Below are 48,711 nucleotides of genomic sequence, written 5' to 3' on the forward strand. Positions count from 1 at the left end.
GMCGGTGAACCTTGCTGGCGAGCCGTTGGCGCCGGGTCTGGTGGCGGAGTTGTACGCGCACCCGGTGATCGGTGTGGTCAACAACTTGTACGGGCCGAGCGAGGACACCACCTACTCGACGCACGCGGTCACCGTTGCAGGTGATGCGAGGACGCCGATCGGCCGGCCTGTCGACGGGACGCGGGTCCATGTCCTGGATGGCAGTTTGCGGCCGGTGGTTGTGGGCGCGGTGGGTGAGCTGTACCTGTCGGGAGCCGGTGTCACCCGTGGATACCATGCCCGGCCCGCGCTGACGGCGGAGCGGTATCTTCCCGATCCGTTTTCCGCGGACGGGTCCCGGATGTACCGCACGGGAGATCTCGTGCGGTGGCGTCCTGACGGGCAGCTGGAGTATCTGGGCCGGGCCGACGGGCAGGTGAAGATCCGAGGCCACCGCGTCGAACTCGGCGAGGTCGAGGAAGTCCTGCGTCGCCACCCGCACGTCTCCGAGGCGGTGGTCGTCGCCCGCCCGGACACGACCGGCTCACTGCGCCTGGTCGCCTACATCATCCCCCACGAGGCCGCCGGTTACGTCCCCTCCGACCTGCCCTCCCACGCACGTACCTGGCTCCCCGACTTCATGGTCCCCTCGGCCCTTGTCAGCCTCGAGGAGTTTCCCCTCCTCCCCAACGGCAAGATCGACCGCTCCGCTCTCCCCGACCGCGAACCCGGCGCAGACCGCTACTCCTTCCGCCCTCCGTCCGGGCCGGCCGAGAAACTGATCGCCCGGATCTGGAGCGAACTCCTCGACGTCACTGAGATCGGCGCAGACGACGACTTCTTCGCCCTCGGCGGCCACTCCCTCCTCGCCACCCGGCTCACCCACCGGCTCGGCGAGGCCCTCGGCGCCCACATACCGCTCCACCTCGTCTTCGAACACCCCATCCTCACCGACCTCGCCGCCCACCTCCCCGATGGCACGGAGCAAGGGCGTACACCACCGATCACCCCGCTCGACCGCGTCCCGGAACCGGACGGCACACTCGTGCTGCCGACATCGCCCGGTCAGGAACGCCTGTGGGTCCAGTGCGTGCTGGACCCGGAGGCCAACCTCGCCTACCACATCAGGGGCGCCGTCCACCTCCACGGGCCGTTGAACGAGGACGCCTTGGTCACCGCCCTCCATCACCTCGCGCGCCGCCATGAGAGCTTGCGTACCTCGCTGGGCCAGATCGACGGCGAGCTTCGCCAGGTGGTGGCACCCGATCCCGAAGTGCCGCTGTTCCGAACCACCACCGCCGACTGGGAAGCGGTGATCGACGCCGAGACCCGGCGGGCCTTCGACCTCTCCGGCGGCCCCCTCTGGCACGTCACGCTCGTCAGCGCCGGGCCCGAGCACCACGTCGTCGTCGTGAGCCTGCATCACGCCATCGCCGACGGTTGGTCCCTCGACATCATCCTCCGTGAGATCGCCCAGAGTTACGCCGCACTCCTGCACGCCCCCGGCAGCGAAGCCGTCTCGCCGGCGCCCGTCCAGTACGCCGAAGCAGCAGCCTGGCAGCGCGAAACGGCATCGGAGAACGCGGAGTTCTGGCGGTCCCACCTGACGGGTACTACCTCGGCCAGCCTGCCGACCGACCGGCCTCGCCCCCCTCGGCAGACCTTCCGAGGCGAGGCGGTCCCGCTGAACCTTTCGCAGGTAGCACTGGCCGGCGCGGCACGGAAGGCGGCGACCACGTCGTTCACCGTCCTCGCGACAGCCCTTGCCGTCGTCCTCGTCAAGCTCACGGACCGGTACGACGTGACCCTCGGCATTCCAGTCGCCGGCCGCGACCACCCGGACACGGCCGGGGTCGTCGGCTACCTCGTCGACACGCTGCCGCTCCATCTGCGCCCGCATCCGGATGCCACACTCGCCGAGACCCTGGACGCGACCCGGGCACTCGTGGACGACGTCCGCGCCCACCCGCGCATCCCCCTCGAAGAACTGCTCCGCGGAGCACGCCCCCACGGCGAGCGCGGCCCGCTGTTCCAGGTGCTGCTGGCCGTCAACGGGACGCCGCCCCGTTACGAACTGGCCGGCCTGGAGATGAGCCCGGCTCCCGTTCCGTTCCGCACCACTCCTTACGACCTGGTCGTCCAGGCGGAGGAACGCGACGGCCGAGTCACCGGACACCTGCTCTTCAACACCGACTTGTTTGAGCGCTCCACCGCACAGCTCATCGCGGACCGGCTCGCCACCGCGGTCCACGCCCTGGCCGACGGTCCCACACTGACTGTCGCTGAGGTGGATGTGCGGTCGGTGGGGGAGCGCGAGTGGATGGGTGCGGTGTCGGCGGGTGCGTCGCTGGCAGGTGGGGTGGCGGGCCGGGTGGAGGAGCTGGTGGAGGGGGTGGTTGACCGTCTGGGTGGTGCGGGTGTGGCGGTGCGTTGTGCGGGTGAGGTGTTGTCGTTCGGGGAATTGGAGGAGCGGGCGAACCGGCTGGCGTGGGGTTTGCGTGGTGCGGGGGTGGGGCCGGGCGACGTGGTGGGTGTGTTGTTGCCCAGGTCGGTGGACCTGGTGGTCGCCTTACTGGGTGTGCTGAAGTCGGGTGCGGGTTATGTGCCCATGGACCCGGGTTATCCGGACGAGCGTGTCGACTTCATGGTCGAGGACTCGGGTGTCTCGCTGGTCTTGAGGTCGGTGGAGGACTTCCCGGACGGGGGCCGCACGGACCGGGTGCCGGTGGTGGGTGACGGTTCGGATGTGGCGTATGTGATTTACACGTCGGGATCCACGGGTCGCCCGAAGGGAGTGATGATCGAGCATTCGCAGGTGGTGGCGATGCTCTCGTGGGCGGGCCGGGTGTTTGCGGGTGGGGAGTTGGCGCAGACGCTGGCTGCGACGTCGGTGTCGTTCGACCTGTCCGTGTTCGAGATCTTCGCCCCGCTGTCGGTCGGCGGGACAGTCCATCTCGTCCCCGACAACGCGCTGGATCTGATCGCGCATCCAGGCCGGTACGCGGATGTGACGTTGGTGAACACGGTTCCGTCGGTGGCTCGTGAGCTGCTGGCGGCGGGTGCGATACCTCCCCGGGCGCGGACGGTGAACCTTGCTGGCGAGCCGTTGGCGCCGGGTCTGGTGGCGGAGTTGTACGCGCACCCGGTGATCGGTGTGGTCAACAACTTGTACGGGCCGAGCGAGGACACCACCTACTCGACGCACGCGGTCACCGTTGCAGGTGATGCGAGGACGCCGATCGGCCGGCCTGTCGACGGGACGCGGGTCCATGTCCTGGATGGCAGTTTGCGGCCGGTGGTTGTGGGCGCGGTGGGTGAGCTGTACCTGTCGGGAGCCGGTGTCACCCGTGGATACCATGCCCGGCCCGCGCTGACGGCGGAGCGGTATCTTCCCGATCCGTTTTCCGCGGACGGGTCCCGGATGTACCGCACGGGAGATCTCGTGCGGTGGCGTCCTGACGGGCAGCTGGAGTATCTGGGCCGGGCCGACGGGCAGGTGAAGATCCGAGGCCACCGCGTCGAACTCGGCGAGGTCGAGGAAGTCCTGCGTCGCCACCCGCACGTCTCCGAGGCGGTGGTCGTCGCCCGCCCGGACACGACCGGCTCACTGCGCCTGGTCGCCTACATCATCCCCCACGAGGCCGCCGGTTACGTCCCCTCCGACCTGCCCTCCCACGCACGTACCTGGCTCCCCGACTTCATGGTCCCCTCGGCCCTTGTCAGCCTCGAGGAGTTTCCCCTCCTCCCCAACGGCAAGATCGACCGCTCCGCTCTCCCCGACCGCGAACCCGGCGCAGACCGCTACTCCTTCCGCCCTCCGTCCGGGCCGGCCGAGAAACTGATCGCCCGGATCTGGAGCGAACTCCTCGACGTCACTGAGATCGGCGCAGACGACGACTTCTTCGCCCTCGGCGGCCACTCCCTCCTCGCCACCCGGGTCGTCAGTCGACTGACGACGCTCACGGGCGCCGAGATACCCCTCCACCTCGTCTTCGAGAACTCCGTACTCGCCGACCTGGCCCGCCTGTTGCCCGATCCGGCGGGCTGGCCGGCCGGCCCCGCCCGCATCCAGCGCATCCGGCGCGTCAAGGGCGGCACGACCGCGGGGTGACATCCGCCCCCTTCCCCCCCTCCTCCGTCCCCCTACAAGAACAGGAGACAGCGATAAAACAGGAAGAGAAGACGCTCAACGTACCCCCGGCGCCCGTCGCCGACACCGCTCACACGGCGAAGCCGCCCGCGCCCGTACCGGACCTGTCCGACGGGCCCCCGAGCCAACGAGCCCGCCATGCTGGGCTTCGGAGGCTTCCTGCTGGGCTCTATCTCGCTCGCCTTCTACCTGAAGGACGTCAGCGTTCCCGCCAACTCCCTGGTGGCCTCGCTACCCATCATGGTGTTCGCCAGCACCATCATGCTGCTGATGGCCTCGGTCTGGGCGATGCGCCTGGGCGACGGGGTGTTCGCGGCGGTGTACGGCCTCTTCGGGACGTTCTGGCTCAGCTTCTCCATCCTCAGCCTCGCCCTGAACAACAACTGGATGGGACAGTTCGAGAACATCGAACAACGCCAGGCCACCGCCAACTTCGTCCCGGTCTGGGCCATCGTGATCATCCTGCTCACGCTGACCACCCTGCGCCTGCCGAGCGTCTTCACGCTGCTCTTCGTCGTCGTGTCCGCGACGCTGCTCGTGCTGTTCGGCTCGATCGAGCAGGCGATCGACCAGACCGTCAACAACCCGTTGAAGCCCAGCGACCCCTGGCTGATCTACGTCGGTATCACGACGATGTTCCTCTTCATCGCGGTCGGCATGTACATCTTCGCGAGCTTTATGCACAGGGCGACCGGCGCGAAGAACCTCCCCCTCGGCAAGCCGCTGATCAAGAGCCGCTGAACGGACCGCCCCACGGTGCCGCCCAAGGTTTCCTGCCGGCCCCACCGCACACGTAAAGGAGGAACGATGACCGACTACCTGCCCCAGGTCGCCACCGTCCCCTTCCCCATGCCGCGCCCGGAAGACCTGCCGGGCGACGCCCGAGCCGTCGCGGCGGCGGCCCCCTACGCCCTCGCCGGACTGGCCGGCAAGGTGGCCGACCCGGCGCACCGGACCGGTCTCGCCGACATGCTCGCCGCCGTACGGACCGCTCGCGCTGCTCTCGGCCCGGTGCCCAGCACCCTCGTCGTGGACGATCCTGGGGAGTCCCGGCCGAACCGCCACAACGACCTGGCGTTCGGCATAGAACGGCACCACGGTGACCCGCTCACCCTGTTCGTCGCGGCGGCGCTCAACGCCCACCTCGGCATCCTCGAGATCGCCGAGGAACGGGGCACCGGCCTGGACGAAACCGCGTGGTACGACCTGGTCGCGGGTTTCGACACCCTGGTGCGGTGGCCGACCGATCCCACCCGGCTTCCTGCGCCGTTGCCGGTGCCCGGCTGCCTGCCGTCGGGGAAACTCGAACCCCTCGATGGGCTCCGACGCTGGGTGCGCGGCCACCATGTCTTCATGGTGCTCGCCCAAGGCGGCACCGTCGCCGTGAACAGTCTCACGGCGGCGGCCGAGGCCGGCGAAGAGGAGGCCGCCGCCACGGCGGCCGAAGTGGCCTCCCGGGTCATGCGGGCCTGCCGCGCCGCCCTCCAGTTCGCCGGAGACGCCAACCCCGACCAGTACCGGTCGGAGATCAGGCCCACCCTCATGCCGCCGGTGGCGCCCCCGCAGATGAGCGGGTTGCGCTGGCGGGACCACGAGGCGCTGGTGGCCGCGCTGACCGCGTCGGGCGAGGCCTGGTCCTGGCTGGCGGAGCGCCGCCCCGCCACCCTGAGCGACTTCCGGACCGCGCTCGACGCCACGTACGAGTCGCACAAGGGCGTGTGCGGGAACTTCGTCGGCAACCAGTCACCGAGTCTTCTCGCGACCAGCAGATCCCACCGGCCTGCGGTCGGCGTCATCGAGCAGTTCCGCCGGCTGCGGGTGGGCACCCTGCCCGCAGCCCCGCACCCCGACCGCCGCAACTGACCGCCCGCGCACGGCCGTTCGGCGGCAGGCACGTCGCGCTCCGCTGTCGCTCCGCACGGACGACCGCGAGCACCTTGCGAGCATCCCCTCCCCATGTCACACCGGGCCACCGGTCCACCCGCCGGCATCCGGTGGGAACTCACTCACATCCGAGAGGCAGGGCACTCATGACCCAGACCGCATCCACCCAGAACGGCGGGCCCGTCGAGCTCGACATGGACGGCCTGTCCCGGATCCTCTTCGGGCATGCAGCCTTCCAGTACCTGAACGCGGCCTGTGAACTGGGCCTCCCGGACCTGGTGGCCGAGAAGCAGGAGCTGACCCGGGACGAGATCCGCGACGCGCTCTCCCTCCAGGACCGCGCCGTCGACATCCTGCTCCTGGGCTGCACCTCGCTCGGCATCCTCGTCAAGCGGGACGGACGGTACCGACTGGCCGGGGTCATCAAGGACCTCATGGACGAGGGCGACTGGCAGCGCTTCGTGGACACCGTCGCCTTCGAGCAGTACATCGTGTACGAGGGCCAGCTCGACTTCACCGACTCGCTCCGCGAGAACCGCAACGTCGGTCTGCGCCGGGTCCGTGGCTCCGGCCGTGACCTCTACCACCGGCTCGCCGAGAACCCGCACATGGAGCAGGTCTTCTACCGCTACATGCGCTCCTGGTCCGAACTGGCCAACAAGCACCTGGTCCAGGAGCTCGACCTGTCCGGCCGACGGCACCTGCTGGACTGCGGCGGCGGCGACGCCGTCAACGCCATCGCCCTCGCCCAGGCCAACCCGGACCTCAAGGTCACCGTCTTCGAGATCCCGGCGTCCGGCAGCATCGCCGAGAAGAAGATCGCCCAGGCCGGAGTCGGCGACCAGGTCTCCGTCATCACCGGCGACATGTTCGCCGACCCGCTGCCCACCGGCTGTGACGTGGTGATGTTCGCCCACCAGCTGGTCATCTGGACGCCGGAGGAGAACACCGAACTGCTGCGCCGCGCCTACGAGGTCCTGCCCGAAGGCGGTCAACTGGTCATCTTCAACTCCATGTCCAACGACGAGGGGGACGGCCCCGTCGTCGCCGCCCTCGACAGCGTCTACTTCGCCGCGCTGCCCGCTGAGGGCGGCATGATCTACTCCTGGGCGACGCACGAGCGGTGCCTGCGCGAAGTCGGGTTCAGCACCATCAAGCGCATCCCCTTCTCGGGCTGGACCCCGCACGGCGTCATCGTCGCCACCAAGTAGGCCCCGCCGGGGCCACGCACACGGATGCCACCGGGCCGGCCGCCACGGCGGCCCGGCGGCACCCCGCCCGGCGAGCACCACCGACCGTCACGGGCCCGCCACACCGGCGTAACGCGACGCACAAGAAGCCGTACTGGAAGACGCACGAGTAGACGCACCAGAAGGGGACCGCATGCTCCACCCACAACTCCGGGACGACGCGGCGCGGATGCGCATGCTGCTCTACGGTCAGCTCGTCTCCAAGGCGCTGTGCACAGCGGTGGAGCTCGGTCTGCCGGAGGCACTGGCCGGCGGCCCCCGCTCGGCCGAGGACCTCGCCGGCGACGTGGAGGCCCACCCCCTCGCCCTGCGCCGGCTGCTCCGCGCACTCGTCCCCTTCGACGTGTTCACCGAAGAGCCCGACGGCACCTTCGCGCTGACCCGCCTCGGCGCCACCCTGCTGCCCGACACCCCCGGGACGGCACGCCCCAGCGCCCTGCTGCTTGCCGGTGAAGTCGGCCGTACCTGGGAGCAGTTCGGGTACTCCGTCCGGACGGGCGACTCGGCGTTCACCCTGCTCCACGGCTGCGCCCTCTTCGAGCACCTGGAGCGGCGGCCGGAGCGGCGCGAGGTGTTCGACCGGTCCCAGGAGGCCGGACTGCGACTGGAACTGGACGAGATCTTCGACGCGGTCTCCTTCGACCGGTACCCGACGATCGTGGACGTCGGCGGCGGCAACGGCCACCTGATGTGCGAACTGCTGCACCGTACTCCGGGCAGCACCGGCAGCGTCATCGACCTGCCCGGCACCGTGCAGCTCGCCGAGAAGCGCATCGTGGAAGGGGGCCTCACCGACCGCTGCATCGCCGTCGTCGGCGACTTCTTCGACAGCGTCACACCCGGCGCGGACCTCTACATCCTCAGCCACATCCTGCACGACTGGGGTGACGACAGCGCTGTCTCCATCCTGCGTACCTGCGCCGCCGCCATGCCCGAGCACGGACGCCTCATGGTGATCGACCTGCTCACCGACGCCGCCGCCGACGACCGGGGCGGACGCCACCGGCTCCCCGCCCTCATGGACCTCTACATGCTCTCCCTCTTCGGAGCGGCCGGCGGCCAGGAGCGCACCGGCGCGGAGTTCACCGCGCTGCTCACGGCCGCCGGACTGGAACCGGAGGAGACCAGGGTGCTGCCCAGCGGCATGGGCGTCATCACGGCCCGGCGGCGCACCACCTGACCGCCCCCGCACACCGCCCCGCCCGGACCTCGGCCCGGTGTGCCGCGCTGCGTCGTCTCGTCGAGGCCGAAAACCGCTGCCGGGGCGGCCCTGGGCCATTCAGATGGGTCCCTCACCCTTTTCATCGCTGGATAGGCACTCCCTCATGACTCACGACCCGACCGCCGCCCCGCCCGCCCGTGCCGGGAAACGCGAATGGACAGCCCTGGGTGTCCTCGCCTTACGACTCCTTGCACATCCTGGACGCGCTGCTGAACCTGGACGGCGGGGTGAAGCCGGAGATGGTGGCGACCGACAACGCCTCGTACTCCGACATGGTGTTCGGCCTGTTCAAGATCCTCGGCTACAACTTCAGCCCGCGATTCCGCGACCTGGACGACCAGCGGTTCTGGCGGGCCACGATGCCCGGCGTCCAGACCGGCACGTACGGCGCGGTGGAGGACCTGGCCCGCAACCGCGTGAACCTGAACAAGGTGATCACGCACTGGCCGGACATGCTGAAGGTCGCCGGTTCCCTGGTCACCAACCAGGTCCGCGCCTACGACCTGCTGCGGATGTTCGGACGCGACGGACGCCCGACGCCGCTCGGGGCGGCGTTCGCGGAGTACGGGCGGATCGCGAAGACCGAGCACCTGCTGCGGGTGGTCGATCCGGTGGACGACACCTACCGGCGGCAGATGAACCGGCAGCTCACCGTGTAGGAGTCCCGCCACAAGCTCGCGAGGGACGTGTGCCACGGCAAGCGCGGCACCATCCACCAGGCGTACCGGAACGGGATGGAGGACCAGCTCGGCGCGCTCGGCCTGGTCCTCAACGCCATCGTGCTCTGGACAACCCGGTACATCGACGCCGCCGTCGCCCAGTTGAAGGCCGAGGGCCACGAGATCCAAGACGAGGACATCGCCCGGCTCTCCCCGCTCAAGCACCGCAATCTGAACCTGCTCGGCCGCTACAGCTTCGCCGCCTCTACCCCGGCCGCCGGTGTCCTGCGCCCGCTGCGTGACCCCGATGCGCCGGAGCTGGACGAGGACGACGACGGGAGCGGACGGGAGTAGGTCCCATCCAGCAGCGCCGCTGCCAGCGTGCGAGCATGCACCAGCCGGCTGCCGTCGCCCTCCAGGCCGGCCCGCGCCATCGCGCCCTCCAGCAGGAAGGACAAGTGCTCCGCCAGCGCGCTGGCCTCCTCGGGGCGCTCGGGCAGCAGCTGCCCGAGGTGGCCGACGATCAGTTCCTCGACCGTCTCCTTGTGGCGGCGTACGACGTCACGCCCGGCGTCCCCGGCAGGCAGCTCGGCCGCCGCGTTGAGCAGACCGCAGCCACGGAAACCGGTCTCCCGGGCGGCCTCCGCACAATCGGCGTAGGTGTCGAAGACGGCCAGGACCGCCTCTCGAGGGCCCGCCGTCCCCTCCAGCCGTGTGCGGTACGTCGCGAGCCACTCCTCATGCCGGGTGTCGAGATAGGCCCTGACCAGCTCAGCCTTGGAGGAGAAGTTGTTGTACAGGCTTGTTTTGGCGACGCCGGCCTCGGCGATGATCGTGTCGATCCCGGTGGCCGTTACACCGTCGGCATAGAAGCGGCGTGCGGCGGTCACCAGCAGACGCTCCCGGGCCGGCCGTCGTCTGCCGGCCGCGGCCGCTCCCGCCTTGCTCTCGCTCATCCCACACTTCCCGGTAGCGATGGACAGACAGTTCCACTGTGGCGCCATCCACGTTAAATGAACAGACCTGTACAGTTTACCTGAGGGGCGGATCTACACAGTCGGGAGCCGACCGCATGCACTTCCTGCCCAGTGACCTGATCGTCGACGGGGTCCGTATCTCCTACCGCGACTGCGGTGAGGGCGAGCCGGTGGTATTCATCCATGGCACGCCCTCGTACTCGTACGAGTGGCGGAACGTCGTGCCGCATGTTGAGGCCGCCGGCCACCGCGCCATCACCTATGACTTGCCGGGCTACGGGCGCTCCGAGCGTCCGGTGGACCGTGACACTTCGGTCGCCGCCCAGACGGACCTGCTGGGTGGCCTGCTCGATGCTCTGGGTATCGAGCAGGCCACCATCGTCGCCCACGACATCGGCGGCGCCATCGGTCAGCGGTTCGCCATCGCCCGCCCCGAGCGGGTACGGCGGCTGATGATCATCGACACCGTCAGCTACGACTCCTGGCCCTCCGAGACCTGGCGGAAGATCATCGACGAGCGGCTGGAGGAGCACATGCAGCTGCCGCAGGACGCGTTCGACGCCCTGCTCACCCGGCAACTGGAGATGACGGTGGCCGACGGCGCGGCAACGATGACTGGTGACATCCTCAAGGCGTACCTGGCGCCCCACCAGTCGGCACTGGGCCGCGTTTCCTTCTTCGAGCACCAGGTGCGGCACTACGACTCCCGGTACACCGAAGAGATCACCGACCAGCTCGCCTCCCTGGCCATGCCGGTCCGTATCCTCTGGGGCGAATGCGACCAGTGGCAGTCCTTGGCCTACGCGCAGCAGCTCGCCGAGGACATCCCTGGCGCCCGCCTCACCGTCATCCCCGGGGCTGGGCACTTCGTGATGGAGGACGCGCCCGAGCCCGTCACCGAAGAGATCCTCGACTTCCTTGCCGACTGAGGCCCAGACGCCGGACGGGCAGCAGTAACCGGCGCCAATATCCGTACCGAAGCTCCAGGGCCGTGGGCGCGGGCGGAAGGGCTCGACCCTGCCGCCTGTCGCCAAACGATGGCGAACTCAAGCGGTCAACGCATCACCGCTGTTCAGGAGGTCAGCGTAGATTTCTGCCGGAGTGCGATAGTCATGGGTCTTGCGCGGACGATGGTTGAGTTCATGGGCGATGGCGTCCAGGTCGGCCTGGCTGAACGTGCGGAGGTCCGCGCCCTTGGGAAGGTACTGCCGAAGCAGTCGGTTGGTGTTCTCGTTGGTGCCGCGCTGCCATGGGCTCCGCGGCTTGCAGAGGTATACCGGCATCCCGGTCTTGGCGGTGATGGCTTGGTGCTCGGCCATTTCCCGGCCCCGGTCCCAGGTGAGCGTCCGCCGTAGTTGGGGCGGGATTCCGAGCAGACTCCTGGTGAGGTGCGGAGTGACCTGCTCAGCCTTGATGCCGTCCGGCAGCGCGACGATGGCCGTGTAGCGGCTGGCGCGCTCGACGAGCGTGGCGACCGCCGAGGGCCGGGTGCCCATCACGAGTCGGGTAGCGGGGACGCATTGCTGCGTCCCCGCTACCCGACTGATCATCGGGCTGAACCGGTCGGCGATCGGCACGCTCGTGGAACGAACGACCCGCTACACCATGCTCGTTCACCTGCCACGAGCCGAGGGCTACGGCACCGTCCCACCGACCAAGAACGGGCCCGCACTGGGCGGCTACGGCGCCGTGGCTATGAAGGACGCCCTGGCCACCACGATGACCACCCTGCCCGACCAGCTCCGCCGGTCACTGACCTGGGACCGCGGCAAGGAGCTGGCCGCTCACGCCCAGCTCACGGTCGAGACCGGGCTGCCCGTCTACTTCGCGGACCCGCACGCTCCCTGGCAGCGGGCCACGAACGAGAACACTAACGGGCTGTTGCGCCAGTACTTCCGACTTGTATTGGGGGTAGCGGTGTTCGTGATCGGGTTGGCCGCCCGTAACGTGCCGCAGGACATCGGGCAGGCTGACTCGAGTACTTCCTGCCGCTCGCAAGGGCTGGCTCTCCTTGGGTGTGTCGACCTGCCCGGTGTCCGTTCGCGGCTTGACTCAACAGAGGCATGAGCATCGGCCACCCCACGTTTCTCGAAGTCGGGATGTCAGCCGCGGATTCCACTGACCCGACGTCCGAGAAGAGGGGACCGCCGATGATGCTGATCGGCATCGATCCGCACAAGTCGACCCACACGGCCACGGCCGTCGATCCCGAGACCAACCGTGATCACGCATCGATGCGCATCGACGGGACGCTTCCGGAGTACCAGCGGATGCTGGACTGGGCCCGCCAGTGGCCCGAGCGGCGATGGGCCGTGGAGAACGCCAGGGGCCTGGGGCACCACCTGACGTCCTGGCTGCTCGCCCGCGGAGAACAGGTCGTTGACGTCGCGCCCAGCGCCACTGCCCGCGTCCGCCAGCTTTCGCGCGGCGCAGGCCGCAAGAACGATCGCATCGATGCCGCCGCGGCAGCGTGCGTCGCCGCTCTCCAGGGCGACGCACGACCGGTGCAGCCCGAGAGTTCCACGGATGCACTGGCGCTGCTGGACGAACGGCGCAGCAACCTTGCGCAGGCCAGGGTCCGCGCAACCTCGCGCAGGCCAGGGTCCGCGCGGTGAACCAGCTCCACGCGCTGCTGCGGGCCCTCCTGCCCGGCGGGGCACCGCGCGATCTGTCCGCGGCCAAGGCCGAGCAGCTGCTGGACACGGTGGTCCCCGCGGGTTCGGCCGAACTCACCCGCCACACCCTCGCCGCTGATCTGATCGCCGAGATCCGGACCTGGGATGTGAAGCTGAAGGACAACGCCAAAGCCATGTCCGCGCTGGTCGCGGAGTCCGAAAGCCGGCTGACCGATACTCCTGGCATCGGAGCCGTGACCGCCGCTCGTCTCCTGGGCCGGACCGGGGACCCCACCCGCTTCCCGACCGCCAGCGCCTTCGCCCAGTACGCCGGCACCGCTCCCATCGAGATCGCCAGCGCCGACCGCGCACGCCAGCGCCTGTCCAGGCGCGGCGACCGCCAGCTCAATGCGGCACTTCACACCGTCGCCATCACACAGATCCGCATGCCGGGCACCCGGGGCCACACCTACTACCAGGCAAAACTCGCTGAAGGAAAGACAGCTCGGGAAGCACAACGCTGCCTGAAACGCCGCCTGGCTGATCACGTCTGGCGCACGATGGTCGGCGACGAACGCCGACGCACCGGGACGACGGGCCCGGGAGGACAACTGGGGGCGGCTACAGCATCCAGCGCGGCCGGCTCAACCCCGACGGCCGACTCTTCGGACAAGTCACTTCCCGGACCCATCAAACCTGAGCCTACGCCACCAGACCAACCAGCTTGACAAACACAGAGGCACCCAAGGGCACCGACCTGTCCCGATGGAGCGTCGACGAACTGTCCGCCATCGCCGCGGTCCTCAACTCCCGCCCCCGTAAGACCCTTGAGTGGAAGACACCCGCGGAAGCCCTCGACGATCATCTACGATCGGTGCACGCCGGTGTTGCGACAACCGGTTGAATCCGCCCTGGCTGCCGGCGTCGGAGTGATGTATCAGCCCAGGTCCGGCGGGGGTGCCAGCCTGGTCGCGACGCCATAACGCCATGTCGAGGGCGTCCAGGACGAGCTTGGCCCGCTTGCTGGTGGCTGCGGACCAGCCGACGATCGCCCGGGAAAACACGTCGACGACGAACGCGACGTAGATGATCCCGGACCAGGTCGAGACGTAGGTGAAGTCGGCGACCCACCGCTCATTCGGACAAGATGCGGTGAAGTCACGTTGCAGCAGGTCATCGGCCCTGTCGTGGCCGTCGTCCCGGACGGTGGTGCGGATGCTCCGGCCCCGGCGGACGCCCTGGAGACCGAGGTCGCGCATCAGCCGGGCGACCGTGCAGCGAGCCACCGGTATGCCCTCGCGGTGCAGCTGTCTCCAGACCTTCCGCACGCCGTAGACGCTGAAGTTGTCGGCGTGGACCCGGCTGATCTGCGTCTTCAGTTCCGCATCCCGCACCGACCGCGCACTGGGCACCCGTTTCCTGGCTGCGTAGTAGGTGCTCGTCGCGATCTTCAGTCCGTGGCTGGTGAGGACTCTGCAGATCGGCTCGACTCCGAACACCTGCCGGTGCTCGTCGATGAACGCTACGAGCGCTTCGACGGCCGGTCGAGCTCGGCCGCGAAGAAAGCCGAAGCCGCCTTGAGGATCTCGTTGGCCCTCCGTAGCTCGGCGTTCTCCGCCTTCAGCCGCTTGATCTCCGCGGCCTCCTCCGACGTGACCCCGGGACGCCGGCCGGTGTCGACCTCGGCCTTGCGGACCACGTCCGCACCGTCTCGGCGGCACCGATGCCCAGCTTCGCGGCGACCGCCTTCATCGCGGCCCACTCGGTTGGGTAGTTGGGGCGGATCTCCGCGACCATGCGCACCGCACGCTCACGAAGCTCGGCAGGGTAAGGGGACGGACGGGCCATGAACTCGATCCTCTCTCAGGGAATCGAGCCTCCAACAGACCCGGAGCGCTTCAGCAGCGTCCCGTCGGGGTTCGCGCTCAGGTCGACCAGCAGCCCACTGTCGACGAACCGGGCGCAGCACTACCCGGACCGCGTCGACGGAGAACAGTGCCCGGAACCGCCCCACTTCGGCTCGCCGGCCCAGCCCGGTCGCAGATCAGGTTTGGGTACGGGTGTGCTCAGCATCGGCTCTGGCACCTTCCACGTCACGCCGGATCCCTGCCATCAGGAATCCCTGATGTTGTCCGGCCTGCTACGCCCTCGCACGAGGAAGGCGAACACGCCTTCGCAGATCACGTGTCGGGCTGCTGCCGCAGGTCCAGGAAGCAGCGCAGCCGTACACCCGGCTCGCCCGGCTCACGGGTCGTACGGTCCGCCAGCGCGCTCGCCCACCGGGTGGCGAGCAGCTCCTGGACCGCGAACGCGGTCTCGTCATCGGCGGCCGCGACCTCCACCACCGCAAGTCCCGGCTCTGCCACATGCGCGTCGTTGATCGGCCTCATACCCGACACGACGCTCCGCCGCCCGCCGAAGTTCTCCCGTCTGGGCGGTGTCACCCGGACCGGGTACGGCGGGGCGTGCGTGCTGACCTGCCGCAGCCTGCTCGCCCGGCCGTACTGGGCCCTCCCTGATCAGCCCGCTCCTCTCCAGGTAGCCGGGGCGCACGGACGTGCTTGGGTGCGATGCGCTGCAGGCAGGCTGCTTCGCCCGGTTTCCGGTACGACCATTGCACCCACACGGGCGGCGCACTCGGCAAACAGCTGATTGCGCCCCGCCGTGGGCCGCTATCAACGGCTCATGCTCACCGTCGTGCTGCGCGGCCTGGCCGCCGCCTCCCTCGCCGTCCTGCCTCTCACGCTCCCCTCTCCCGCCCACGCCGCGGAGACGCTCCCGCTGGCCGAGGCCGTCACCCGTCTGCCGGTGGATACCGAGTCCCGGGACGGCTACGACCGGGACGCCTTCCGCCACTGGAACACCGGCGCCAACCCGGATGACGGCTGCAACACGCGCAATGAGGTCCTGCTCTCCGAGGCCGTCGAGCCCCCTGTGGTCGGGCCCCGGTGCCGCTTGTCGGGCGGGCGCTGGTGGTCCTACTACGACCAGGTGTGGGTGACGTCGGCCTCCGGCCTGGACATCGACCACATGGTGCCCCTCGCGGAGAGCTGGGACAGCGGCGCATCCGCGTGGACGGCGCAGCGCCGCGAGGCGTACGCCAACGACCAGGGCGCCGACGCCAGCCTGGTCGCCGTCACCGCCCGCTCGAACCGGTCCAAGGCCGACCAGGACCCCGCCGAGTGGCTGCCGCCCGCTGCCGGGGTGCACTGCCGGTACGTTGCCGAGTGGGTTGCCACGAAACTCCGCTGGAGTTTGACGGCCGACGAAGCCGAGGTAGCGGCCCTGCACGAGACGGCGGCCGGCTGCCCGGGCCAGAGCGTGACGTACGAGCCGGCCGCATAGCCCGCCGGGTGGCCGGCGGCTTGGCCGTCGGCCACCCGGGACGAGGACGTGTTCGGGTTCATGCGGGAGAACTCCGGGGTCGGAACACCCCCGCGTCGGCGGGAATGACTGGGCCAAGATCGCCTGGGAGCGGGCGGCACGCGGCTCACCTCCGCTCGCGCGAAGAGGACATGACGATGGTGCACTCCGGGGCGTGCTGGCACGGCTCCCCTCCGCTCGCGCGGAGAGGACGCGTCCTTGGCCAACTCCTTCGCCGTCGTGATCGGCTCACCTCCGCTCGCGCGGAGAGGACCCGGGCAGACCGTCCGCGTCGCCGCGCAGTTCCGGCTCACCTCCGCTCGCGCGGAGAGGACCCGTTCCGGTGGGCGACGGACGACCTGAAAGACGGCTCACCTCCGCTCGCGCGGAGAGGACCGATCGGACCGCCTGATGTACAGCCAGTGATACGGCTCACCTCCGCTCGCGCGGAGAGGACGTGACGATCTCGTCCCGGCCGCCCTCGGTCGCCGGCTCACCTCCGCTCGCGCGGAGAGGACCTCCAAGGTACTCCCCTGGACATTCATGTACACGGCTCACCTCCGCTCGCGCGGAGAGGACGAGCTGAAGGTGGGCGACCAGCGCATGTACAACGGCTCACCTCCGCTCGCGCGGAGAGGACGACACCGGTGACGACGACGATGCCGGGGGCCTCGGCTCACCTCCGCTCGCGCGGAGAGGACTGGCCGATACGCGGCGGGAGTCGGGCCCGGGTCGGCTCACCTCCGCTCGCGCGGAGAGGACGGACGCGCGCCCGACGTCTGTCCCTTGCGCGCCGGCTCACCTCCGCTCGCGCGGAGAGGACTCTTCCTGACCTGGGGTTCTAGTGTGCTGAGTCTTTGATTCGCTGAAGATATCCGGCGAGGCGTTCGAGGATCTCGTCCGCGGTCTTCACCCAGGCGAACGGCCGCGGATCTTCGTTCCACAGCTTGATCCAGGCCCGGATGTCGCGTTCCAGGGCCTGGACGTTCTTGTGGACGCCGCGGCGTACCTGCCGCTCGGTCAGCAGTCCGAACCACCGCTCGACCTGGTTGAGCCAGGAGGAGTAGGTGGGGGTGAAGTGCATGTGGAAGCGCGGGTGCGCCGCGAGCCAGCGCTGTATCGCCGGTGTCTTGTGCGTAGCGTAGTTATCGCAGATCAGGTGCACCTCCAGCCCCTCGGGCACCTCCTTGTCGATGCGGGCGAGGAACTTCTTGAACTCCGTGGCCCGGTGGCGGCGGTGCAGCTGGCCGATCACCTCCCCGGTGGCCACGTTCAACGCGGCGAACAGGGTGGTGGTGCCGCCGCGCAGGTAGTCGTGGGTGCGGCGCTCGGGCATGCCCGGCATCATGGGCAGCACCGGTGCCGAGCGGTCCAGCGCCTGGATCTGGGACTTCTCGTCCACGCACAGCACCAGGGCGTGCTCGGGCGGGGCGAGGTAGAGGCCCACGATGTCGCGGACCTTGTCGATGAACTGCGGGTCGGTGGACAGCTTGAAGGTGTCGACCATGTGCGGTTTGAGGCCGAACGTGCGCCAGATGCGCGAGACGGTCGACTGCGACAGGCCGGTGGCCTGGGCCATCGACCGGGTCGACCAGTGGGTGGCGCCGGCCGGGGTGGACTCCAGGGTCTGGACGATCACGTCCTCGACCCGCGCGTCGGTCACGGTGCGCGGCGCGCCGGGRCGCGGCTCGTCGACCAGCCCCTCCAGGCGRTCGGCTGCGAACCGCTTGCGCCACTTGGCCACCGTGACCGGGTGAACCCCAAGATCCTTGCCGATCCGAGTGTTTGATGCCCCGTCTCCGCAAGCCAGCACGATGCGGCAGCGCAGCGCGAGAGCCTGGGAAGAGGTGCGGCGCCTCGCCCAGCGCTGCAGCGTCTCGCGTTCGTCGTCGGTGAGAACCACCTCGACCGTGGGCCGTCCCATTCGCGCCATGACCCCAGCATACTTATGCAATGAATCAAAGACTCAAGACACTAGGCCTGGTGTCCTGAATTCATCGACGTCATGGGCGCGCAGAAGGTACACCACCTCTTCACCCGCCTCATGAGGACCTCCCAGCAGGTACCTCAGCTCTTCGCTACCCACGCGCTGCCTCCCTTTCTGTCCTTGGCGGTCATCACGATCAGCGTGGACGTGACGGGGGAACCTGCCCGCCGGTCACCCCGTGTTCACTCGTTCAGGTGAACGGGTTGAGCGTCTGGGGAGGTTTCGGAACGTTGCCCATCACGGGACGGAAGGGCGAGCCCTCGTAGCGTGGAGTCCCCCACTGACGGACGTCGTCCGGCAGTTCACCTCGTAAAGCCGCAGTGCTCCTCACCGTCTGATCCACGACAGGGGCTGCAGGCACCCGTTGTGGATGGCTATCTGCCGCCGACCCCGGCCCGCTCGGAGCTGCGGTTGGCCGGTTTCGAGGCCGGTTCTTCTTGGGCGAGTGCGATCGCCGGGCCGGAACGGCCGGTCGGGTCCCTCTACCTCGTTCACCTGTGGGAACGTGTGTCCGGGCAGTAACCGGACAGCGTCCGGCGACGTTCCGCCAACGTTCGCTGACCCGCTGCGATCCGGTCGCCTGATCGACTGCACTGTTCCCCGGCCCCTTCAGGGCGGCCAGGAACAGTGCAGGAGACGAGGGCGGGGCGGGAGCGGTTTTCGCATGGTGACGATCAACGTGGGGGTGCTGCTCGCGGTCATCGTGGTGATGCGGTTACGCCGCAGGACTCAGGCCAGAAGCCGTGTCGAGGAACGCAACACCGCGCTCTTCGTCCTGGCCCTGGGCATCGTGATCGCGCCGACCCCGCTTGGCCAGGGCATCTTCAACGTGATCAAGCAGCTGGTGAGCGGCATCTCGCAGGCCGGCACATGAGCCCACGACCCCGGCAGGGCACTCGCCGCTCCCCCGCCCGACGCCCACGCCGTACGTCTCCCGCCTCTCGACGTCGGTCCGCGCCGAGGCGCCGCCCGGCTTCCTACCGCCGAAGGCGGACGCCTGGCTGGGAGCAGGTCGGTCTGCTGCTCCTGGCGCTCGCCGTGGTGTGGAGCCTGGTGATCGGCGCGTTGCGGTGGCTGGCCGCACACCCCTGGGTGCCGATCGTGCTGCTGCTCGTCGCGGCAGCGGCCGGCGGGGTGTTGGTGCACCGGCGCCGGGAGGCCGCCCGCTGGAACCGGGTACGTGAGCAGGGCCTGCGCTACGCGATGCCACAGATCGACGCTCTGCACCACCGGCAGTTCGAAGAAGCCGTACGGGATCTGATGCGCCGTGACGGCTGCCCCGAGGCGATCCGGGTCGGTGGGGCCGGCGACAATGGCGCCGATGTGAAGGCCACGGACCCCTTCGGCCGCCTGTGGGTGATCCAATGTAAGCACCGCAAGGCCGGACTGGCCGGCTCCGCGGTCGGAACCCCGGACCTGCACGTCCTCAACGGCACCGGCCGGCCCGTCCACAACGGTGACGTCGTCGTGCTGGTCACCAACGGCCGCTTCACGGACAAAGCCGTCGCCTTCGCCCGCTCCCAGCGACTCCACCTCGTCGACCGCCGCCTGCTCGCCCGGTGGGCCGCCGGCTCTACTCCTCTGTGGGAACTCCTGAGCGCGGTTCCCTCCCCCCGCCGTCCCGCCTCCGGGTCCTGAACCCTGCCGAGGCGCGGTGGCGTCAGGTGGCCGAACGGACAGACTCACGGTGACTTCCTCAACACGTCCCATCCCACGACGGCCAGGTCCGCACCGGGGTCGCGCACCGGCGCAGCCGTCCAGCAGTGTCACAGCCGGGTCCGACTCCAACACAGTTATCGGATGCAGCGCGGCGAGGTAGCGGGAAAGCAGCTGGTCAGGACCGTCGCCCTCGACATGGCGGCCCAGCCGTCTGGCCGCCGGAAGCCGCTGGAGCGGCATGTAGGGTGCCTGCCTGATCCGTGGGCGGTCACGCTACCTTTGGCCGGATGCAGCCACAGCAGCCTTCCACCCTCACGCCCACCTCGACCTCCTACGAGCAGCCCGGTACCCGCACGAGGACCGTGGTGCTCTCCCTCGTCGCCGGGCTCGTGCTCGGCGCCGCGGGGATGGGCGTTGCATGGGCGATGAACGCCGACTCCGACTCCCCTGTTGACGGGACCCCGGCCGCAGATGCGCGTGCCGCCTGTGAGGCGCTCGACGGGTTCGACTCGGAGAAGTACACGGCCAAGGGCCCTGCCGGCGAGGTTGCCTTCAATCGCTATGCGGCAGCCGGGGCACTTTCTGCGTCGGCGGCAGCGGGCGACGCAAAGTACAAGGAGCTCGCACAGACCATTCGCCGATCACAGGACCGCCACGCCCAGGTCTTCGACTTCGACGCGACGGTGAAGAAGGATCTGGACCGGGCTCGCGAGATCTGCCGGGCCCTGTAGCCCGGTTGACCCCGGTCCGCCGGCGGCGTGGACGATTCCCGTCGTCGGCCGAGCATGCGGCACGGTGACCCCCGCCCGCCTGGCGTTCAGGTCTTCCGTCGGCCTTTACTGCTCGTAGGTCCATGCCCGACCGGTCTGGCGGTACTCCTCGACGGGGATGGGTGCGACGCCGGTCCGCATCCGTGCGGTGTAGAGCAGGCCGTCCAGGTGGTCGATCTCGTGGTGGATCAACCGTGCGAGCCCACGCTCGTAGACGGCGGATACTGTCTGGCCCTCCAGGGTGGTGGTCTCGACAGTGATCCGCAGCGGCCGGGGAACGAGGCCACGGACGTCGAAGTAGCTGAAGCAGCCCTCGAACTGTTCATCCGTCTCGTCGGAGCGGTCGGTGATGCGGGGGTTCAGCAGGACGATCGGCGGGGTGCCGGGGTCGGGTGGCTGGACCACGGCGGCGGCCCGGCCGATCGCGATCTGAGGCGCCGCGAGTCCCATTCCCTTGGCGAACGGGTGAGTCTGCCCGATCCGCTGCACGGCGGAGAACAACTGCTCGACGGTCTGCTCGGCCTCCCGACGCTCGGTCGGAAGATCGAAGGCTTGGGCCGGCTCGGCAAGGACGGAGGCTCCGCGCTGCACGACTCCGAGCTCGCGCATCTGCTCGCTGGGCCGTACCTGGGTCACCTGAACTCCCGTCGATGTATGCCATGTTCGGGTCGCACCCGGAACCTGCGTCTCAGACGGTACCGGGCGTGGAGGCGAGTGTGGAGGTACTCCAGGAGAAGGTCCGCTTCCCGTCCTTCTCGTGTGGAGGAGGGCGGAAGTACAGCGATACGTGCTCAGGCCGCAGCTTCCAGCGAGTCCGGGGCTCCAGTGAGGTCCCGGAGCCGGGCGGCGAGACCGCCGGGGCCCAGGTGGGCCAGGGCCCACAGGGAGGTGACGCGCCGGGCGGAGGCCCAGATCCCGGCGGCCGGGAGCAGGAACGGGGCGACGGTGATGTCGCGGGCGGTGAACGGGGCCGGGTCGAGATACGTCATCCTACCGGTCCCGCACAGATACGCGCCGGCGCCGGCTGCGGCGGTGAGGTCGGCGAGCCGCTCAGATCGCTCGGGCCGGGCGGGCAGCCCGGCTGCTGTCAGGATGCAGCCTGGCCAGCCGAGGAGGTCCAGCAGGATGCGGGTGGAGGTCTCGGCTACGGCGGCGGTCCGGCCGGTGTCGAACGCGGCCCAGACCGGTTCCAAGGCCGTCTGGAGAGCGGGCCAGTGAGGGCTGGTCCGGTACTCCTGCCGGATCATCGACTCGGTCCGTTGCCGGGCCAAGGCGGGATTGACGATCAGAGCGTCCCGGATGGCGGTCTGGCGGCCCTGGGGCAGGTGAGTGGGGATGGACAGCCAGCGCGTCCGGTCCGGGTTAGGCAGGGCGGCCAGGCGGGTGCGGTGCTGGTAGTCGCGGCGGGTGAACTGGACGTTGTCGAGGACGATCTAGGTGTCCGCCGCGAACAGCTTGGCCAGGGTGGCCAGCCTCGGGAACAGGTTGGGCTGGTGGATCGCACACAGCCCGCCCGTCGGCCGGTCAGGAGATGAGGCGGCTGGTGAAGCCGCCACGGATGAGGCACTCGTATGCGGCATGCACGTCCTCCGGGACGTCCTGGGCGATGGCGAAGCCCTGCTTCGGATATTCGATGACCCGCTGGAGATCGCCGACGAGCATGTCCACCACGAGCTTCTCGTCGCCGATGGACTTGAAGTAGTCGTCCAGCTCCAGGGGTTCCGACGTGCACACGATCTCGACGTCGGGCCACAGCTTGCGGGCGGTGGCGAAGGATCGCCGCTCCATGTAGGGCTTGGAGATCAGCATCACCGTCGTCGGGGCGATGCCGGCCGCGGCCAGCAGGTCGCGGGTGAGGGTGATGTTCTGGCCGGTGTTCGCGGCGTTCGGCTCGACGAGGATCGCAGAGTCGGGGACGCCGAGCTCGAGGGCATGCTCGCGGAAGTGAACGGCCTCACCGCGCGGGAAGCGGGTCCGGGTGGTGGGGCTGTTGCCGCCGGTGAACACCAGCGTGGGGAACATGCCACGGTGATATAGCTCGGCGGTGGCCGTGGCGACGCCGAGGTCGTGGCTGCCCAGGCCGATCGCCACGTCGGCGGGCCGCAACTGGTGGCCCATGAGGTGGTAGTCCCAGATCAGCTTGGTCTTGCGCCACTGGTCCTCGGTGATGGTCTGCTGGTTGTCGCCCACGCCTGTTCTCTCCCTGGTCACCGGCTGGAGGGGCCGGAGGGCCCCGTGCTCATGGCCTTGATGTTCTCGATGCTGGCCAGCTGGTGGGACAGCCCGAAGCGGGCGGCCATGGTCGCGGCCTTGTCGAGGACGTGAAGGCCATCATCGCGGGTCGCGGGGTCGGTGAGCAGGATGTGGCCGTGGGCGGTGTCCAGGCGGACCTTCTGCATGGGGGCGTCGGTGGTGGCGGTGCTGCGGGCGACGGTGATGAAGTGCAGGGCCGATGTGAGGTCGCCGGCGCCGCGGTGGGCCAGGGCGATCTTCTGGTGGGCCACCGACCAGTCCTCCGGTTCGGCGAGGTCCTCGAAGTCACGGGTCGCGGCCAGCATCACGCGGGTCGCATAGTCGTGCTGTCCGTCCTTGCTCAGCGCGGTCCCCACCCACAGCCGGGATCTGGCCCGGTCGCGGCGGGAGAGCCGGTCGTCGACCGCGAGGTGTTCGTACTGGCGGGCGGCGGTCTCCAGCTTCCCGGACATCTCGGCGACCACGGCCAGGGACAGGTCGAGCTGGGCGATCCGGCGGGGGATGTCGAGCTGGGTGAACAGCGACTTGGCGGTCACGTACGAACGCTGGGCGGACAGCGGGCCGACCACGCTGCCCTGGTCACGCTGGAGGTCGCCGAGGCGGGCGGTCGAACGGGCGAACAGATACAGGCCGCGGTCATCGAGCCTGAGCGGGGTGAAGCGGCTGGTCCACCGGCTGGTGAGGCTCTCGGCAAACGTGAAGTCCTGCCGGGATAGGGCAACCACGGCCCGGTCGAGGTCGTCGGTCCACGACTCGTACTCCCAGGCCAGCGGTCCTGCGGCTGTCACCCGCCGGCCCGCGGTCTCCGTCCCGTGCTGCCCGGCCTCGGACAGGAAGGTCTCGAACCGCAGATGGGCGGCGGCGTCCGCGCGGGCCAGGGCCGTGTCGAGGATCGCCTGGGTGTCCGGGCGGGGCTCGGTTGACGCCTGGAGCTTCTCCCACTTGGAGACGGTCCGCACGCCGACACCGAGATGCTCGGCGAACGCGCGGACGCTCAGCCGCAGCGCGAGCCGGAGTGCCTTGGCCTCCAGCCCGGTCCAGTGGTGCACGGTCGCCACACGTCGCTCCCTTCCCGCCGTCATCGAAGCACGTCGGGCCCGGGCGGGGGGACGCAAGTGCAACGGAAGTACAACGGGCGGTCATTCCCCAGTGGTTGGCATCAGACGAAGCTGACCGGTGACACCAGTTATCGGACTTCCCTGGATGGTTGCGAACGATGGAGCCCCTCACCGAGCATCGCGGCGTCAGCGGCCCGGTCGTCTATGGCTTCCTGAGGCTGGTGAAGGTCTCCGCAGCCCGCCAGGCCGCCCTGCACGACGCTCTGGCCGAATACTGTCGCCGGCACGAGCTCGCCCTGCACGGTGTCTTCACCGAACGGACGGCTGGCACCGAGCGGTCGGCCGCGTTCACCGGCCTGCTGGACGTCCTGGACCTGCACAGCACCTACGGCGTCGTCCTGCCCGCCCTCTCGCACCTCGGGCCGAAGGCGATAGCCGCCCCCCGGCAGGCCCGGATCTCCACATCCGGCGCCCGGCTGATGCTGGTCCGCGGCCCCCCGCACCCCCGCCCGGCCGCCTCCGGGCCCGCCGGAGCCCTGACCGAGCGGAGCCGCCGCCGCAGTCCCGACCCCGCCCCCGCTTTGGACCACGACACGTGAGGCCCCCATGCCTGAAGCGACTCAGAGGTTCTTCGACCACCGGCCCGAATCGGTCAAAGCAGCACGTGACTTCACCACCCGGACGCTGAGGGCCTGGGGCCTGAACGACAATGGCGACATCCGCTTGGTCGTCTCGGAACTCGCCACCAACGCACTCGCCCACGGCAGCGACGCCGACCATGGCTTCCTCATCCGTCTGGAACCCGACGACGGCGGCGTCCGCCTGGAAGTCCACGACAGCCGCCACCCGAGCCGGCCGTTGCCCGAACCTGCCAGCACCGGCCCGGCAGCCGAAACCGGGCGAGGCCTGGTGATCGTCGCAGCCCTCGCCGCCCGCTGGGGCGTCACTCCCCGTCAGCCGCGCGGAAAGATCGTCTGGTCCCACTTCCCGGCCACCCCGCCGGCTACGGCCACCCGGCCCGTTCAGGAGGCTCGGACGTGCTGACTCCCACCGCCCCCGCGGCCGGCACGGACACCGGGCTGCTGGCCTCGCTGGGTGCTTGGACCTGGCCCGGCACCACCCCGGACGGACAGCAGGTCGCTCATCTGTTGCTGGCCCACCGGCCCGGCCGAACCAGCCACGACACCCCCGACACGATCGAGGCCCGCATGCGGCACCTCGCCGAGACCCTCGGAGGTCTCGCCCGGGCCGAGGACCCGGCCCCCGAAACCCTCGGAACCCTGGTGACCGTCGGCTCGCACATCCTGCTGAGACTCCCCGGCGCCCGCTGGGACCTGAAAGCGCCTGCCCACCCGCATTGGACCCGACTGGTCCACGACCACGGGCGCGCCGCCCTGATCCTCGGACTGGACCCACTCGCCCAGTCCGTCGACGCCCCCCGCGTCGACGCCTACCTCGACGCCGCCCTCGCCCGCGGCCGACTGCTGTTCGGCTTCGCCCGCCGCACCTCCCGCACTGCCTGAACTATCCAACCCCACCGGTTCTCACCCACGCACCGGATCCGCCTACGCCCCGACGCCGGCCGCAACCTGCTCGATGTACGTCTCCAGCGGCTGGAACCCCCACGCGGCCCGCAACGCCTCGACCCCGTCCAGGTCCCGAATGGGGTACGGGACGAGGGCGCCGTCGGGGCCCTGTGTCAGCTGGGTGCCGAAGATCTGCTGCTGACCTTGGGCGATCCGTACCCGGTCCTCCAGCAGGGCGCCGTGCTGCGGATCGGCATCACCCGCGGTCACGGCGGCCGAGAGAAGTTTCAGGCACTCCTGCTGGAAGTCGGGCTGCCGGTCGGCATGCTGGGCGAGCAGCCAGGCGGCCCCGGCGGCCTGCCGCCCGACCCGCGCCTCGCCCGGCCAGCCGCGCGCGGCGATCAGTTCTCGCAGCCAGGCGGTGTTCGCCTCGTCGACGGCCCGCCACCGCTCCATCAGCTCCGGCGTCCGCTCGGCCGCCGGGACCAGCCGCACGGCCTGGTCCTCCTCTTGGCGCCGGAGCAGCTCCGCGGCCAGGTCCTCGTCGACTGCGGGTCGGGGCCGCACGGCCGCAACACGGTCGATCATCTCGAACAGCTCGCCGGCCAGCACCCGGGTGTCCTCAGGAAGATTCAGCCGGTCGAGCGCCTCGGGCTCAGCCCAGCGGACCGTGTGCTCGGGCGTTCCAAGCACGGCGAACGGCCGGTCGATGACACCGACGACGATGTGGTCTTGGTGTACGTGGCGCTGATCGCAGCGGCTGTCCGGGGCGGCCGGCATCGACACCACATGTCACACCGACGCGGTCGCCGGATGCGGATACCCCTCAGGGAGTAGCGGCGGCAACAGGCGCACTCGGTGACCCGTCTCCTCCAGCACCTCCCGTACCGCGGCATCGAGTGGATCCTCGCCGGTCTCGGCGTGCCCGCCAGGTACGAGTTCACCCCCGAGGCGGGGGTGCTCGATCACGCACAACCTGCGAGTGCCGATTATTACGTCCTCGCAGGTCACGCGGCGTGTGCGTACTCGTGGAGGATGCCGCCGAGTCGATCACGTCGGCGGACGTCGAGGTAATGGAGTCGGTCCGGGTCAGTGATCGGCTCGGGGGCTGGCCGAAGCGGTGCCGCACTGTGCAAGGTGCGGTGCGGCCGATGCCCGTTGTAGTACGCCTCGAACTCGTTGAGCGCGTGGAGCAGGTGGGCCTGGTTCCAGATCAAGGTGCGGTCGAGGAGTTCGTGCCGGCAGGTCTGCACCCAGCGCTCCATGATCGAGTTCATGCGGGGAACGCGGATGCCGGTGGTGACGATCTCGACGCCCTCGGCCTCGAAGACGGCATCGAACGCCCGGGTGTACTTGCTGTCGCGATCCCTGATCAAGTACGCGACGGTGGCGCCGACGTCCTGGAGGTCCATCACGAGATTTCGGGCGGCCTGGGTGACCCAGGCCGCGGTGGGATGGGCCGTCGCGCCGAGGATGCGGATACGGCGGTCGGCGTGCTCGATGACGGCGAAGACGTACACGGTCGCGCCGTTCAGGGTGGTGGCGGTGAAGAAGTCGCAGGCCAGGATCGCGTGGGCCTGGCCGCGCAGGAAGGCGGCCCAGGTCTGGCGGCCGCGTTCGGGAGCGGGTTCGATCCCGTGCGCCCGCAGGATCTCCCAGACGGTTGAGGGCGCGACCTTGATGCCGAGCACGGCGAGTTCACCGTGGATGCGCCGGTACCCCCAGGAGCTGTTCTCCCTGGCCAGGCGCAGAACGAGAGCCTGGATGGCGCGGCGGGTCGGCGGTCTGCCGGCCCGCTTGCGGCGGGCGAGGTCGGCGTGGCGACGGATGAGGTCGCGGTGCCACCTCAGGATCGTCTCCGGGGCGACGATCAGCTGGAGCTGTCGCAGCTTGGGTCTGGGGACCCGGTGCAGGAGCGCGGCCAGGAGGGCGCGGTCCGCCGGGGGCACCCTGGGCCTGTCGATCTGCCGCTGCAGGACCGCCAACTGGTGGCGCAGCGTCAGGATCTCGATGTCCTTGTCCGCGTCGCTCATTGGCAGCAGACGGATGAAGGCGAACACGCTCGAGACGGCGAGGTAGGGCAGTCGCAGCAGCACGATCCATCAGCCTGACACGCCCATCCGGCAACTGGTGGCCATTCACGAGAACGCGCCGGTCACAGGCCATGGATGGGGTTTTCGGCACCCGCACCCATCAAGGCATCGCCAACGCCCGCCCGCTACGCCCCTTGCCGATGCCGATCAGCGATCCGGAGCAGATCACCCGTCTCGACATACGACGACGCCAACGACTCGGCGGCATCCTCCACGAGTACCGACATGCCGCATGACCTGCGCGGATGAGCTTTTCGGCAGGCGCAAGGCTCAGCCCCCGTTGCGAACGCAATCCCCGCAACTACCTGGCCTTCCTCGGCCTCGCTGCAGCCCTGTGCTGCTACAAGCGGTTCGTCCGCCTCACCACATAGGACACCGTCTTAAGGATCGTCCAGTGTGGGTATTGTCTACAAACGGCTCTGCAACACCTCGGAAAAGTATGACGAAGTGGCAGGAAAGGTTGTTGATGCATGAATGCTAGGACTCATGCCTTCCGGTTAGCGCATGGAGTGGATCTCAGGAAGGCCATCGAGCACTACGTTGCGGAACATGACATCCGCGCCGGATGTATTGCCACCTGCATCGGCGGGCTGTCGTCGGCCGTCCTGCGCATGCCCGGCGCTATCGACTTCAGCCATCTCGAGGGTGATTTCGAAATCGTGTCAGCAGCCGGGACCCTGTCCGTAAATGGCAGCCACATTCACCTTTCCCTCTCTGATGGTGAAGGTGCCATGCGGGGCGGCCATCTGGACTATGGCAGCACGGTCCGCCTGAGTGCAGAAATCGTTATCCTCGAAAATCCTCAACTCGTCTTCTCCAGGGAGTACGATCCGGATACCGGATTCCGTGAGCTGACGGTCGAAGACGCCTGGTCGGGGCATAAGGGCTGACGTACGGTCAGGGCCTCCGTAGGATGAGCCGGTCGATCGAGTGAGTGTGACGGATGTCGCCCTCGTGCTCGTCGTCGTAGACATGACTGCGGGCAAAAACAATGTCCCAGCCAGCAAAGGCTTCACGGACCTCACTGCTGTCTGACGGCGGGTCTGGCATGAAAGCCTGCAGATCGTCAGGGATGGGGACGAGGGTGTTGAAGGCTGCGACGGCCAACAGACCACCCGGCCGGACCCAGCCCTTCAGTCTGTCGTAGGCGATGGCACGCTCGCGGCGCTGCAGGAAATGCGTGACGCCATAGCAGATCACAAGATCGTAAGGCGGGCTCGTCTCGGTGATCAGGAGGTCGCCGTTCCACACCTGAACTTCGGCGTCGGGAGCGGATACTTCTTCCAGGCATTCCTTGGTCGCCTGTACTCCTTCGGAATCGGTATCGAAGGCGTGCAGGCGCCGGGCGCCCGCAGCGAACACCGAGATGTTCCGCCCCCAGCCGCAGCCGGCATCCAGAACGGAGTGGAAGCGCTGGGTGTGGCTAAGGTCGGCCAACTCCACGCTCGGCGTGCCCGCTTTGGACGGATTCCAGATCTTTCCCACTGTGCTCGGTACTCCTGACGGTTGACGCTGCGGCGATCACTGACGGGTGAGCTTCCAGTTGTTGGCCTGGATAGACGAGCTACTGTCGAACCCGATCCACTTACCGATCATCTCGGTTCCGTCAGCTGTAATGCGCAGCTGCATGACGCCGTAGTGATTCGCGTTGCGAGCTACATTACGCCACGTTCCCGTCAGGTAACTGCCGTCGATCTTGAGTTTGAGGAAGTGGCGGTGCGGCGAGGTCCCTCCGATGTTCTTGGCGTAGACGGAGCGCCCCACCTGATGAAACTGCATGATCTGCTCGCCGACATGGGCGTTCCCTCGGCTCCGGTAGCTGTATGTCGACTTCCAGCGACCCCGTACGTTGTACTCGCCGCCGCGCCACACCGTACCGATGGTCCGGGCTGCCAGGTACTCGAGAGAGCTGCTGAGGAATATGCCGATCACTGCCGAGGCGACGGCGCCAGCCAGCAGACTGCCTACCCATAACAGGGCGTTGGACACGGGCTTTTCTCCCCCCTCGGCTTTGATCCCGAACTATGTCACCACGTCACTGCATGGGCAACGTCGGTGCGTTGGGGATTTGAAGGAGGTCCGGGCCAAGGGTAGAGAAGCGTTTCTGCTAAGTCTGCAGCGGATTCTCCGGGGCAGCAGTCGACGGTTCAAGGACGTCCGCTGCCCCGGACCTCCGCCCTGTCGGGGCAGAGGTCTAGTCAGTATGCTCCGGTAAATCCGTATGCGACAGACCAGCCGTTCCGTGAAGTTCCTGTTTGCCCAAAACATCACCTAATGTCAAGAGGGGCGCTCGGAAGCTCCTACGGCGCACAATTGCGCACCACAGGAGGAGATGCGCGCCCTCAGCAGTGAAGAGACGCGCGCGACGACGGCCCAAGCCCGCCGCCCAGGCGGAGGTCTCCAACGGCCGGCCGGCTGTCCCCGAGCGAGAACTGCAACGTGACGGCGGCTGCGGGGAAGCCGGTGACCAGAAAGGCGATCTGTATCGCCAGCCAGCTCACCTGTGCCGCTCGAAAAATCATCGCCACAGGTCAGGTGGCGTATCCGTACTCGTTGATGAGGCCGCCGAGGAGCTGGGTGCACAGCAGTCTGCGGCTGCCGAGGTAGTGGGCCGCGGCGGGGTGTTCCTGAGTATTATTGAGCCGAAACTGATGGGTTTCCTGCTCGTTGATCGGGTGTGATCGAGAGTGGGGACATGCGGCGGCTGRCGCCTGCCGCACAGGCGGACCTGCGGCTGCGGGTGGTCGCGGCGCTGGAGTCCGGGCAGGTCAAGACGTATGGCCAGGCCGCGGAGTTGTTCGGGGTGTCCGAGCGGTCGGTGGGCACGTGGTGGAGGGCTTTCCGGGCCGGCGGCCGTCAGGCCCTGCTCGCTGTGGTGCGGCAACCGCGTCCAGGAATGGGCGAGTTGCTGGATTCATCAGCTCGCGGGGCGGTGCTGCAGGCGATGCGGGACTACACCCCTGCCGAGGTCGGGCACGGCGGCGTGCTGTGGACCCGCGCCTCGGTGAAGGCGCTGATCAAGCTGGTGTGCGGGGTGTCGATGACCGAGCAGGGGGTGGGCAAGTGGCTGCGCCGGCACGGCTTCACGCCGCAGCGCCCGGCCCGCCGGTCCTACCGGCAGCAGCCGGAGAAGGTGCGGGCGTGGCTGCAGGAGGAGTATCCGGCGATCAAAGCGCGGGCCCGGTGGGAGAAGGCCGAGCTGGTCTGGGCCGATCAGTGCGGCCTGCGCTCGGACACCGCGCCGCCGGGACGCTCGTGGGCCCCGGCCGGGCACACCCCGCTCGTGCGGGTCAACGGCCGCCGCTTCCGCGTGAACATCATGTCCGCCGTCGCCTCGCGCGGCGCGCTGTGGTTCACGGTCTTCCCCGGCAGGTTCACCGCCAAGGTGATGTGCGCGTTCCTCGATCGCCTCGCCACACACGCCGGGCGCAAGGTCCATGTGATCGTCGACCGGCACCCGGTCCACCGCAGCAAAGCCGTCCGGGCCTGGCTGGAGGAGAACGCCGAGCGGATCGAGCTGCACCTGATGCCCGGATACAGCCCCGAGCTCAACCCCGACGAGCTGCTGAACGCCGATCTGAAACACCACGTCCACGCCGCCCGCGCCACCTCCGTCGACGACCTCGCCCGCGAGACCCGGCGCTTCCTGCACCGCAGGCAGCGCCAACCCCGCATCGTCTGCGGCTACTTCAGAGCCCGCCACGTCCGCTACACGATCGAGTAGGAAACCCACCAGTTTCGGCTCAATACCAGGGCAACATTTTCCGCGCCGCCTTCTGGGCCTCGGAGCCGGGTGTGGGTGATGCCAACACCAACGGCTGGCGTCACTTCGACGAGTTGTACGACCAGACCCCGCATACGCCGACCGGCAAGGCGAAGGTCATCGCCTATATCCCCACCTGGCGGAAGGAGGAGGGGTTCGACTATGGAAACGCCGAGATGTACCAGTACATCACGCACGGCATCATCGCGTTCCTGACATTCAGCGACGCGAATCCCGGAGAATTCGACGCGGTGTCGGTCACGGACGTCAGCTCGATTCTCCCGGACGTGGTCATGGCCGGAAATCTGGCCAATACCAAGATGATGATCGCTCTGGGTGGCGCGAACGACTTCGCCTTCCTGGACCTGATGACGGCGGTGGGGAACGACCCGGCGTCCCCGTTACTCGGCAAGGCCGTGGACCGGGTGGCGGCCTTCGTCGCGAGCAACGGTCTGGACGGTGTCGATCTGGACCTGGAGTGCTGGTGGGGCAGGCCCGGACAGCAGGACCAGGGCGGCCGTGCCAAGGCCGACGGGCCGCACCCCGCGGGGCGGGGCCTGAGGTTGTTCGCCCAGCGGCTGAAGCAGGCCATGCCCGACAAGATCGTGTCGTCGGCCGTCTTCGGCACCTCGTGGTACGGGAACAACTACGACCCGGCCATCGCCGACCACGTCGACTGGCTCGGCGTCATGACCTACGACCTCACCGGCTCCTGGGACCTCTCCCCGGTAGGCCCCCACACCGCCCTGCTCAAGATCCGCGGCCAGGACACGGCGGACATCCGCGAGTCGGACGTCTACCAGGAGACCTACCTCCCCGAGCAGCAGGGCGGCTGGCCGGCCCCCAGGGGTGGTACGGCGTCCGCCGCGAGCAGGCAGAGTTCTCCGGCGAGCCGTCATGTCCTGTACCCCCTCACCGCGGACACGGAGAACATCGAGAACAACCCGATCCTGTCGGTGGAGGACACCCTCTGGTACTGGACGAACCCTCTCTTCGTGAACTGGCAAGGGGCCGGGCAGGGCGTGGACCGCGGCAAGATCGCGGCCGGGGTGCCCGTCTACGGCTACGACTTCGTCGCGGGCAAGGACCCGGACGACCTGACCGGAGAGATTCCCTCGGGGTACAGGGCTCTGCGGTACAAGGAGATCCTGGACGCCTTTCCCGACGCCCATGACGCCGTGGACGCGAACATCAAGGTCGCCGGCAGCACCCCCCGCCCCGCTCTCAATCCGCCGCTCCCTCCGGGCGACTACCCCTACGCCCACAACATCTACTTCGAGACCCCTGGCACCGCCGTCGCGAAGCTGAACTTCCTCAAGAACGTCGGTGCCCAGGGCGTCATCATCTGGGAACTCACCAACGACGTCTGGGAAGAGGGCAAGAGCATCATCAAGGCCCTCTACCGCGCTTCCGGCAATCCGGAGCCCGTGCCCATCACGGACCCGCCGGCCCTGGCCGCCACCCACTGCCTGTGGGACTCCGTCGGATTCCTCGGCGGCACGACCGGCAACCTGCAGTTCCAGGACGACGGCATCGTCCGGTCCGGTGTGCGGCAGTTCTCGGCCCGTCTGTGGAACATCCCCGACGGCGACGACTGGGTGGGCGCGGCCATGAACTCGCCCGCCGTGATCCGCAGGCAGTACTTCAACAGGCCGTCCCGCATCGTGGACAAGGGCGCTCTGGGTCTGTGGGGTGAGTTCGACGTCGTCGAGGACGCCGACGTCCCGGCCTGGGACTGGGGTCATATGGAGACGGAATCGGGGGCTCCGGAGGGCTTCACCCGGTACCGGGCGCGTCTGTGGGGGCTCTCGCTCAGCGACGACTGGCAGGCCGCCGCGCGGCAGACCCCGGCACTGATCTCGGGGCACTTCTTCGCACAGCCCACCGAGATCGACGACCAGGGAGTGGGCGGCCTCTACGGTCTCTTCGACGTCGACGACAAGGTGGGCACCATACCCTGGGTGGTGGCCCAGGCACACGGGGACAACGACTGCGCCTACTGCTCGCTCCAGCAGCTGCCGCACATGGACAACGTGGCCCATGTGAACCTGACGACCACGATGTCCGTCGGGGAGGGAACCCCGTACCTCTACTCGGCGACAACGCGGGACGACGGCTCGGCCGACTTCCCCGACGGGGTCGTCATGACCGTCGAGGCACCCGACGGGACTCTCTACAACCAGAGCCTCGAGGACGACAACCACCTTGTGGTGATGTCCGGTTCCTCGGTCCGCGGCCTGATCGTCAAGGACCCTCAGGCCGGTGACTGGATCATGCGGATGAGCGTGCCGACCGGTGTCGGGTACCACTGCAAGTGCAACACCATTCCGAGCACCGACGTCTTCGACACCATGGTGGCGACCTCGAAACTGCTCCATGGACTCCAGGGCCTCGAGCCCCGGAGCGGCCTCGGTGACACGATCGCGGCGTTCCTGACCTTGGGGGCGCTGGCTGTCATGGCACCCGAGGTGCTCACCGCCGCCGTCTTCGGGGGCGTGGTACTGGCCGCCACGGCAGTCGGCCTGGCGGGAATCGCGATCGCGTCGGGCAAGGCCAGCGCGTCGGGCACGGCGCAGAACATGGCGGAGGCCTCGGGAATCATCTCGAAGGTGGCGAAGGACTTCCTCAGCGAGGGATGGCCGGTCCTCGGCAAGTACACGTATCTCCTCGGGAAGAACATCTCCAAGGAGGAGTGCGACGTCATTCGCAGGTATCCGCAGAACCTCTTCAACTGGCTCGGAATCCACCGCAGGGTGTACCAGGTCGTGGAGCACATGACGGACGCCGAGGAACAGAACGCCGTGCGCCATGTGTTCTGGCAGTGCCTGCTCAAGAAGAGGCTCGGTGAGGAGTTCGCCAAGGCGATGGGCGAGGCGCACGAGATCGGCCGGCCGGGGAGCGATGCGGACAACCTCGCGGACGAGAAGAACAACGTGATCGGCCTCCGGCTGGCGGACGAGGTGGCATCCGAGGACGACTGTCTCCAACGAGCCCGCGAGATGTGGACGGCGGGTCAACTGGCCACCCGGATCGACCTGGAGGGGGACCCGACCTGATCCAAGTCGGCCTGATCATGGAGTCGGCCTGATCAACTCAGCACCCCCTTCTACGGCTCCGGGCGGGCGGGGGCGACCGGTGATGCGCGGTTCTTGCGGCTTCCGGAATCGCGCTCTTGGTGGTGGCCAACCGCTCGGTGGGGCTGAGGGTGGTCGACGTGGCCCTGGCTGCCGTCGTGTCGGTCCTGGGGACAGGACGTTGCGAGACCTGGGTACCGGTGTCCGTAGCGCCTCCGCCGTCGCCTGGAACAGGCGTGATCCGAGTTGTGACGGCGGTCCGTCGTCCCAGGTCCGGTCCTGCGTGAGCATGTTCAAGTGGGCCGCGACGTTCTGGCCCTGTTCTCGTATAGCTACCGCCAGGTGGCGTGTAGCACTGAGTAACTACTTGAGGGTGCGGTCGCGGTCGCGTTGCTGAAGGGCGGCGAAGTCGGCGTGCGCCGTCTCGACGGCCTCGGGGTACGTCTGGGTCTTCTCATGCTCGGCCAGTGCCCGGTAGATGCTGGAGAGGCTGGGGCTCTGTCCTTTGCGGCGGCCGGTGGGGATGAGCAGGTCAGGCTGGATGTCCTCGACGGTCTCGCCGTTGGCGCGGCGGCGGAGCACGGTGTGGAGCATGTCGTCGGTGATGACGGGGGGGCCGGCCGCCGTGGTTGCCCTTGCGGGCTGCGGTGTCGAGTCCTTCGAGGGTGGCCTCGCGGATGTTCTCGCGCTCGGTCTCGGCCATCGCGGCGAAGAACCCGAACAGCAGGCGGCCGGGGCCGCTGGGGTCGTACATCCCCTGGAGGGGGCCGGCGAGCATTTCCAGGACCAGGCCGTGGGCGGTGAGGTGGTCGGCCAGGGCTGTCAGCTCTGCGGCGTCGCGGCCCAGGCGCTTCATGGGGTTCGGTACTGGCGGAGTCGCGTATCCAACTGTCGCCGATTCGGCTGTGGTTCCGGCGTGACGGTCACGGAGGGCTGTCCTCGGGCCGGGCCTTGGCGGTGGCTAGGATCGGCTCCATGCGTGGCGAYGATGTCCGAGCGGCAGCCGGGACGGCGCTGTCCTTCCTYCAGCCGCACGCCGTCCGTGACTGGTCGGYTYCGGTACCGGGCTTGGACTTCACCGTGGCCTCGGTGGTGGCACACGCCGGCCAGGGGCCGTTGTGGTACGCGCTGGACCTCACCGGCGGCCCGGCGGACGACGCCGCTTTCGAGATCAAAATTCGGCCCGATGCCGGGCCGGGGGCGTTGCTCAGGAGCCTGCGCAACGCGGCTCACCTGTGTGCGACGACCGTGGACAACCTCCCGGTGACGGCGCGCGGCTTCCATCCGTTCGGGGCCGCCGACCCGTCCGGATTCGCGGCGATGGCCTGCGGTGAGATCCTGGTCCACACCTACGACGCGGCCACCGGTCTCGGCGAAGACTTCCGGCCCGACCAGCGCCTCGCGCGMCGGGTGCTGACGCGGCTGTTTCCCTGGCATGCTCCGGGCGCCGACGCTTGGGCGACCCTTCTGTGGGCSCACGGCCGRCTGGACCTGCCGRACGCGCCGCGCCAGTGCGGCTGGCGCTGGCACAGCGCGCCGATTGCCGAATGGGACGGGACGATGCCCCGCAGGGTGTGACCGAGTGCTCACCCGTTACCGGTCCTCGGCTTCGGTCAGCCCGGCCGGGTCCTCCCGGTGCTCGCGCAGTCAACGGTCACCAGTTCTCCGGGGGGGCCCAGCCTGGTGGTGATCGCCAATGGTCTCCAGAGGCGTATCGGCTCCAGCTGCTTCCGGCCTCGGAGGCCAGCTTGGCGGTGGTGACCCGGTGGTAGCTCAGAGCCTCGGCGACGACCGGGGCGGGCATCTCCAGCACGTGCTGCCGGATCGCGGCGGTGCGACCGGCGGTGGTGGGGATGCCGATGTCGTTGAGGAGGGCCGCTAGGGCGCGTATCGAGTCGTGATCAATCTTTGGGTTTGCCCTCGCTCCGAGGCCTGATCCGGTAGATCGTCTTGCGTGACGCGAGTGCAACTGACAGACAACGAGTGGGAGTTCATCGGGCCGTACCTGCCGATCGGCGAGTACGGCCCGTACCCCGAGCGGCTGCGGCAGCAGTTCGAGGGCGTGATCTGGCGGTTCAAGACCGGCGGGCAGTGGCGTGAGATGCCGCAGGAGTTCGGTGCCTGGTCGACCGTCTCCAACCGCTTCCGGCAGTGGCGTGACGCCGGCGTGTTCGAGGCCCTGCTGGAGGGTGTGATCGCGGAAGCCGCGCAGCGGGGCGAGGTGGACCTGTCCCTGGCCAGCATCGACTCCACCACCGCGCGGGCACACCACGACGCTGCCGGGATGCACCTGAGCGAGGACGTGCTCACCGCCCTGGAGAAGGCTGCCGCCGAGGAGGAGAAGGCCAGGTCAAAGGGGGCAGCTCCGAAGAACAAAACGGGCAGGGAACCGGAGACGATCCCGGGCAGGAAGAACGACGACGCGTCCGACGTCGACGGAAACTCCGGCTGAAGGCCGCCCTCCTGGGACGCTCCAGGGGCGGGCAGACCAGCAAGGTCCACCTGGCCGCCGACCGCAAGTGCCGCCCGCTGGCGTTCGTGCTGACCGCGGGCCAGGCCGCGGACAGCCCGCAGTTCATCCCCGTGCTGGGGAAGATACGGGTCCGCGGGCCCGTCGGCCGCCCCCGCACCCGGCCGGACGCCGTCGCCGGGGACAAGGCCTACTCGTCCCGCCGCAACCGCGCCCACCTGCGCAAGCGCCACATCAAGACAGTCATCCCGGAGAAGAAGGACCAGGCCGCCCACCGGAAGAAGAAGGGCTCCAGGGGCGGCCGTCCCGTCAGCCACGACGCCGACCTGTACAAGGAGAGGAACACCGTCGAGCGCCTGATCAACAAGCTCAAGGCCTGGCGGGGCATCGCCACCCGATACGACAAGACCCCGGAGAGCTACCTCGCCGGCCTCCACCTGCGCGCCTCGATGATCTGGATCAAAGACCTCATCCGGACCGGCCAATGATCACGACTTGATACGCACCCCAGGGTGCCTCCCCGATCTTTCTGCGGAGACACCCCGTGAAGGTATCCGGGCGGCGGGACGGCCGCCGGAGTGTCGGTCAGCGCCCCTCGGTGAGGTCGACGCCGAGCTGACGCAGGAAGCCGACGTTGTCGTACTGGACCCACTCCTCGGCCAACCGGCCGTTCTCGTGGTAGCGGAAGACGTTGATCAGTTCGAGTCGCATCGGCTGCCCGTTCGGCGCGATCGTGCCGATCGGGGACGCCTCGAAGGGCGCGGTGAAACGCCCCGACATACAGGTACGCGAACCGATGTACTCACCCTCACTGACAATGGTGCGCCGCTCGCAGGCAAATCCCTCGAACGCGGCACGCATGGCCGCGAAGAAGGAACGGAGCTGCGCGTACGTCATGTCGCCGTCGGGGCCGTGGAAAACGAAGTCATCCGCGAAATAGGCGTCCAGCTTCTCGTCGTCAGCCACGGCGATCGCCTCGCGGCCGATCCGCACCAGGGCGCGGGCCCGCTCGTCGTACCGGGTGTCATCAGGGGATATGAACTCGCTCATGAGAAAAGCCTTTCAGGGGTATCGGCATTGTCGCCGCTTTCAACAGTAGGCCCTGAAAACCCTTTTTCGGCCCTGCGCCGTATGCAATTAGCGGTCCGCTCCCATAACGTCCTTGCATGGCTCGGGCGGCTACGATGCGGCCATGCCCGAACTCAGCATCAACGCTCTCCGCGTCGTGCGCGCGGTGGCCGCGCACGGCTCCCTGAGCGGCGCGGCGCGCACGCTCGGCTACTCCCAGCCCGCCGTCTCCCGCCAGGTCTCGGCCGCGGAGAAAGCCGCGGGGCAGCCTCTCTTCGTACGCGGTGCACGCGGCGTCAAGACGACGCCTGCGGGGGAGATCGTCGCCCGGTTCGCCACCGAAACCCTCGCCGGCCTTGACCGGCTGGACGAACGACTCGACGAGCTGACCTCCGGACCTCAGGTGCGGGTTCGGGTGGGGGCCTTCCCCGCCGCGAACGCCGCTCTGCTCCCCTTCGCACTGGCCAGAGCGTTGGAGCAGCAGCCCAGGCTGACGTTCGCGCTCACCGAGGCGTCCTCGCCCCAGCTCGTGCACCAGGTCATCACCAAGCGGCTGGACGTCGCGGTCGTGGCCTCCGGGCCCGGCCTGCCGCAGCCGGCCATGGAGGGGCTGCGGATCACCCCGCTGCCGGGCAGCGAGCTGACGGTGGGCGTGCCGCGCGGGCACCCACTCGCCGCGATGGAAGGCGCCGTCCCGGTGCGTGAACTCGCCCACGCGTCGTGGATCGTGGGCAAGGGCGCCGGTGACGAACCACAGTTCGGCGCCTGGCCCACACTGACCGAGCCGCTCATCGCCTTCCGCACGCGGGCCTGGCACAGCCGTTTCGGACTCGTCGCCGCCGGTCTCGGCATCTGCGTCATCCCGGGAATCCTCGCTCCGGTCGTCCCACAAAACATCGCCCTGGTGCGCGTGGACGACCCGAACTGGCTCGGACGGAGCATTCTTGCGGTCACCAGGAATGACGGGGTGGAAACGCACGAAATCATTGTCCGGGCCCTGCGGGAACCCTTTGAGGATCAGCAGAGGCGCTGACGGGGTGGAAGGCGAGAAATTCCCATGGTGGGTTCCGGCCGACGCGTCCGGCATTCGGCCCCGTTACAGCGGGTCCGGCGCGGAAACGGCTGACGCCCCGTCGAGACCGTCGGATGCCGCCGCGCCGGAGAGGTAGCGGCCGGGTATCTCGCGACGTTCGTCGGCGCGGTCACCGGATCGCCGACGGCCCCGCCTGATCAACAAGCTCAAGGCCGGGCGCGGCATCGCCACCCGGTACGACAAGACCCCTGGCAGCTACCTCGCCGGCCTTCACCTGCGCGCCGCAATGATCTGGATCAAGGACCTCACACAGACCACTCATTGATCACGACCCGATACGCGCCCTAGGACGTCGGGGTGGAGCGGTTGCCCGGCTCGGCGGCCGGGGAACAGCCACTGGCAGGCGTGGTTGGTCGCGGTGTTCATGTTGTCCCGGCTACCGATCCAGCGGAACAGGAGTTCCGCGAGCGGTTCGGGAACAGGGGATGGCGGCTCGCCGAGCCGGAGAAGGGTCTGCTGTTCGGCGCGGGTGATGTCGTCCAGCGTGAGGCGGACGACGCGGCTGAGCGGCTGGGCATAGAGCAGGACGATGCTCCCTGCAACCCGGGCTCGCAGAGGCAGGCTCGGGTCGGTGAGAAGGCGGCCGATCAGCTCCAGACGCTCGGCCTGTGGCATCGGTGCGGCCCGGCTGATCTGGACTGGAGGAAGTCGGAAGGGCCGGGTGAGCTTGCTGGCCGAACACCACAGCAGAAAGCCGCGGATGGTGTTGCGGGCGTGCTGGTTGTGCTCGGCGTGCCAGGCGTCGATGCCGGTTTGACCGCAGGTGGCGAGGGTGTGGTCCCGGTCGGCGAGCCAGCCGAGGAACGCGGTGGCCTGCTTGACCTGGTCCGCGACATGTCTGCGGGCGGCTGGTGTGACCGGCTTCTTCTCGGCGCGGGTCCGTAGCCGTGGCAGCACCTCCCAGGTGGCGTACCTGCGGATGATCTGCGCGTGGCCAGGGTCGGGGATGTCGGCGAGGTGCTCGATGAACCATCGTTCGAACGAGCAGACTTGTTTGTCGATGACGGGCAGGATGCCGCAGGTCATGAGGAGCTCCCGCAGGTGGGCGGCGGCCCGCCAAGGCTGGAGATGATGGAAGGCTTCGTGGGTCAGCTCGATGTCGCCTCGGCCGCCGCCGGAGGAGGTCAGCGGTGGAGCCGGGCTTCCCTTTGTTCTTGTTCAGCCAGGAAAGGCCGGACAGTGGGCTGTCCATGGCCAGGAGCGAGTCGGCCAGGGGGAGGAGTTCCGGGCGGATGCGGCCGGTTCCGTCGTCCAGCAGTTCGTCGAGCCGGTCGGCGATGGTGCATCGCGTGCAGAGCCGTGCGCGATGGAGCTTGTCCTCCGTCCCACAGCGAGAGCATCGGTAGGACATCATGAAGCCCGCGCAGTCGGAGCAGATCCGTCTGCCGTCGCCGAACCGCAGGCCGGGCAGCGCGCGCTCGTCGCCGCAACCGGGACAGGTGCCGCGGACAAGGAGGGCCTTGTCGTGGCAGGTGCGGCAGACATGGCCATCGGGCCAGCGGGCGGCGAACCAGCCGTGCCGTCGGCAACGGGCGCAGGTCCTCTTGTGCCGGCGCCCGCACTTTTCCGGGGTGTAGGTCGGGCTCACGCGTCAGGCAGAATCCGGGCCGGCCGGGGTCGCAGTTTCGCGACCGCCGACGGCGGGGCCGGAACGTCCCCGGTCGCGGTCTTGCGGACTCCGGCGTTCTCGGCAGTCGTCGCGACCAGGTCGGCGGGTGTGCAGGCGAAGATGTCGCAGAACGCGGCCAGTACTTGGAGGGAGAGCCGTTCAGGGGTACCGGAGACCAGGCGGTGGATCTGAGAGGCGGACAGTTCGATGCCCCGGTCGCGCAGCATCGGCACCAATTCGGTGGTGGTGAAGATGCCATGCGCGGCCATCACCTCACGCAGCTTCCATGTGTAGCCGACCTTGCGTTTCACGACTGCCTCCCGCTCTGGCTCTCCAGAGCGGCGGCGACGGTGCCGTCGAGGTGTCGCCGCAGGGTGCGGGTGCGGAAGTCCGAGCTGACGCAGGTGTAGATCGAGGTTGTGCTTGCGTGGTCGTGGCCGACCTGCTCCTGGACGAACCGCGGGTCCCAGCCGTCCTCGATCAGATGCGTGACGTAGGACCTGCGGAAGGAGTGGAAGTCCAGCCCTTCGTCCATGCCCAGGGTCTGGCGGTAGGCGATGAAGCGGGAGTTGAGCCGCTGGCAGCCGATGCGCAGCCCGCGCTCCGAGGGCCATGCCGCGGGGTTGCCCTCAGCACCGAACAGCGGCCGGACCTCGGTGAACCACTCGTCCAGGATGTCGGGAGTCCAGTCCCACACGGTCAGCACGGAGCGGCGCTTGGGAGGCGAGCCCTTCTTGGCCTTGCCGAAGCGGACGCGGCACAGGCCGAACTCGCCGTACTCGGCTCCGTGCGGATTGCGGCCGAAGTCGGCGGCGTCCAGCATCCGCGTCTCGTTGCGCCGCAGCCCGTAGGCGTACGCGGTCTTGAACAGGGTCGCGTCACGGAAGGCCGGCAGCCAGCCCTTGCGGCCGAAGGCCCGGATGCGGGCGACTTCGTCGTCGCAGTGGGCGAAGAAGGCGTGCAGCTCGGCCTTGGTGAAGGCCCGCTTCTTGGCGTCGGCCTCGTTGTCCTGGACGTGAACGGCGGTGTTCCACTCGTGCACGACCTGGACCGGGTGGGAACCGAACCGCTCTTCGCAGGTGGTGCCCCACTCGTAGAGGGGATCGGTGGCGAAGTGGCAGAAGGCGCGGACGGCCTCGGAGTACGAGCGGATCGTCGATCGCTTCAGGTACCGCAGTGAGCGCAGGTCGCCAAGCCATTCGTCGACCATCGCCGGTGTCCACTGCCAGGGGAAGGCGTTCACGTAGGCGGCGAACGCCTTCACCGTGTTCTCCCGGCCCTCGACCGTTGAGCGGGCCAGGTTCCGCGCGAGCTGCTGGTTGGCGAAGCCGCCCAGCATCGCGGTGAACACCTGCTCTTCCGGCCGCAGCAGTGCGACCCCGTCCGCCAGGTGCAGCGTCGCCGCCCCCGGCGCTGTCCCTCTGAACCGCACCGGCCACCACTCTCCGTCACTCGCATCTGATGCGAGGAAACCGCATCGGATGCGAGTCGGAGCTGGAACTGCAGACCATCCACCCCCACGAGTGACAAGGGCTCGCCACTGCCCCTCGCCGAGCGCTACGGTCGCAGTCCACCCAGACGTCCGACGCCGCTGGTCAGCCGCATAGCCGCACATCGCGTCGGACGCGATACGCATACCGTCGCCAGTTCGCATTCGATGCAATTGGCGGCGCTTGGAGTATCCGAGCAGTAATTACCGCTACGGTGTTCAGTTTCCTGAACGCTGATGGGTGGTGCGGGGCAGGGTGGCAGGCTGTCGCGGGTGACGGAGTGGTTGAGGAAGTTCCGCCGCGAGCGGCGTGTGTTGGCGCGGGTGCGGCGGGCCGCGTGGCGGCTGGAGCAGGCCGAGCGAGAGCGGGACTGGGCCCTGGCTGCCGCCCGGCACGAGAAGGTCTCCGTCCGAAAGGTCGCCGAGGCGGCGGGACTGTCGCCGACCCGGGTACACCAGCTCACCAAGGACGCCGACCTCGACGCCCTAGACGCCGCGCTCGGGCTGCTGCGTGCCGCGGGCTGGCCCGCCCCGGAGGACCCGGATGGCAGCGACGACGAGGAGCTGTCCGGCCGTGCGAGCATCGCCGAGCGCCTGCAGGACGAGGCCGCGTGGGTCCGGCAGTGCGCGGAGTGGATCGACCACCTGGACAGCAAGCCGTACCCGCCGGCCGCCAACCTCCGCCCCGAGGGCGACTTCCCCGACACCTGCGCCGTGCCGATCCGGCTGCCCAGGGTCGCGGCGATCCTGCGGCGCATCGCCTTCGACGTCGACGAGCTGGCTCGTGCCCGGTGTGTGGAGGAGCTGCAGGCGGCCAAGGTCGCCGACGACCCGCGCGCCGAACGGCGCCGCCGGCTGGCCGAGCCGGACCTGGACTACGCCGAGTACTGCGACCGCACCAAAACGCCCTGGCGCTCCACCCGGAAGATTTCAAGTCCAGTGAGACAGTTGTGATGCTATGAGGTTTGTGGTGCTGATTCGCGGCGCTTGGCGGGATCGTTGATCCAGGCCGTCCGGGGTATCTCGGGTGGCCGGGGGCGGCGTCCGAAGCGTTCGGGGTGGTGTGTGTAGGCCTGGGCGAGGGTGGCGGCCCGCTGGTCGCGGACCTCTTCGGCGGTGCCGAAATGGACGCTGGCCGGGGTGTGCCAGGCGATGCCGGAGTGGCGGTGCTCGTGGTTGTAGTACGCGATGAACGCGTCGAACCACTCACGGGCATGGGCCAGCGAATCGAACCTTTCCGGGAAGTCCGCCATGTATTTCGTGGTCTTGAACTGGGCCTCGCTGTAGGGGTTGTCGTTGGAGACCTTCGGCCGCGAGTGCGACCGGGTGACGCCCAGGTCGATCAGCAGCTGGGACACCTTCTTGGAAGTCATGGACGTGCCGCGGTCGGCGTGCACAGTCCCGGGCACGATGCCGTTGCGGGCGATGGTCTCGCGGATCAGTTCCTCGGCCCGTAGGGCGGACTCGGCGCGCTCGACGGTGTGGCCGACGATGTACCGGCTGAAGATGTCGATGATGACGTAGGCGTGGTACCAGACGCCCTTGGCGGGCCCGGCCACCTTGGTGATGTCCCAGGAGAAGACCTGAGACGGGCCGGTGGCGACCAGTTCCGGCACCACCCGTGCCGGGTGGGTCGCCTGGCGGCGGCGCTCACCGCTCTGGCCCTGTTCCCGAAGGATCCGGTACATCGTGGAGACCGAACAGTGGTAGCGCCCGGCGTCCAGCTCACGGGCCCAGATCTGCGCGGGTGGCAGTTCCGCGTACTCGGCGCTGTTCATCAACTCCAGCACCGTCAGGCGCTCTTCGGCGCTCAGGGCGGACGGTTGGACGCCGACCGCGCGGGGCCCGGGCCGGGCCGGTGGCCGTAGCCGACGGTAGTGGGTGGCACGGGAACGGCCGGTCAGCCGGCACGCGGCAACGACACCGAGCTCGGTCTCGACGCCGTGGAAGGCGTCGTCCACGACCGGGGCGGCGGCAGACTTCAGTCCGCGCCCCTGGAGATCATTTCCAAGAGCGCAGAAGCTTTTCCCATGACCTCCAGAGCGGCCTTGTTCTGGGCCAGCTCCTTCTCGAGCCGCTCCACCTGGCGCCGCAGTCTCTCGTTCTCCGCCTCGGCGGCCGACTTCTTCGGCCTCGCGGGACTGGTCCGGCGGTCGACCAGCTTCTCCAGGGCGCCGGCGTCCCGCGCGGCCTGCCATTCCTTGACGTGCGAGTGGTAGAGACGCTCGCGGCGCAGGATCGCACCCTTCTCGTTCTTCGGGGCCGCGTCGTACTCGGCGACGATCCGCAGCTTGTACTCCGGACTGAAGGAGCGGCGCTTCGGCCGGGGAGCGGGATCGGACGCGGGGTTCTTGCTGGTCATGAGGGAGGTGGTTCTCCTGTCGGTGCCCTCTCAGGCTAACCCGGCAGAGCCGGGTGTCTCACTCAAGGCTGACAGAGAGGGGTTGACCGCCCTCCACATCGACCAGCCACCGCGCTGGCCGGCGCAGCCGCGTTCGCTCCCCGCCGACAACAAAGAACGGGACGACTACCCCGCAACGCCAGCCAGTGAGAACAAATCCTGGGACGCATGCCGTCAACGACACTCACCATGAATTACCTACCCCCTGGTCAGCGGGATTTCCGGGGAGGAACGCGAAACGGGACGGGACAGGATCGACGCCCACCGCTGCCCGGTGGAGGGTGAACAGACAGGGTGGTCAGGGGGCGGTATGAAGGAAATCAACTACCAGCGGGTCCGGGCCCGTGTCGTACGCGCCGGCCCCTGCACCGCCCACGTCGCCATCGACTCCTTCGCCGCCGGACAGATCACCATCCCCGTGGCGACAGGAACCCTGACGGACGCCACCGGACTGACCCGCCGGCAGCTCACCGGAGCCGAACTGACGGCCACGGCGAACGTCACCGCCCGCACGGACACCGACGTCGACCCGCACGGCTGGCAGCTGCTCACCACCGCCGACGGACACCCGGCCCCGCGCCGGTCGGCGTTATCCGCCATCGCCGCACAGGCCGGGTGTCCCACCGCGCCGTGCCGCGTCCCTCGCCGGGGGCTGGCCGGCCTCGGTCTGGAGTGGGCGGCGCGTATCAGGCGGTGCCCATACGGGCCTGGACGCCCGCCATATACCGGGTCAGGCTGTCGAAATGAACGACGCGAACGACTTCGACCCGGGGCACTGCAGGATCGACAGCGTCTCCCTCTACATGGAGACGCTCAAGGCACGCATGGCCCCCGAGCAGTACGACGTCCTGGCCCAGGCCGTACACGAGACGGCGCATCTGATAGCCGAGGGGCATCAAGCCGGCCCCGTCGGGGACCTTTCGGCGTTCACGCCTGAGGTGCAGCGCGAGTACGCGACGGTCCTGGCGATTCTCCTGACCGGCCGCATGGACCACCGGCTCGTGGAGATGCCCGGCCCCGACGGCAGTCCGGGCTTCGCCATCGTGGAAGCCTCCACTGCCGACGCCCCGGTGAGGCTGCAGGAGATCCGCGAGCATCACCATCACTGGGCCACCGAGCGGCAGGCCGTCGACAATGAGCTGGACGGCATCGCCCGCGCCAGCGGGCTGAGCAACGACGGCTGAAGCGTGTGGCGGGTCGTGATGCTCAGCAGGGGGACGATCGCATGGTCGGCCCCCTACTCAGTGACTGTTTTCACAGCTCAAGGTCAAAGAGGGGCCTCGTGCGTGTGCTGACGCGGCCGTGTCGTTGCCCGGGATGTGCTCGTTGGGCAGTGACACTGGTGCAGCGTAGCGGTCTTGAGCCTGTCTCCCCGCGCAGGTCACGACCGTGCCTCTCACCCGGTTGCGCCGGCCGGTGAAGAGCGGCTCCGGGATGTCATGCCCCCCCCGAGCACCCGGGGCCGCCTCTGTACCCGTCCTGACCTGGGACTGTCGTCGAAGCAGGAAGAGAAGCCGCGGACTGCATCCACCACCGGTGGGGCCGTGGTGGCCGGCCCCACGGATGCGTCAGGCGTGCTGCGGGATTCGGACGGGGGTGGTTGTGCGAGTCAGGCGGCGGGTCATCAGCGTGACCGCGGCCCAGGTGATTACAGTAACGTCTCGCCCTGTGCACCGCCCGGGTCACCGGCGAGGGCCTGGTGAGGCTGGTGCCGTCGGTAGAGCACCGTGGCCGGTGCCCCGGGTGCGCCGCACGAGGATGCGGTGCGCGCGGCCGGCCGTACCGAGCGTCCCGCTCGGGGATCGCCTTTCGCCTCCTGCGCTCAGCACAGCCCGAGCTGATTGGACCGCGCCAGCGAGGTCGGCGGTGAAACAGGGCGCCGCCCTGCCGACAGCTGCTACGCCGTCCGCTATGAGAAGCCCACTGTGTGCCCTTCTTCAGCTGTTCAGTCGGTGTGGCACAGGCGCGTTGACAACGCGGTGGCCGCGTGTTCCATCTCGCGTTCGATGGCGTGGGTGTAGTCGATCTGTCCGTGACGGGCGCCGGCTTCCCGGTACAGAGCGCGGGCCAGGCCCCGGCAGACCAGGTGCCGGTGGTAGGAGCCGGGGGGTACGCCGATGGGCACGCGGATCCAGAGAGCGCCGCCGGGGCCCTCTTCCAGCGCTCCGTTGGCGATAGGGGCCTCGATCGGCACGACAGTCACTGGTCGGCCGATGCGCCGGGCCACGAGAGCGATCACATCGTCCAGGGTTGCCTGCGGGGGCACCGCCAGCTGACGGACCACCTCCCGGGCCCATTTCAGTTCGCCGTCCGCTCGCCGGCTCACGCCGCGGGCCCCGGTCGGTACTGCCCGGGGGCCACGCCCCGGCCGATGCCGGTGTTCTTCATGTCAAGCTCTTTCGAGGGTGCCTTTGCGCGCAGGATCGTCTCACGGCCCGCCTCGGAGACACCCAGAATGCCAGCCGGCCACGACCGCCTGTCGCCGGCAGCCTCAGAAGGCCTCATGTCCCCGCTCGCGGTCAGCGACCGGCGCGGCAGTCGTAGACCGTGAGCGTCAGCGCCTCTACCGCGGGCCGGACGTGTGCGGCGTCCGGACTTTCATCGATGGCCTCCAGCGCTGCGGCCGCTGATATTCGCACTGCGCGGGGCAGGCTCTCGTGGGCGGCAAGCCGGTAGGCGACGGTACGGCGGGCCTGCTGTTCCTCCTTGCTCACTCCGTTCGGGGTGAGCGGGAAGACCGCGGCCTTGTACAAGGAGATACCCACGAGGACCGCGTCGGCCGCCCCCTCTGCCTCTCCCCTGCTTCCGGCGGCACGCAGGGAAACCGCCGCACGCCGGCGGTACAAGATCAGCGCGCTTTCCGCCCCCAGGCCGGCGATGCCCGCCCCCACACCGGCTCCCCACCAGCCGCCCAGGACAAAGCCGAGGCAGGCTCCCGCGCCCACCAGGCACACCCTCCAGGCCATGGACAGCACGTGGATACGGGTGGCGGAGGGGAACGTCATGCCCCGCAGTATGCACACCCGCCACAGCGGGCCGCCTCGCACTGGCGTCCAGCGCGCCAGGGCAACGTCACAGACCTCCGGGACCGTCGGCTTTCTGTTCGTGCCCTGGGGATCATGTCGGCCGGACCGAACAGGCCCGGTTCGCAAACATCGGCGGGCCGGGGCGGGTCAGTCCAGGTCGGTGGTGCCGACCGCGCCGCGGGGCCGGTTGCGTGCCCACTTCTTGAGGTCGCCGACGCGGTAGAGGAGTTCGGCGCCCCGTTTGTCGACGGAGCCGGGGAACTTCAGGTCAGGCTTTCGCCGCGGCGCCGGCCATCGCCCCCGGCGGGCGCACCATGAAGACGTCGATCGGATCGTGGGCTTCCACGACAAATCCGTGGCGCTCGTAGAGCCGACGGGCAGCGCTGCCCTGCAAGACGTTCAAGCCCACGGTCAGGCCCTGCGCGTCGGTCCGCTCCAGCACCGTGCGCAGCACAGCGGATCCGAGTCCTTGGCCCTGTTGGTGCGGAGCAAGGTAGAAGTGCTCCAGCCACTGCCTGCCTCCGGCGGGCCGGACCGTGACGCAACCTGCGAGTTCACGGTCGATCACGATGATCGACGTGTGCTGCGGGGAGAAGGAGTCCCGCAGCCGCTGCCGTACCCGGTGCTCGTCATAGCGCCCGAGGCGTTCCAAATCCGCACGCATGACCATGGCCCGCAACTCCGCGATCACCTCGACGTCCGCTGCCACCGCAGAACGCAGCACCCAGCCCGCGGCGTGCGCCGACATGCTCCCTGCAGGCGCCGCCACGTCCGATCGCTCACCGCTCCCCCTCACCCCGGCATCCATGGCCGGAGTATCTCAGTCCGCCTGCCCTGAACAGCCAGCTGGGCAACTGAACCCGACCTGCCCAGTCCCGCCGCGCCCTCCATCGCGCACCATCTCGTTATGCGGGCGGATGGGGTGGAAGACGTGCCCCACGTCCACGAGCAGGTCATCCAGCCGGCAGGCCCTCCAACCGGTCTGATCACACCTCAGCCTCCTCCCGGCCGGTCACGACCGACGAGACATCTGATATTGAGCCGAAACTGGTGGGTTTCCTACTCGATCGTGTAGCGGACGTGGCGGGCTCTGAAGTAGCCGCAGACGATGCGGGGTTGGCGCTGCCTGCGGTGCAGGAAGCGCCGGGTCTCGCGGGCGAGGTCGTCGACGGAGGTGGCGCGGGCCGCGTGGACGTGGTGTTTCAGATCGGCGTTCAGCAGCTCGTCGGGGTTGAGCTCGGGGCTGTATCCGGGCATCAGGTGCAGCTCGATC

The 48,711-nt window shown here is 68.8% G+C and carries 48 protein-coding genes, 9 pseudogenes, 1 CRISPR repeat array and 1 other annotated feature; of the genes and pseudogenes, 30 read left to right on the forward strand and 27 right to left on the reverse strand.

The genetic code is table 11. From position 1 onward, the window contains the following. Nucleotides 1-4: 4 nt before the first annotated feature. The 7 genes and pseudogenes from DIZ27_RS48965 to DIZ27_RS36625 all read left to right on the forward strand — a co-directional run. Nucleotides 5-265: pseudogene (locus tag DIZ27_RS48965) on the forward strand (AMP-binding protein); the annotation flags it as partial. Nucleotides 266-361: 96 nt separating this feature from the next. Then, on the forward strand, nucleotides 362-4,090 hold the full coding sequence (locus DIZ27_RS36600) for an amino acid adenylation domain-containing protein (RefSeq protein WP_375232046.1): 3,729 nt from the start codon (nucleotides 362-364) through the stop codon (nucleotides 4,088-4,090). A 177-nt stretch (nucleotides 4,091-4,267) separates the two neighbouring features. Further along, the gene (locus DIZ27_RS36605; RefSeq protein ID WP_258308706.1) at nucleotides 4,268-4,870 is read left to right on the forward strand and encodes a GPR1/FUN34/YaaH family transporter; all 603 of its coding nucleotides are present in this window, start codon (nucleotides 4,268-4,270) and stop codon (nucleotides 4,868-4,870) included. A 66-nt stretch (nucleotides 4,871-4,936) separates the two neighbouring features. Further along, nucleotides 4,937-5,992 (forward strand): hypothetical protein, encoded by a 1,056-nt coding sequence (locus DIZ27_RS36610; RefSeq protein ID WP_109382711.1) that lies wholly within the window; start codon nucleotides 4,937-4,939, stop codon nucleotides 5,990-5,992. 167 nt (nucleotides 5,993-6,159) lie between these two features. Next, a complete protein-coding gene (locus DIZ27_RS36615) occupies nucleotides 6,160-7,224 on the forward strand; it encodes a methyltransferase (RefSeq protein WP_109382712.1) in 1,065 nt (354 codons plus the stop codon). 172 nt (nucleotides 7,225-7,396) lie between these two features. Continuing rightward, entirely contained in the window at nucleotides 7,397-8,443 is a 1,047-nt protein-coding gene (locus DIZ27_RS36620) for an acetylserotonin O-methyltransferase (RefSeq protein ID WP_258308707.1), read from the forward strand. A 224-nt stretch (nucleotides 8,444-8,667) separates the two neighbouring features. Further along, a pseudogene (locus DIZ27_RS36625) lies at nucleotides 8,668-9,498 on the forward strand (Tn3 family transposase); the annotation flags it as partial. A 5-nt stretch (nucleotides 9,499-9,503) separates the two neighbouring features. On the opposite strand, the pseudogene DIZ27_RS36630 reads toward DIZ27_RS36625, so the two are convergent. Continuing rightward, a pseudogene (locus tag DIZ27_RS36630) lies at nucleotides 9,504-10,100 on the reverse strand (TetR/AcrR family transcriptional regulator); the annotation flags it as partial. 116 nt (nucleotides 10,101-10,216) lie between these two features. On the opposite strand from DIZ27_RS36630, the gene DIZ27_RS36635 reads away from it, so the two are divergent. Further along, nucleotides 10,217-11,050, forward strand: a complete 834-nt coding sequence (locus tag DIZ27_RS36635; RefSeq protein ID WP_109382713.1) for an alpha/beta fold hydrolase — start codon at nucleotides 10,217-10,219, stop codon at nucleotides 11,048-11,050. 117 nt (nucleotides 11,051-11,167) lie between these two features. On the opposite strand, the gene DIZ27_RS36640 is transcribed toward DIZ27_RS36635, so the two are convergent. Next, nucleotides 11,168-11,671: an IS30 family transposase gene (locus DIZ27_RS36640; RefSeq protein WP_309074949.1), complete on the reverse strand. Its 504-nt coding sequence runs from the start codon at nucleotides 11,669-11,671 to the stop codon at nucleotides 11,168-11,170. Here DIZ27_RS36640 and DIZ27_RS36645 point away from each other — a divergent pair. The 4 genes and pseudogenes from DIZ27_RS36645 to DIZ27_RS36655 form a co-directional block, all read left to right on the forward strand. Continuing rightward, a pseudogene (locus DIZ27_RS36645) lies at nucleotides 11,664-12,017 on the forward strand (IS30 family transposase); the annotation flags it as partial. The gene DIZ27_RS36640 and the pseudogene DIZ27_RS36645 sit on opposite strands and share 8 nt — an antisense overlap. 167 nt (nucleotides 12,018-12,184) lie before the next feature. Beyond that, nucleotides 12,185-12,736 carry an IS110 family transposase gene (locus tag DIZ27_RS47845; protein WP_258308709.1) on the forward strand — a complete coding sequence of 184 codons (552 nt, stop codon included), beginning with the start codon at nucleotides 12,185-12,187 and terminating at the stop codon, nucleotides 12,734-12,736. Continuing rightward, nucleotides 12,733-13,464 (forward strand): transposase, encoded by a 732-nt coding sequence (locus tag DIZ27_RS47850; RefSeq protein ID WP_258308710.1) that lies wholly within the window; start codon nucleotides 12,733-12,735, stop codon nucleotides 13,462-13,464. The genes DIZ27_RS47845 and DIZ27_RS47850 overlap by 4 nt, the downstream gene beginning before the upstream one ends. A gap of 14 nt (nucleotides 13,465-13,478) precedes the next feature. After that, nucleotides 13,479-13,640 (forward strand): annotated as a pseudogene (locus DIZ27_RS36655) (IS30 family transposase); the annotation flags it as partial. Nucleotides 13,641-13,656: 16 nt separating this feature from the next. Here the strand turns inward: DIZ27_RS36655 and DIZ27_RS47855 are convergent. The 3 genes and pseudogenes from DIZ27_RS47855 to DIZ27_RS36665 form a co-directional block, all read right to left on the reverse strand. Then, nucleotides 13,657-14,235, reverse strand: a pseudogene (locus tag DIZ27_RS47855) (IS3 family transposase); the annotation flags it as partial. Next, nucleotides 14,176-14,304: a sequence feature (AL1L pseudoknot), on the reverse strand. It overlaps the preceding pseudogene by 60 nt. After that, a complete protein-coding gene (locus tag DIZ27_RS46165) occupies nucleotides 14,259-14,435 on the reverse strand; it encodes a hypothetical protein (protein WP_181383871.1) in 177 nt (58 codons plus the stop codon). It overlaps the preceding feature by 46 nt. A 481-nt stretch (nucleotides 14,436-14,916) precedes the next feature. Continuing rightward, entirely contained in the window at nucleotides 14,917-15,126 is a 210-nt protein-coding gene (locus DIZ27_RS36665) for a DUF6207 family protein (RefSeq protein WP_109382715.1), read from the reverse strand. A gap of 295 nt (nucleotides 15,127-15,421) precedes the next feature. On the opposite strand from DIZ27_RS36665, the gene DIZ27_RS36670 reads away from it, so the two are divergent. Further along, nucleotides 15,422-16,081, forward strand: a complete 660-nt coding sequence (locus DIZ27_RS36670) for an HNH endonuclease family protein (protein WP_109382749.1) — start codon at nucleotides 15,422-15,424, stop codon at nucleotides 16,079-16,081. A 141-nt stretch (nucleotides 16,082-16,222) separates the two neighbouring features. Beyond that, a CRISPR array of direct repeats spans nucleotides 16,223-16,922; the repeat unit is 29 nt; unit sequence CGGCTCACCTCCGCTCGCGCGGAGAGGAC. An 18-nt stretch (nucleotides 16,923-16,940) separates the two neighbouring features. Here the strand turns inward: DIZ27_RS36670 and DIZ27_RS36675 are convergent. After that, a complete protein-coding gene (locus DIZ27_RS36675) occupies nucleotides 16,941-18,032 on the reverse strand; it encodes an IS630 family transposase (protein WP_109382716.1) in 1,092 nt (363 codons plus the stop codon). Nucleotides 18,033-18,750: 718 nt separating this feature from the next. On the opposite strand from DIZ27_RS36675, the gene DIZ27_RS36685 reads away from it, so the two are divergent. The 3 genes from DIZ27_RS36685 (at nucleotide 18,751) to DIZ27_RS36695 (ending at nucleotide 20,476) form a co-directional block, all read left to right on the forward strand. Beyond that, nucleotides 18,751-18,960 carry a hypothetical protein gene (locus DIZ27_RS36685; RefSeq protein ID WP_109382718.1) on the forward strand — a complete coding sequence of 70 codons (210 nt, stop codon included), beginning with the start codon at nucleotides 18,751-18,753 and terminating at the stop codon, nucleotides 18,958-18,960. Between the two features lie 164 nt (nucleotides 18,961-19,124). Continuing rightward, a complete protein-coding gene (locus DIZ27_RS36690) occupies nucleotides 19,125-19,724 on the forward strand; it encodes a restriction endonuclease (RefSeq protein ID WP_375232045.1) in 600 nt (199 codons plus the stop codon). A gap of 308 nt (nucleotides 19,725-20,032) precedes the next feature. Beyond that, on the forward strand, nucleotides 20,033-20,476 hold the full coding sequence (locus DIZ27_RS36695; RefSeq protein WP_109382720.1) for a hypothetical protein: 444 nt from the start codon (nucleotides 20,033-20,035) through the stop codon (nucleotides 20,474-20,476). A gap of 105 nt (nucleotides 20,477-20,581) precedes the next feature. Here DIZ27_RS36695 and DIZ27_RS36700 read toward each other — a convergent pair whose 3' ends face one another. The 4 genes from DIZ27_RS36700 to DIZ27_RS36715 form a co-directional block, all read right to left on the reverse strand. Continuing rightward, the gene (locus DIZ27_RS36700; protein WP_109382721.1) at nucleotides 20,582-21,151 is read right to left on the reverse strand and encodes a peptide deformylase; all 570 of its coding nucleotides are present in this window, start codon (nucleotides 21,149-21,151) and stop codon (nucleotides 20,582-20,584) included. A gap of 155 nt (nucleotides 21,152-21,306) precedes the next feature. Then, on the reverse strand, nucleotides 21,307-21,948 hold the full coding sequence (locus tag DIZ27_RS36705) for a WbqC family protein (protein WP_258308716.1): 642 nt from the start codon (nucleotides 21,946-21,948) through the stop codon (nucleotides 21,307-21,309). Nucleotides 21,949-22,039: 91 nt separating this feature from the next. Further along, nucleotides 22,040-22,705 (reverse strand): YdcF family protein, encoded by a 666-nt coding sequence (locus DIZ27_RS36710; RefSeq protein ID WP_109382722.1) that lies wholly within the window; start codon nucleotides 22,703-22,705, stop codon nucleotides 22,040-22,042. Between the two features lie 17 nt (nucleotides 22,706-22,722). Further along, nucleotides 22,723-23,826: a DNA-binding transcriptional regulator gene (locus DIZ27_RS36715; RefSeq protein WP_109382723.1), complete on the reverse strand. Its 1,104-nt coding sequence runs from the start codon at nucleotides 23,824-23,826 to the stop codon at nucleotides 22,723-22,725. Between the two features lie 158 nt (nucleotides 23,827-23,984). Between DIZ27_RS36715 and DIZ27_RS36720 the strand changes: the two genes are divergently transcribed. From DIZ27_RS36720 to DIZ27_RS36730, 3 genes are read left to right on the forward strand one after another with little or no spacing between them, the layout of a single operon-like run. Then, nucleotides 23,985-24,425, forward strand: a complete 441-nt coding sequence (locus DIZ27_RS36720; RefSeq protein WP_109382724.1) for a hypothetical protein — start codon at nucleotides 23,985-23,987, stop codon at nucleotides 24,423-24,425. 7 nt (nucleotides 24,426-24,432) lie between these two features. After that, a complete protein-coding gene (locus DIZ27_RS36725) occupies nucleotides 24,433-24,870 on the forward strand; it encodes an ATP-binding protein (protein WP_109382725.1) in 438 nt (145 codons plus the stop codon). Beyond that, nucleotides 24,864-25,349, forward strand: a complete 486-nt coding sequence (locus DIZ27_RS36730; protein WP_258308711.1) for a hypothetical protein — start codon at nucleotides 24,864-24,866, stop codon at nucleotides 25,347-25,349. The genes DIZ27_RS36725 and DIZ27_RS36730 overlap by 7 nt, the downstream gene beginning before the upstream one ends. A 42-nt stretch (nucleotides 25,350-25,391) precedes the next feature. Here DIZ27_RS36730 and DIZ27_RS36735 read toward each other — a convergent pair whose 3' ends face one another. The 3 genes from DIZ27_RS36735 to DIZ27_RS36745 are packed head-to-tail and all read right to left on the reverse strand — an operon-like array spanning nucleotide 25,392 to nucleotide 27,448. After that, a complete protein-coding gene (locus DIZ27_RS36735) occupies nucleotides 25,392-26,132 on the reverse strand; it encodes a DUF6624 domain-containing protein (protein ID WP_219933694.1) in 741 nt (246 codons plus the stop codon). Nucleotides 26,133-26,144: 12 nt separating this feature from the next. After that, nucleotides 26,145-26,363, reverse strand: coding sequence for an NUDIX domain-containing protein (locus DIZ27_RS48970; protein WP_109382727.1), 219 nt, complete (start codon nucleotides 26,361-26,363; stop codon nucleotides 26,145-26,147). After that, nucleotides 26,360-27,448, reverse strand: coding sequence for an integrase core domain-containing protein (locus DIZ27_RS36745; protein WP_109382728.1), 1,089 nt, complete (start codon nucleotides 27,446-27,448; stop codon nucleotides 26,360-26,362). Before DIZ27_RS36745 ends, DIZ27_RS48970 begins: the two co-directional genes overlap by 4 nt. A 257-nt stretch (nucleotides 27,449-27,705) precedes the next feature. Here DIZ27_RS36745 and DIZ27_RS36755 point away from each other — a divergent pair. Both DIZ27_RS36755 and DIZ27_RS36760 read left to right on the forward strand, forming a co-directional pair. Continuing rightward, nucleotides 27,706-27,816, forward strand: a pseudogene (locus DIZ27_RS36755) (IS5/IS1182 family transposase); the annotation flags it as partial. Nucleotides 27,817-27,915: 99 nt separating this feature from the next. Beyond that, nucleotides 27,916-28,335: a PPC domain-containing DNA-binding protein gene (locus DIZ27_RS36760; protein ID WP_109382729.1), complete on the forward strand. Its 420-nt coding sequence runs from the start codon at nucleotides 27,916-27,918 to the stop codon at nucleotides 28,333-28,335. A 7-nt stretch (nucleotides 28,336-28,342) separates the two neighbouring features. Here DIZ27_RS36760 and DIZ27_RS36765 read toward each other — a convergent pair whose 3' ends face one another. Together DIZ27_RS36765 and DIZ27_RS36770 are read right to left on the reverse strand one after the other, a co-directional pair. Next, nucleotides 28,343-28,930: a class I SAM-dependent methyltransferase gene (locus DIZ27_RS36765; RefSeq protein WP_109382730.1), complete on the reverse strand. Its 588-nt coding sequence runs from the start codon at nucleotides 28,928-28,930 to the stop codon at nucleotides 28,343-28,345. 36 nt (nucleotides 28,931-28,966) lie between these two features. Further along, the gene (locus tag DIZ27_RS36770) at nucleotides 28,967-29,434 is read right to left on the reverse strand and encodes a hypothetical protein (RefSeq protein ID WP_109382731.1); all 468 of its coding nucleotides are present in this window, start codon (nucleotides 29,432-29,434) and stop codon (nucleotides 28,967-28,969) included. A gap of 359 nt (nucleotides 29,435-29,793) precedes the next feature. On the opposite strand from DIZ27_RS36770, the gene DIZ27_RS45325 reads away from it, so the two are divergent. From DIZ27_RS45325 to DIZ27_RS36785, 3 genes are all read left to right on the forward strand, one after another. Next, nucleotides 29,794-30,126 carry a hypothetical protein gene (locus DIZ27_RS45325; protein ID WP_146229058.1) on the forward strand — a complete coding sequence of 111 codons (333 nt, stop codon included), beginning with the start codon at nucleotides 29,794-29,796 and terminating at the stop codon, nucleotides 30,124-30,126. 14 nt (nucleotides 30,127-30,140) lie between these two features. Continuing rightward, nucleotides 30,141-31,169, forward strand: coding sequence for an IS630 family transposase (locus tag DIZ27_RS36780; protein ID WP_109382733.1), 1,029 nt, complete (start codon nucleotides 30,141-30,143; stop codon nucleotides 31,167-31,169). A 71-nt stretch (nucleotides 31,170-31,240) separates the two neighbouring features. Continuing rightward, nucleotides 31,241-34,264 (forward strand): glycoside hydrolase family 18 protein, encoded by a 3,024-nt coding sequence (locus DIZ27_RS36785; RefSeq protein WP_181383867.1) that lies wholly within the window; start codon nucleotides 31,241-31,243, stop codon nucleotides 34,262-34,264. A 381-nt stretch (nucleotides 34,265-34,645) separates the two neighbouring features. Here DIZ27_RS36785 and DIZ27_RS47860 read toward each other — a convergent pair whose 3' ends face one another. Further along, nucleotides 34,646-34,864 carry a hypothetical protein gene (locus tag DIZ27_RS47860; protein ID WP_258308712.1) on the reverse strand — a complete coding sequence of 73 codons (219 nt, stop codon included), beginning with the start codon at nucleotides 34,862-34,864 and terminating at the stop codon, nucleotides 34,646-34,648. Then, entirely contained in the window at nucleotides 34,815-35,138 is a 324-nt protein-coding gene (locus DIZ27_RS36790) for a recombinase family protein (RefSeq protein WP_258308713.1), read from the reverse strand. The genes DIZ27_RS47860 and DIZ27_RS36790 overlap by 50 nt, the downstream gene beginning before the upstream one ends. A 119-nt stretch (nucleotides 35,139-35,257) precedes the next feature. On the opposite strand from DIZ27_RS36790, the gene DIZ27_RS36795 reads away from it, so the two are divergent. Together DIZ27_RS36795 and DIZ27_RS36800 are read left to right on the forward strand one after the other, a co-directional pair. Then, on the forward strand, nucleotides 35,258-35,860 hold the full coding sequence (locus DIZ27_RS36795; RefSeq protein WP_109382751.1) for a maleylpyruvate isomerase N-terminal domain-containing protein: 603 nt from the start codon (nucleotides 35,258-35,260) through the stop codon (nucleotides 35,858-35,860). A 376-nt stretch (nucleotides 35,861-36,236) separates the two neighbouring features. Beyond that, nucleotides 36,237-37,240, forward strand: a pseudogene (locus DIZ27_RS36800) (IS5 family transposase). A gap of 97 nt (nucleotides 37,241-37,337) precedes the next feature. Here the strand turns inward: DIZ27_RS36800 and DIZ27_RS36805 are convergent. Beyond that, on the reverse strand, nucleotides 37,338-37,802 hold the full coding sequence (locus DIZ27_RS36805) for an ester cyclase (protein WP_109382736.1): 465 nt from the start codon (nucleotides 37,800-37,802) through the stop codon (nucleotides 37,338-37,340). 142 nt (nucleotides 37,803-37,944) lie between these two features. Between DIZ27_RS36805 and DIZ27_RS36810 the strand changes: the two genes are divergently transcribed. Together DIZ27_RS36810 and DIZ27_RS36815 are read left to right on the forward strand one after the other, a co-directional pair. Next, nucleotides 37,945-38,853 (forward strand): LysR family transcriptional regulator, encoded by a 909-nt coding sequence (locus DIZ27_RS36810; protein ID WP_109382737.1) that lies wholly within the window; start codon nucleotides 37,945-37,947, stop codon nucleotides 38,851-38,853. A gap of 190 nt (nucleotides 38,854-39,043) precedes the next feature. Beyond that, nucleotides 39,044-39,178 (forward strand): annotated as a pseudogene (locus DIZ27_RS36815) (IS5/IS1182 family transposase); the annotation flags it as partial. On the opposite strand, the gene DIZ27_RS36820 reads toward DIZ27_RS36815, so the two are convergent. The 3 genes from DIZ27_RS36820 to DIZ27_RS36830 form a co-directional block, all read right to left on the reverse strand. Continuing rightward, nucleotides 39,172-39,939: a hypothetical protein gene (locus DIZ27_RS36820; protein ID WP_109382738.1), complete on the reverse strand. Its 768-nt coding sequence runs from the start codon at nucleotides 39,937-39,939 to the stop codon at nucleotides 39,172-39,174. The pseudogene DIZ27_RS36815 and the gene DIZ27_RS36820 overlap by 7 nt on opposite strands. A gap of 558 nt (nucleotides 39,940-40,497) precedes the next feature. Continuing rightward, on the reverse strand, nucleotides 40,498-40,833 hold the full coding sequence (locus DIZ27_RS36825; protein ID WP_109382739.1) for a helix-turn-helix transcriptional regulator: 336 nt from the start codon (nucleotides 40,831-40,833) through the stop codon (nucleotides 40,498-40,500). Next, nucleotides 40,830-41,954, reverse strand: a complete 1,125-nt coding sequence (locus tag DIZ27_RS36830) for a site-specific integrase (RefSeq protein ID WP_109382740.1) — start codon at nucleotides 41,952-41,954, stop codon at nucleotides 40,830-40,832. The genes DIZ27_RS36825 and DIZ27_RS36830 overlap by 4 nt, the downstream gene beginning before the upstream one ends. Before the next feature lie 330 nt (nucleotides 41,955-42,284). Here DIZ27_RS36830 and DIZ27_RS46170 point away from each other — a divergent pair, with 330 nt between their 5' ends. Beyond that, on the forward strand, nucleotides 42,285-42,965 hold the full coding sequence (locus DIZ27_RS46170) for a hypothetical protein (RefSeq protein WP_181383868.1): 681 nt from the start codon (nucleotides 42,285-42,287) through the stop codon (nucleotides 42,963-42,965). Nucleotides 42,966-42,967: 2 nt separating this feature from the next. Here DIZ27_RS46170 and DIZ27_RS36840 read toward each other — a convergent pair whose 3' ends face one another. Both DIZ27_RS36840 and DIZ27_RS36845 read right to left on the reverse strand, forming a co-directional pair. Next, nucleotides 42,968-43,972: an IS3 family transposase gene (locus DIZ27_RS36840; RefSeq protein ID WP_109382741.1), complete on the reverse strand. Its 1,005-nt coding sequence runs from the start codon at nucleotides 43,970-43,972 to the stop codon at nucleotides 42,968-42,970. A gap of 20 nt (nucleotides 43,973-43,992) precedes the next feature. Further along, nucleotides 43,993-44,373: a transposase gene (locus DIZ27_RS36845; RefSeq protein WP_109382742.1), complete on the reverse strand. Its 381-nt coding sequence runs from the start codon at nucleotides 44,371-44,373 to the stop codon at nucleotides 43,993-43,995. A 782-nt stretch (nucleotides 44,374-45,155) separates the two neighbouring features. Between DIZ27_RS36845 and DIZ27_RS36855 the strand changes: the two genes are divergently transcribed. Then, nucleotides 45,156-45,596, forward strand: a complete 441-nt coding sequence (locus DIZ27_RS36855) for a hypothetical protein (RefSeq protein WP_109382743.1) — start codon at nucleotides 45,156-45,158, stop codon at nucleotides 45,594-45,596. Nucleotides 45,597-46,357: 761 nt separating this feature from the next. On the opposite strand, the gene DIZ27_RS36860 is transcribed toward DIZ27_RS36855, so the two are convergent. The 4 genes from DIZ27_RS36860 to DIZ27_RS36880 form a co-directional block, all read right to left on the reverse strand. After that, entirely contained in the window at nucleotides 46,358-46,738 is a 381-nt protein-coding gene (locus DIZ27_RS36860) for a serine/threonine protein kinase (RefSeq protein ID WP_109382744.1), read from the reverse strand. A 193-nt stretch (nucleotides 46,739-46,931) separates the two neighbouring features. Continuing rightward, the gene (locus DIZ27_RS36865) at nucleotides 46,932-47,417 is read right to left on the reverse strand and encodes a hypothetical protein (protein ID WP_146229059.1); all 486 of its coding nucleotides are present in this window, start codon (nucleotides 47,415-47,417) and stop codon (nucleotides 46,932-46,934) included. 289 nt (nucleotides 47,418-47,706) lie between these two features. Continuing rightward, on the reverse strand, nucleotides 47,707-48,186 hold the full coding sequence (locus DIZ27_RS36875) for a GNAT family N-acetyltransferase (RefSeq protein WP_258308714.1): 480 nt from the start codon (nucleotides 48,184-48,186) through the stop codon (nucleotides 47,707-47,709). Nucleotides 48,187-48,497: 311 nt separating this feature from the next. Further along, nucleotides 48,498-48,711, reverse strand: a 214-nt coding sequence (locus tag DIZ27_RS36880) for a transposase (RefSeq protein ID WP_181383869.1), incomplete at its 5' end; no start/stop codon positions are given.

This window comes from Streptomyces sp. NWU339 (assembly GCF_003143855.1).
Taxonomy (GTDB): domain Bacteria; phylum Actinomycetota; class Actinomycetes; order Streptomycetales; family Streptomycetaceae; genus Streptomyces.

Excerpts from the sequence above, each read along its gene's own strand:
- DIZ27_RS36725 (WP_109382725.1), top strand. The coding sequence starts at position 24,433 with ATGCCTGAAGCGACTCAGAGGTTCTTCGACCACCGGCCCGAATCGGTC.
- DIZ27_RS36845 (WP_109382742.1), bottom strand. The coding sequence starts at position 44,373 with ATGACCAGCAAGAACCCCGCGTCCGATCCCGCTCCCCGGCCGAAGCGC.
- DIZ27_RS36685 (WP_109382718.1), top strand. The coding sequence starts at position 18,751 with ATGGTGACGATCAACGTGGGGGTGCTGCTCGCGGTCATCGTGGTGATG.
- DIZ27_RS36695 (WP_109382720.1), top strand. The coding sequence starts at position 20,033 with ATGCAGCCACAGCAGCCTTCCACCCTCACGCCCACCTCGACCTCCTAC.
- DIZ27_RS36640 (WP_309074949.1), bottom strand. The coding sequence starts at position 11,671 with ATGATCAGTCGGGTAGCGGGGACGCAGCAATGCGTCCCCGCTACCCGA.
- DIZ27_RS36760 (WP_109382729.1), top strand. The coding sequence starts at position 27,916 with ATGAATGCTAGGACTCATGCCTTCCGGTTAGCGCATGGAGTGGATCTC.
- DIZ27_RS36620 (WP_258308707.1), top strand. The coding sequence starts at position 7,397 with ATGCTCCACCCACAACTCCGGGACGACGCGGCGCGGATGCGCATGCTG.
- DIZ27_RS36865 (WP_146229059.1), bottom strand. The coding sequence starts at position 47,417 with ATGACGTTCCCCTCCGCCACCCGTATCCACGTGCTGTCCATGGCCTGG.
- DIZ27_RS36670 (WP_109382749.1), top strand. The coding sequence starts at position 15,422 with ATGCTCACCGTCGTGCTGCGCGGCCTGGCCGCCGCCTCCCTCGCCGTC.
- DIZ27_RS36805 (WP_109382736.1), bottom strand. The coding sequence starts at position 37,802 with ATGAGCGAGTTCATATCCCCTGATGACACCCGGTACGACGAGCGGGCC.
- DIZ27_RS36810 (WP_109382737.1), top strand. The coding sequence starts at position 37,945 with ATGCCCGAACTCAGCATCAACGCTCTCCGCGTCGTGCGCGCGGTGGCC.
- DIZ27_RS36820 (WP_109382738.1), bottom strand. The coding sequence starts at position 39,939 with ATGACCTGCGGCATCCTGCCCGTCATCGACAAACAAGTCTGCTCGTTC.
- DIZ27_RS47845 (WP_258308709.1), top strand. The coding sequence starts at position 12,185 with ATGAGCATCGGCCACCCCACGTTTCTCGAAGTCGGGATGTCAGCCGCG.
- DIZ27_RS36605 (WP_258308706.1), top strand. The coding sequence starts at position 4,268 with ATGCTGGGCTTCGGAGGCTTCCTGCTGGGCTCTATCTCGCTCGCCTTC.
- DIZ27_RS36615 (WP_109382712.1), top strand. The coding sequence starts at position 6,160 with ATGACCCAGACCGCATCCACCCAGAACGGCGGGCCCGTCGAGCTCGAC.
- DIZ27_RS36665 (WP_109382715.1), bottom strand. The coding sequence starts at position 15,126 with ATGAGGCCGATCAACGACGCGCATGTGGCAGAGCCGGGACTTGCGGTG.
- DIZ27_RS36855 (WP_109382743.1), top strand. The coding sequence starts at position 45,156 with ATGAACGACGCGAACGACTTCGACCCGGGGCACTGCAGGATCGACAGC.
- DIZ27_RS36735 (WP_219933694.1), bottom strand. The coding sequence starts at position 26,132 with ATGCCGGCCGCCCCGGACAGCCGCTGCGATCAGCGCCACGTACACCAA.
- DIZ27_RS36635 (WP_109382713.1), top strand. The coding sequence starts at position 10,217 with ATGCACTTCCTGCCCAGTGACCTGATCGTCGACGGGGTCCGTATCTCC.
- DIZ27_RS36875 (WP_258308714.1), bottom strand. The coding sequence starts at position 48,186 with ATGTCGGCGCACGCCGCGGGCTGGGTGCTGCGTTCTGCGGTGGCAGCG.
- DIZ27_RS36720 (WP_109382724.1), top strand. The coding sequence starts at position 23,985 with ATGGAGCCCCTCACCGAGCATCGCGGCGTCAGCGGCCCGGTCGTCTAT.
- DIZ27_RS36610 (WP_109382711.1), top strand. The coding sequence starts at position 4,937 with ATGACCGACTACCTGCCCCAGGTCGCCACCGTCCCCTTCCCCATGCCG.
- DIZ27_RS36790 (WP_258308713.1), bottom strand. The coding sequence starts at position 35,138 with ATGAAGCGCCTGGGCCGCGACGCCGCAGAGCTGACAGCCCTGGCCGAC.